We start from the raw sequence: 57671 nt of genomic DNA on the forward strand, positions 1-57671 counted from the left end.
TTATGAATACTATTGTTCAACCTCATCATCTTAAATTGTGGTTTGCCGGTCAGCACAAAAACTGGGCACTGGCTGAATATGAAAGACAGGAATTGATGGGCGGCTTTGAAAAGATTCAAAAATATCATAAGGATAAACCTGAAGCAGCGGCCGTTGCGATGATTTTTCCGGCAATGAATGCAATTGAAAAATCAATCCGGGAAAAAGACAATAATGCTTTCAAAAATAATTTTGTTATGTTAACCAATACATGCAACACTTGCCACCAGGCATTAAAGTATGGCTTTAATGTGATAAAGGTTCCGGCAAAAAATAGCTTTGACAACCAAAGTTTTTAAATCTGTTAAATCCTGAATTTAAAAATCCATGGCCCGTTTCAGACAATTCTCCTTTAAGCAGTTCGGTTATCTTAACTTTAATCATGACCTTCCCCGACAATTATCACAGCAAGATTTTACCAGTTTTGTGAAGATTGTGTTTCTACGAGCGGGCGGACATGCAGTTATCGACTTTAAAGAATACCAAGCTTTGAAATAAATGGTCGCTGACAAATAAATTATTATGTACCAAAAGAACAAAACCGTTCCAAGTTGATTGCAGCGGTTTTGTTCATTACAGGAATCACATCCTAATGATGTTGCCCAACTATTCACTGAAGCCGCAAGCCAGGCTGCAATAGCTAAGTAGAAATAACTTTATTCAAAATAGCATAAAGGGCATATAAATGCAGTATATCCTTAGCGCCCGTAAAGCTCATTCTGTTCATGTAGTTCATGACCCGGATCGCTGGCTACCAGGTCCTCCACCCATTCCTTTAAATATTCGATAAAGGGGATCAGTTTCCGGCCGGACTCTGTTAAGGTATATTCTACCTTTGGCGGCACTTCGACATAGACTTTACGGCTGATCAGCTTATCGTTCTCCAATTCTCTTAGCGTCTGGGTCAGCATTTTTGGGGTAATACCGCTGATGGCTTTTTTTAACTGGCCGTAACGTAAGATGCCGTGGACATGAATGCTGTAGATGATACGTCCCTTATACTTTCCGCCGATACGCTGGAAGGCAAAGTCTACACAGCATTCGGGTGTTGGTTTGTGAATTGTCATAACTAAATTATAACTATTTGATAATCTGTATAGTATATTTTTAGTATGTAGGATACCAAAAAGTGCATACTTGATGCAAAGATACTATCAATCTAATTTTGAACAAAAAATAAATAGAAAAATGAAAGCAATCATTTTAAAGGCTATAGGCGACCCGGAAAACCTGGAGCTGGCCGAAATAGCCGTTCCGTTAATAAAGGACGATGAAGTTTTGGTAAAAGTAAAGGCAATCAGCATCAACCCGGTTGACGCTTTTGCCCGCCGTAACCGGGACTCCCTGAATTATGTACTACAGCTAAAGGGTGATGAAAAAAACATCATCCTGGGTTGGGACATTGCAGGTATTGTAACAGAAGTTGGGCCGGCGGCCGCCAGGTTTAAAGCCGGAGATGAAGTGTTTGGCATGATCAAATTTGTAGGCCAGGCCAACGCTTACGCGGAATACGTGGCGGCACCGGAAACAGACCTGGTGCTCAAACCAGCTAACATCTCTTTCGGAGAGGCTGCAGGCGCAGCATTAGCTGCACTCACCGCCTGGCAGTCGGTAGTAACAGGCGGGAAAGTCAAAAAAGGAGATAAAGTAGTAATCACAGGGGCATCAGGTGGCGTAGGCCACTATGCCGTACAGATCGCCAGGCACTTCGGTGCCTATGTGATTGCTGTAGCTTCAGCAGGGAACCGGGATTTTGTATTGGGCCTTGGTGCGAACGAATTTATTGATTACCAAACCCAGGCCTTTGAGGAACTGGTAACCGATGCCGACATGGTACATGATGCTGTTTGGAGCGATGATGTGCATCATATCGAGCGGTCCATAAAGGCCATCAAGCCAGGTGGCACATTGCTCAGCCTGATCGTGAATTTCGATGATGAAATATTAGAACAGCTTAAATCAAATAATGTAACCGGCTACCGGGTCCTGGTACATAAGAGTGAAGAGGATCTGGCTGCTATAGCAGAATTGTTAGCTATAGGTGATCTCAAAACCCATGTGTCCCAAACGTTTCCTTTGGAAGAAATGGCCAAAGCCCATTCGCTCATCCAAACAAAAAACGCGGTGGGCAAGATTATCGTAACGGTGTAAACAACAATGGAATAAGCGAATATTGTTCGCTTATTCCTCTACTATCTATGTGTCATGGAAGCTAACAAGATTTTACGGCTTACAGCTAAGGTAAAGGTTGATCAGGCTGATCGTCCCCGATTCATACAAATGACCGGCGAACTTAAAGCAATTGTGGCTGAAGAAGGACCCACGCAGGTATTAAGCTATGACTGTTATTTCAAAGAGCCGCATACCAGGGAATGCCTGATCACAGAGGCTTATGCCGATGAAGCGGCCCTGCTATTACATTTAAAGCTGATCGCGCCGGTTTCCGCTAAGTATCAAGTTGCCATGGAGGTAATCAGGTTTGAGCTGTGCGGTGAATTAGCTGAGGCAACCCTGACCTCTTTCAGGGATGCCTACGGGGACAGATTTGAGCACTATGGCTTCATGGTATAAATTTTGGACTTTGGGACATGTGTGTCGACAAAAAGCCATCCTTGAGATGGCTTTTTTGTTGCGGCCTACCAGCGATTTAAGCGTCAATGATCCCGGTATCTTCTTCCTTGCCGTCAAAGCATACACTCTTTTTTTACGGCATGGCTTTGTGCTGTTAACTGATATTCAATTAAGCGCCATCCAAAAACGTTTTAAAAGCCCGATACAGTCGCTCTATATCAATTTCAGATGGCCTAATGGCGATATATCACTAACCAAAAAAACCTCAAAATAGATTTAATAATCTGATTGACTGCGATTTAAAACAATGGCACATGGCTTGCCTTGCTGTTTGAAATTAGATCTGTCACCTTACGATCAGCACACCGAAACCCAATGAAAATTATTTATTATGAAATCAGCACCAAATATCATGAGGCTTAAAAATTATTTCCTGCCTGTAGCATTTCTCTTTTTGCTGGGTTGTGGCAGCAAGGAGGAGCAAAAAGTTGCTGTAGCACCCGTAAATGTCAGGGTAATGGCCATGAATTACGATGGTGATGCCCGGCAGCAGATCAGTTACAGCGCCACCGTTAAGGAAAACAAGGAGATTTCCCTGACCTTCCAGGTATCGGGTAATATTACTGCCGTGAATGTGGACAAGGGGCAATGGGTGAAAAAGGGTCAGCTTCTGGCAACACTGGATGGCACAACTTTTACTGAACAATATAACACAGAGCTTGCCCGGCAAAAATTGGCCCAGGACAATTACAACCGCATCAATGAAGTATATAAAAAAGGCAGTATAGCAGAGATAAAGCTGGTCGAGGCGAAATCAAACCTTGAACAGGCCACTGCTACTGCACGCGCCGTTTATCAAAATATCGTGCACACAAAATTATATGCGCCCTCCGACGGCTATATAGGGGAGAAAACAGCGGAAGCCGGTGATTTGGCTTCACCCGGCAGCAGCATATTTAAATTGGTAAAAATAGAACGGATGGATGTGATTGTGCCGGTTCCTGAACTGGAGATTAACAGCCTGAAAAAAGGGCAGCCTGCCATCATCAGGATTAAAGCGTTGAGAAACCGGGGCTTTGAAGGTAAAATTGATGAAATAGCAGTAATTGCCGAGGACGCATCTCATAATTACAATGTGAAAGTAAAGGTTGAGAACAAGGACAGGCAGCTTAAACCAGGCATGATCGCTGATGCTTATTTCCCGGCAAAGGAAAATTCTAAAAAGGCTGACAGTACAGCGCTAAGCATTCCCCTATCGGCTTTACAGGTTAATGAACAAAACCAGAATTTCCTGTACACTGTCGACAAAAGCAGCTCAATGTCAATTCGTCGCATGGTAAAATGTGGGCCGATCCTCAACGACCGCATAATCATTACCAATGGTCTTTCATCAGGGGACCTGGTCATCATATCCGGGTACCAAAAAATAACTTCCGGCACGCCAGTTAAAATTATTCAATAAGCTAGAAGCTAATTCAATGGAAAAGAAATCATTTATAGAGATTGGCCTTAAGCATAAGGTGATCGCGTTGTGTTTTGCGGTGTTGCTGGTCATCGTGGGCATCTATGCCCTGTTTAATATGGCAAGGAATGAATTCCCGGAATTTACGGTACGCCAGGGCCTGATCATCGGTTATTATCCGGGAGCAAACTCAAAGGAAGTAGAGCAGCAACTGACTAAAAAAGTAGAAGAATACCTTTTCAGTTTCAAGGAAGTTGATAAAAGCCGGACCTATTCCTATTCTAAGGATGGGATGATATATATCTATGTCGAAATAAACGAAAACGTCGGAAAGCTGGAAACTGAAGACTTCTGGAACAAAATAAAACATGGCACATTGCTCCTTCAGCACCAATTGCCCGAAGGCGTGCTAAGCATTGTCGTAAATAGTGACTTTGGAAATACCTCAGCCGTCGTACTGGCCGTACAATCAAAAGACCGGTCTTATAAAGAACTGGAAAATTATGTCAAATCAATCCAGGATCAAATCAGGAAGATTCCGGCGCTTTCCAAGATTAGTTATTCCGGAGATTTTAAAGAGCAGATAGGTATCTATGTTGATAATAACAAATTGGCCTTATATGGACTAAGTGCGGCTGCGGTTATGCAGGCGATCAAATATCAGGGCACTATCGGAGTATTAGGGAAAGTTAAGGGAAATACCATCGACCGGCCGATCTATGTGGATGAGTATTACAACAGCGAAAGTGACCTTGCCAAACTGATCATCCGGTCAGACCCCAAAGGCAATGTTATCCGGCTGAAGGATATTGCCCAGATCAGGCGTGAATACCAGGACCCGGACAGCTACGTGACCACTAACGGCACAAAGTGCATGGTGATTTCGATGGAAATGCAGACCGGGAAGAATATCGTTCAGTTTGGTAAAACGCTGGATGAGCATCTGGATAAGATAAAACTGCATCTTCCTGCTGATATCAAACTGATCAAAGTTGCCAACCAGCCGGCTGTAGTGGATGAATCCATCACGCATTTCATGAGGGAATTCGGTATTGCTCTTATTGCCGTGATCACCGTTACCCTGTTACTGCTGCCTTTGAGAATAGCCGGCGTGGCTGGTGCAACGATCCCGCTAACCATTTTATCCACGCTGGGAGTAATGTATATGCTGGGCATTGAACTGGATACCGTAACCCTTGCCGCGCTGATCATTGTTCTTGGAATTGTAGTGGATGACCCAATCGTGGTCATCGATAACCATGTGGAAAAGCTGGATCATGGCTATTCAGTATGGGATGCCGCTGTCAGCAGTGCAAAGGAACTCTTTCCTTCCGTGTTTACGGCTACCCTTGCCATTTCCGCGACGTTCGCTCCGTTAATGATCTTCCTTTCAGGTACCCCCAAGGACTTTATCAGCATATTCCCGGTAACGGTCATTATTGCGCTTACCTTATCCCTTATCATTTCGATGTTATTGGTACCCTATTTTAACACCGTATTGATCAAAAGCGGGCTGTTGAAACCAGGGGATAAGAAAGAAAACAAAAAAAATAAAAAGTCAATGCTGGACAGGCTTCAGGACTTTTACAATAACAGGCTGCAGGAGGCCTTTAAACATGATCGCATCACCCTGCTCATTGCCATCATTGGGGTAATCATCGGAGCGGTGTTAATCGGAAGCGCCTCCCAGCAGCTTTTTCCAAAAGTAGAACGAAACCAATTTGCAATAGAAGTTTATCTCCCAACTGGGAACAATCTGAAAAGTACAGCAAGTATTGTTAAACAAGTGGAAAAGAAACTTGCTGCTGATAAACGGGTGTTGAACTATACCAGTTTTATAGGTTCCAGTTCACCCAGGTTCCATACCGTGTACGCACCAAATCTTCCATCCCCGAATTATGCACAGATCCTGGTCAATACGGTTGATGAGGGAGGGACTCAGGAAATCCTTAAAGAATATCAGCATAATTTCAGCAATTCCATTCCTAATGCATATATCAGGATGAAGCAACTGACTATGATCAATGTACTTGCCCCTATTGAAGTCAGGATCAGTGGGGACAGCATCGCTGACCTGAAAGCGGTAAGTGCCAAAGTGGAGGCCATTGCGACCGGAGTCAAAGATGTGATGTGGATAAGAACGGATTATGAAGAAATGAACCAGGGTTTCCAGTTGAAGATCAAGCCAGACGAAGCCGGGAGGCTGGGCTTTACCAGGAAGGACCTGTCCGATGCGCTGGCAATGAATTTCCAGGGGGTCACCGCCACCAAATTGTGGGAAGGTGATTATGATATCGATGTTAACGTCAAAACAGCTGCTGATCAGCGAAATAAGATCTCGGATATCAGGGACCAATATATCTCTTCCCCGTTAACCCGGTCAGTGGTGCCGATCCGGCAGATCGCTGACCTGGGACAAGGGTGGACAGAGGGCCAGATTACGCGAAGAAATGGCGTAAGAACGATTACCGTCAGGATGGATACCGAGATAGACGTTATTCCGGAGGATGTGCTGGAACGGTTTGAAAAACAGATAAATGCATTGGTGCTTCCTCCGGGTGTTACTATAGCCCTTGGCGGTGAAAGGGCGGAGATGATCAAGAATATGGGACCAATGGGAATGTCTTTATTTGTCAGTGTGATTTTGATTTTCTTCATCCTGTTGTTCCATTTTAAAGGATTAAAATATGCCGCTTTAAGCCTGGTTACCATGCCCCTTAGTTTATTCGGTGCCGGATTCGGCTTATTCGTAACCGGCTATCCGTTTGGCTTCACCGCATTTATCGGGTTACTGAGCCTGTGCGGGATTGTGGTGAGGAATGGTATCATCCTGATTGACTTTGCAGGAGAGATGCGCCGCCATGAGGGCATGAGCGTGATGCAGGCGGCCATACATGCCGGTGAGCGCAGGATGCGACCCATCTTCCTTACTTCTGCGGCTGCTGCTGTCGGCGTTATCCCAATGATATTGAGTAAATCGTCCTTATGGGGCCCGCTGGGTACGGTGATCTGTTTTGGGTTGTTGTTCTCTATGGCGCTCACCCTGTTTGCCATGCCGGTAATGTATTGGATTCTTTTCCGAAAAGAAGACGGGGTAAAGCAAGTAGAATCAGAAAATATTAAAGCTTAAATCATGCGAAATTCAATCATAGTGATGATTCTGGCATTTGCTTTTATGAAAGCAGATGCCCAGCAAAAGCTGTCCCTGCAGCAAAGCAAGGACATTGCTTTCGATAAAAATATAAGTATTAAAAACGGCGGTCTTCAAACCGGTTATGCAAGTGAAGGTAAAGAGGCTGCAAGTGCGGCCTATTATCCCAAGGTGGACTTTAATGGTTTGATTTTAGGCGGCCCAAAAGACTTTGTACCGGCAGCCTCAGGTATATTGCCCAAGGGCATCAACAACTTTTACCTGGGCAGTGTGATGGCTCAGCAAACCTTATATGCCGGAGGTAAGATCAATACCGGCAATGCGCTGGCAAAGCTACAGATAGAGGTCAGCCAGACCAGGTTAAAGCAGATCAAAGATTCGGTCAATTTGATCACAGAACAAAAATACCTGCAACTGATCGATTTGGGAGAACAGTATAAAACTGTACTATCCAATCAAAAATACCTGGATACGCTTTATAAGGAAATGCAAGACTTTTTAAAGTCGGGGTTGATCGCAAAAAATGAACTGTTAAAAGTTAAGGTGAAAATCAATGGTCTGATACTGGACAGGTCAAAAATTGCCAATATGAAACAGGTGGCATTGCTGGATTTCTGCCAGTTTATAGGCCTGACTTATGACCCAGAGATCATTCTAACGGATTCAATAAGCCAGGTTGCTGACCCGGCATCCTTATATATTAAACCGGAAGCCGTTTTAACCGGCACTGATGATTATAAACTTTTGCAGCATGGCGTTTCTGCAGAAGAACTGCAAACCAGGTTGAAAAGGGCAGATTATATGCCGACCGCCGCCGTAGGGCTAAGCGGAGCGGTAACGGGCGTGATCAATAAGGGTATTGGGAATACATTTAGCCCTGTCGCCGTTGGCGTAGTTGCTATCCCGATTTCAGGCTGGTGGGGTACCGGCAAACATATCTTAAGACAGCGGAAAATAGCGGAGAATATTGCTTCCAATAACCTGGCCAACGGAGAAAATCTGCTCCGGGTCCGTATGATGAGAAGTTGGTACGACCTCACGGAGGCCTATGAACAGTATAGCATCCTGGAGGAAAATTTACTTTCCGCTTCTGAAAATTTAAAAGTAAGCAGGGATAATTACAAGTCCGGGTTAAATAACCTTACCGATCTTCTTAATGCTCAGGCAGACCTGCAGCAAACAGAAAGCCAGTTGGTTGATGCTAAAAATAATTACAGTATAAAGTTATCATCCTATAAATATGTAACAGGTAAAATGGATCAATAAGGGGATTATGAAGTAATGGTAAACTACAATGAACACGGCTAATAAACATGAATATCTATTAAATTCTGCGAAGGATTTATTCATATCCTCAGGTGTTAAAGGGGTGTTAATAGATGAGCTCTCATGGAAGGCCGGAATATCAAAAAAAACATTTTACGCCCATTTTGTAAATAAAAAACGACCTGGTATTAAAAGTAATTCAACTTGTGATCAGCGAACTTACAACTGAAATATTAATCAACAATGCAAGGTCGGAAAACGCGGTTCATGAAATAATTCTGCAGGGGGATGTTTATAATTTCAAATCAAATCCGGCTGAGTCATTTTCGTTTGAGCAGGTATCCGGAGGGGACCCTGCATATTCGTATTGACTACTCAACTACAGGACCCTTCGGAAACATGAGATGATAGAGAGAGGTCTCTTTGGCGACTCTGAGAACGACGAGGATCAGGTTATGATTTTTTTAATAAATTGTCGATTATGACAGACATCTTCTTTTCAATATCATCAGAATATCCATCCACAACACTTGCTATCTTTCCTTCTTGATCGATGAAATAAAAAGTAGGAGCCGCGGTCATATGATATAATTTGGCCACATCACCGCCATTAGGATACATTTGGTTTTTTATACGTTGAATTTTTTTAAATGCCGTAACTAATTTCTTACTATCTCTATCGCTAATACTTAGTATTACAAAGTTTTTATTCTTATATTTTTCATGGAGTTTATCTAACGGTGCTAAAGCATTCATACAAGGGAGGCAGCCAACAAAGAAAAAATCCATCAATACAATTTTACCTTTCATTTGTGCTAATGACGTTTTTTTACCATCAGTATCATATAAGGTCCAATCAGGCGCGATCTTACCTGGTGTCAATAAAGCAGTTTGCTCTTTAGGTTTTTCTTTAGGCGGATGAAATCCTTCAGGCATTGCAAAGGATGCTGTATTGATATTATCCTGATCAATTTTATAATTGAAATAGCTATCTTCTGTATAATAGTTTGTGACTTCCTTTCCAAAATCAGCGCCCCTTGATCTGGTAAATCTGCCAATAGGCAAACCAGTTACCTTATCAATAAATAGATGTATCCGTACATACAAATGATCTTTGTTAACAATAGTATCTTTAGTATTGAAAATTAAATGATAACTATTTATTGAATTATAGGTAGTATCACTTGATTGTATAATTTTGGATGGTTTTTTCGTTAAAAAGTCTTTTATCCAATTTAACTGACCAAGCAATGATCCTCCAAAAATTAGTGCTTGTGCCTTTCTCGTATCATAAGTACTATCCTTAGGATTTAACGATATTAAGTTTTTTCCATTATATAGGTCTGTTGCCGGGAGCTTCATATCACCGTATTTAAGTTCATGTCTAAAAAAATAGCCGAGCTCCTTATCCTCAGGTACCTTTAATAATACAAATTTTTGGTTTTGTATTAAGGTATCACTAAACACCTCTTTTTGTTTATAGACATATTGATAGCTAAAGTTTTTATAGCTTTCAAGTCTATCAATAGTGTTTTGAAGTATAGCAACTTGCGCATTCACATTTAAACCAGTTAAAATAAACGCCAGGCAAATAAATAGCTCAATTAGTTTCTTATAGGTCATGATAATTGATTTTGTGGTAATGTTATCACTAAATTAAACAGGATAAAAATATAAACGTTAAATAAAAGCTATTTAAACGTACCGCCAGCTATGTACTGACAACTGTGTATGCATCAACAAAAAAGCTCTCCAGCAACGCTGAGAGGCTTTCGTGACTCCAAAATACAAATGTCCAACTCTTTTATTGAGGATTGTAAGAAGATAGTAGCATCGAAATATAAGTAAACGAACATCGCATATCCGAATGATGTTCAAAATTCGATACATTAGGCTATGTTTTTTCCAAGGATGATAAAAGCAACTTAGTAAAAGATATGAATAGTTTAATAACAAATAACAAGCAGCTCGAGTTAAGGCTTGGAAGACTGGAATTACTGGTTAAACAACTCTATTCTGATTTCCACGCTAAAGAACAGAGCGTTTAAGTTAATTAGGTCATTTGTGTGAGAGATGTGTGAGAAAGAAAAAAGCCACTTACAAAACTTAATTGTAAATGGCTGATTTAGAGGTGACCTGGGAGAGGATCGAACTCTCGACCCACTGATTAAGAGTCAGTGATTTATCTGTATTTAAGCTGTTAAAATTTTTGTTTCTGGTCATTGCCCGGATCAAACGTTTTTGTTTTAAAGCGTTTTCGGTAGCCTAACCGCAGCAGGGTAGGGAAAACACAAAGCAACAAAGGTAATGCCGCCACAAAGCCACCGATAACCGCCACTGCCAGGGGCTGCTGCATTTGGGCACCCAATCCTATTCCCAATGCCAGGGGCATCAAAGCCAGTATTGCGCCGATTGCTGTCATGAGCTTAGGCCGGATACGCAAACTGATAGCATAATTAATGGATGTATCTACATCCCCGGTATCCTTCAGATTAAAGCGAAACTGGTTGAGCGTGAAAATGGCATTTTCGGCAATAATACCAACAATCATTATAATGCCCGTATAGCTGCTTACATTCAGCGGTATTCCAACAATATACAGTGCCAGGATGCACCCGCCCATACCCAAAACTGAAATGATAATGACCAATATAGCTTGCAGCCAATCCCTGAAAAGGAAAAGCAATACAGCAAAAACCAAAATAACTGCAAGGCCAAGGATGAGTAGTAATTCGTGAAAAGATTGCTGTTGTTCACTATATGCACCACCGTAACTGATGTAATAACCCTTGGGAAGGTTCAGTTTTTTTTGTAACTGCTGCTGAATTTCTGTAATTGCACCGCCCAGATCCCTGTTATCAAGGCGTGCAGTTAAAATGATATTGGGCTTTAAATCTTCCCGTTTCTGCTCTATTTCACCCTGCAGCACATTGACTGTACAAAAGAATGATATGGGACGTGTTGTTCCATCCGGAAGAAATATCAATTGACGCCTGATGTGATCCAGGTCATTGTCCGTAAAATTGGTAAATCGTAATAAAATCCTGCGCATTTGTTCTCCATCCTGCAACTGACCTATTTGAACGCCGCCGGTCATTGCTGCCTGCGCGGGCGAGGGTTCAGGCATATTGGCATTCATGCCCAGCGGTACCCCACCGGTATATGCAGCCAGCTGCATCTGAAAGTCAGTGAGTGGAATTTTAAAGAGATTTAATTTATCCTGGTCGGGAATAAACTCCAGCGAAGGGCCGGAAGCAACCAAACCATCATTGAGGTCGGCTATACCCTTGATTTTTTTTAGGATGCTTTCCGCTTGTTGAGTTATTACTTTTAGTTTTTGATAATCATCTCCGAAAATTTTAATTTCAATAGGCGATGGTGTGCTCATCAAATCTCCCAACAAGTCTGAAATCCGTTGTCCGAAAGAGATATGCAGGACCGGAACTCGGGCAGCGATCTCCTGTCTTAATTCTCCGATAACTTCAACGGTAGATTTTGTCCTGTTTTTATTCAGCTGGATGGAGTAGTCACCGAAGTTAGGTGGGGCAGACCGAAAACCCATAGTTACGCCCGTACGCCGGGAATAGGTTTCCACACTGGGGTTATGTGTAATTATTTTTTCCATTTCCCGGCACATCCGGTCTGTTTCTTCAATAGATGTTCCCGCAGGTGAAAAATAATCAAGCACAATAGTGCCTTCATCCAGGTCAGGTAAAAAGCCGGTTTGTAGTTTACCTGAGGCAAACCAGGCTGAAAACACTAAAGCAACAATAAATAAGATGGCAATGGCCGGCTTCTTAAATGTCCAGGTTAACCAGGAAAGCCGGTTTGAAGAAAATTCTGAAGGTGCATGGGGGCCTTTCTTGCCTTTATATCCGATCAGCAGGTGCAGAACCGGCAGTAAAAGCCAGGTAACCAGGAACGATGTGATTAAAGTGATTTGCATTGTGTCAGAAAGTTCTTTAAAAAAACTCCCGGCCAGGCCGCTCATCAGGCGAAAAGGAAAAAAGATAACGATTGTGGCTAAAGATGAACCTATCATTGCCGGAAAAAGATCATTAATCGACTCCCTGACAATCTGGTATTTACTTTTTTCAGGATGCTCTTCATGCCCCCGATAAATTTGTTCAATAATCACAATAGCGTCATCTATGATCAAGCCAACGGATGCTGCAATAGCACCTAAAGACATAATGTTGATGGTGATCCCTGAAAGAAAAAGCACTAATATGGTAAAACATAAGGTTACAGGTATTGTCAGCATTACTGCCAGGCTTGCCCGCCATGAACGGAGAAATAAGATCATGACCAAAATAGCCAGGAAAAGGCCTTCGTATATGGTTTTTATTACGCTGTGAATGCTGTCTCCTACAAATGCACTTTGGTCATAATAAGGTTTTAATTCATACCCCTGTGGTAATGCCTTGCGTATTTCTGCTGCCTGCAATTCCGCTTCCTTTGCAAAATCAATTAAATTTGTTCCCGGCTGTTTAACCAGGTCAATTTGAACCGCATTTTTTCCATTAGCGTTGATGACAACAAATTCCTGCTGTTCCTGAATATCCACCACGGCAAAATCCCTGAGTTTAATTAAGCGTGTGCCATCGTTTTTTATAGTAATATTGCCCAGCGCGTCGGCATCCATTACCCTGGTATCCGTAAGCGTAAGATACAGGCGGTTAAAATCGGCCAGGTTTCCATTGGATAAAACAAAGTTGTTGTTAGCGAATGCAGTAACTATGGTAGCCGGTGTAATGCCCAGTGAAGACATTTTAACTGCATCGGGGATAATAACAAAGTCTTTTCCTCTTCCTCCCCTGATCACCACATTCGATATGCCTTTTACCTTTGAAAAAAACGGACGTAACACAAGGTTAGCCTGATCCCGCAGGGCAACCTGGCCATGTACATTGCTGGAGAGTGTATAGCCATAAACCGGAAACAAGGATTGGTTCATGGCCTCAACCGATAAGTTGATGCCTGGCGGTAAAAAGTTTTTTATTTCACTAATCCGGCTTTCAATCTGTGTTTTTTCCCCGTAAGTGTCCAAACCCCAGTCAAAATAAACTTCTATCGTACAGCTTCCTCTGCTAGTGCTGCTTTTAACGATGGTTACTCCTCTGACTTTCTTAACGGCACTTTCCAAAGGTTTTGTTACCGTGATCATCATCCGATTAATCGGTATCTGCCCCGCATCAACAATAATAGATACCCTGGGAAATAATACTTCCGGAAAAAGGCTGGTTTGCATCCGGATATAAAAAAATATACCGGCAATCAGCAAAATGGCGCCCACAAACAGGATGGGACGGGAAAATTGCTGAATATATGTTTTTTTCTCTTCCATTGCTTCTGCTTATTTAATAACGGTTACTAAAGCGGTATCTGCCAGTCCGTAGTTGCCGCTGGTTAAAATCCGGTCGCCAGAACGAAACTTTGGAGCTAATATTTCTATTTCCCGGCTGTTTTTGTTGCCTAATGTAACCGGCACTTTTACCGCAACGCTGTCATTCTGCATTTTCATTATCCAAAACTGTTTAAGCAATTCATCGCTCAAAATGCAGGACCTGGGTAAAACTTGCTGTTGCCCTAAGTTCGCGGGGCTTATTTGAACTTTAGCAAGAAGATCTTCAGGGAGAAACATACTTTGATCAGGTTTGGCTAAAAGTGTTTGTGTTTGTGCTATCACATTCATTGAAGCCAAAGGAGTAGTTATGGTTGCATTGTGCTTAGTAAGATCGGGTAAAGTGATCACACATTTTTTTCCTGGTTTTACAATATTGATATATTCGTAGGGAACATTTACCTGGAAAGCCAGAAATTGATTTTCAGCTATTGTGCACAATTGAGTCCCCTCCAGTATATACTCCCCAATTTGTTGCTTATCAAACGTAGTTATAATGCCGGATGCAGGAGATTTTATCTGGATAATACCAAAACCATTCAGAGATGCATCAACTTTGCTGATGTCTCCACCCAACGCTTTTCTTTCTTTTGACTCCAGGAGGTAAATTGTTTGCCCCTTTTGAACATGATCCCCCAGCTTCACGTAAACTTTTGTAATAAAAGCGGCAATGGACGATGTCACGCTATTTCTTCGGAGATATATGGATGTTGCGGACAGAACCAAGTCGTTTTTGATTTCACCTGACCTGATTTCTGTAACCTGAACGTTAGTTTTAGGTTTTACCGGGTTTTGATCAGTATTTGACTGAGAATGACAGGCAGACAATATTATGCTGCATGCAAGAACTATTTTATGGATTTTCATATTGGTGTTATTACCAGTTCCAATAATTGTAAGCGTTAATTAATAATAGACGGTTAGTTTCCAGTTGCAGCAAGTCACGCTGAACAGCTGTTCGGTTTTTCAATACATTGATAAAATCGATGACCGATAGCTGAGCCTGGATAACTTGTTTCCGGTAACTGGCCAGCAGTGATTCATAATCATGGAGTTGTTGCTGTGAATGCTTTAACCGATTGTCATAGGATTGAAGTTCGTCCAGGATTTGCGCTTTTCTCAGACTATTCTGAGTTTGAAAATTTATTTTATAAAAGGAGATGGATTGTAACAGGGAATTGGTTTTCCGCCTTGTGATTTCTTTTTGATGGCCATCGAGAATATTCCATGTGAGCGTTAAGCCAGCGCTCAGTCCAAACCTGTTGCCAAGCGTAGGAAAATAAGGACCGTTTAGGCCTGTATTGCTGAACAAACTAAGTTGCGGTGCATATTTGGTTTCAAATCCTATTTGACCTGCAACCAGGCTTACGCTGTCAAGGCGAAATTTCTCTGAATAGGAGGAATAGCCCGGTTCATCGGCCTTAAGCGCAAGGCTCAAAGAATCAAGTTCGTTGTTGGTTGTATCACGGATGCCGCTTAAAAGCTTTAATTCCAGTAAATCTTTATGATAAGCTGCTTTATAAGTTATTAATACGTTTACATTGTTCTCATATTCAATATTCAGCAAGGTCAGATCAGAACTTTTCAGTAAACTGCCGGTTACCAGTTTTTTCACAATGATTTGCTGCTTGCTGATTAATTTGATGTTGTCATCCGCATTTTTGGTTTGCCTTCTATCCAAAAGACAAAGTATGTATTGATCAGTAATAGTTTTTTCCAAATCATGACTTGTTAATTTAATGTTATTGGCATTTATTTGGGCATTTACCAAGGGTTGTTCAGCCAATAATTCAGCACGTTTGTGATTAAATAAAGGTTGATTCATGCCTACTAAAGCCTGATAATTGCCGCCGTTAGTGACGCCTAAATCGTAGCCATAATAATTTGTTGCCCCGTTTGAGTTTAATTCGATATGATTGTGGCCATTGTCGGTAACATATACAGGTGCAAACAGGTAATTTGCATTTAAACTTAGCTGCATTTTTTGATAAAGCGCTTTAATCCTTTCTGCTTCTGCCTGGTTAGCAACAATCTGGTTTCGGTTGTCATTGATTAACGGACTGTTGGTCTTTGCCAGCGTAATATATTCCTGAAGTGTACTTTGAGCATCTGCACGGAGACCGGCCAAAGCAAACATAAACAACAAAACATAACGCAGGTTCCTGACAAGGCATAAATTGCTGAACTGGTTCATTTGAGATGATTTAATAAAAAAGAAGGGTTACTAATCCAAACCGATCAGTAACGCGTATAAATAAAGTAATCAGATGGAGGAATTTGTCCCTTTAGAGATGATTAGGTAATCAACTATTAGCGGATGGCGGGCCACGGAGCAAGGACCAACCGGGTTCACTGAAGGCCCTTATGGCTTCATTATGGGGAAAATGCTGGATTTTAAACTCAAAACCGATCAATTGATCGAGGTGACAAATTAAGGATTGAGGGACGACTGCAGGCTGAAAATTTTTAGTAAAACATTGCAGCTTAATGAGCTTTTGTCGTTCTGCAAGATTTTTCCGGACAGGAATGTGCCTTTCAATTTTTTTTGTAAACAAATCAGCGTATCGCATGATCACTTCTCCCTGCAGGGAAAAGAAAATCAGCAATATGATGCTTAGTTTGCCAAATAATTTTAATCCATTCATCTATCTGTTACAAACAAACAAATGAATTCTGGAGAAAATTAGTGCATTCATATCCAATAGAGTACGTTAAATTTAGAATGTTAAGTAATATGGCCTTTTGTTGTTTTTAAAATAAAATCTTCGGGAGTACTTGAAGATTTAACAAGTGACCTCACGAGGATCGAACTCAAAAAGCACCTTCATGAAGGGAATGCAGGTTTAAAAATGAATCAAAAAATAAAAACCGCTCTATTGTCATTAAAGGCGGTTTTAATTTTAAGTGACTCCAAAAGTACAGATGTCGAACTCTTTTATTGAAGATGTAAAGAAAATTGTGGCGTTAGAATCAAATAATAAACGCAAAAATTTAACCGAATAGCGAGAAATATTTTTTTTAAGAATTATGGGATGTGCTGAATTGATGTATACTAATCTTTTATTTTTCGTTTTTGAGAATCCAGCCGACGACATCACTTAGGTTTTTCCCGGAATAAGCCATGAAGGGTTCTACCCGTTGATATTCAGTTTCATTTTCGCCCCATCCTGTTCTTACCAGGCAACCCCGTCCTCCTATGTTTTTTCCTGCAATTACATCCCACGCAGTATCGCCAATTACGTAAGACCGGGATAGATCAACGGCATGATCCGTTGCGGCGTGTTCATATAAAAACGGGTTTGTTTTTTTACACTCGCAAGGCTCAACAAACCGGTGAGGACAAATATAAGGGCCTTTAACATCCAATTTTAGTTGCCCGAAAAAGTCGAAAAACCAATCCCGAAATTCTTTGTCTGTAAAACGTCCTTTACCTATTCCTGATTGGATAGTAACGACCGGGCAGATGAAATTAGCTTCCAATAGTCGGGCGACAGCCCTGCCGGCACCTGAAATGAGCTTTAACTCAGCAAACGATTCCTGTTTGAGTGGCAGAACGAGGGTGCCGTTTAAATCTAAAAATACTGCTTTGTTTGTTTTCATGAAGATTCATAGGAATATTGCTCCTATCTTTAGAAATGGATTTTATCCCCATTTCAACACCTTACGCTAAATTTACAACAAAAGCTTGCCAATTAAATAAAAAAAGCACAGTAATATTGAGTACTACTGTGCTTCTGTGACCTGGGAGAGGATCGAACTCTCGACCCACTGATTAAGAGTCAGTTGCTCTACCGGCTGAGCTACCAAGTCATTTATTTTTTTCCGGGCTGCAAATAAACGGATTTTTTTTGAAAAAATAGAGATTAGAGACCGGAGATAGTTAATGATTTTTTCCTAACCTCTGGTCTCTAATCACTAATCAACTAAACCAAAGCGTACAACTCATCCCTTTGCTTCTGTACCGCATCACTGTTGATATATTCATCATAGGTCATCAGCTTATCAATAGTGCCGCCGGGGGTTAGTTCGATAATACGGGTAGCAACTGTTTCTACCAGTTCATGATCCCGGGAGGTGAACAGGATAGTACCCCTGAAATCCTTCATGCCATTGTTTAATGCGGTTATTGATTCCAGGTCAAGGTGATTGGTTGGTTCATCAAACATCAGCAGGTTGGCCGATTGCAGCATCATGCGGCTGAACATGCAGCGCATTTTCTCGCCTCCTGAAAGTACATTGCTTTTCTTTAACACTTCTTCGCCAGAGAATAGCATACGGCCTAAAAAGCCCCGGATAAACTGGTCATCCTTTTCACCGGGAGAGTACTCCCGCAACCAGTCGATCAGGTTATCGTCTTTGCCTTTAAAATATTCGGAATTATCAATAGGAATATCTGCAGGGTTTATAGTTACGCCCCATTTAAACTCGCCTTTATAGTCTTTATCACGGCCCGTTAAAATGTTGTAAAAGGCTGTAGTGGCTAAGCTGTTTTGAGAAAGAATAGCAATTTTATCGCCCTTATTAACCATCAGGCGGATATCATTAAATAACACCTCGCCATTTAATGATTTGCCAAGGTTTTCTATCTGCAGGATCTGGTCACCCGCTTCGCGACCCTGATTATTGAATATAATGCCAGGGTATTTGCGGTTTGATGGCTGGATCTCATCGAGATTAATCTTATCCAAAGCCTTTTTTCTACTGGTTGCCTGTTTTGATTTTGAAGCATTGGCACTAAATCGGCGGATAAATTCCTGCAGTTCCTTTACACGGTCTTCCGTCTTTTTATTCTGATCTGAACGTTGTTTTAACGCCAGCTGGCTCGACTCATACCAGAACGTATAGTTACCGGTATAAATGGTCATTTTAGCAAAGTCAATATCTACCACGTGGGTACAAACGGTATCCAAAAAGTGCCTGTCGTGCGATACCACCAATACAATGGCTTCGTAGCTTGCCAAAAAGTCTTCCAGCCAGGTTACTGTATGGATATCCAGGTCGTTGGTGGGCTCATCAAGTAATAATATATCGGGTTTGCCGAAAAGAGCCTGTGCTAATAACACACGCACCTTTTGGGTATTATCCAAATCTTTGACCAATTGGTAATGAAATTCTTCTTTAATGCCAAGATTGCTTAACAGGGTAGCTGCATTGCTTTCGGCGTTCCACCCATCCATTTCGGCAAACAGATTTTCAAGCTCGCCGGCCCGCTCGCCATCGGCATCGCTAAAATCTTCTTTCAAATAAATAGCATCTTTTTCCTTCATTATGGCATACATTTCTTTATGCCCCATCATAACGGTTTCAATAACCGTAAATTCATCAAAGGCATAATGATTTTGGCTTAAAACCGCCATCCGTTCGCCGGGTGTAAAACTTACTGAGCCGCTGGAAGGGTCGATCTCGCCAGATAGGATCTTTAAAAAAGTAGATTTACCTGCACCGTTGGCGCCAATAATGCCATAACAGTTGCCTTGCGTAAACTTAAGATTTACATCTTCAAATAATGTACGCTTGCCATAGCGTAATGATAAATTAGATACCGTGATCATTCCTGCTCCTTTAATTTGCTGCAAAAGTAAGGTAAATACCTATACTTATTAACATTGCTTTACTTTATAGTTATTTAAAAAGTTTTTCAAACTGTAACAAACTTGTTGTATCGTTCGTTAAATAACTGTTTTATGGAATATTTTGTTAAGTGGGTATACGAGAAAATTATGTTAATAAATTAATTAAATTATTTTCTCGTAATCTTTGAAATTAAATATTACGTAATTATATTGTACTAGTTTTTAATCCCTAATTAATTAACTGATATGGTAATTGTAGTAACATTGTTGTTGGTAATAAATGTGCTTACAGTAATACTTCATTTACGAGCCAAGAAGGAATATTAATTCTTGTAATTGTAAGTAAATAAGTATCGCAGCGTATTTAACTGAACAGAAAAATTAAACTATTGGTTTCGTGTTCGGCAAGTTTTTTTAGCTGGCCGGACACAACCATTTTCATCATCATGTTTAGATCAGCCACTATAGTAAATACAACTTCTGTTTGATCATTGTTTGATGATAACGCCCATTTAAGTTCCACGTTAAAGGGCGGTTTTTCTGCCGGTATAATTTTTATTTCCCTGTTCTCAATTCTGCTTTCAATCTTAAGACTAAGGACTACCATGTTTTTTATATTAAAACTAGCTTCATCATAAGTTGATTTCCAGTCAAATATGTCTTCAGCAGGCATCAATTGCTGGTGATTACTCATGTCAGCCAAAAAATCAAATATTTTATTTACTGGCTGTTGTATAGTTACTTTGCTTTCAAAGGTTGTCATTAGATAGGAGTTGTAAAAGTTGTAAGTGTTGTAAAAGTTGCAGACGTTGAAAAATTAAAATATTCCTAACTTTTACAACGTTTACAACCATTTTCCCCACGCAGCCGGGTCTTCACGCCATTTTTTTAATACATCCACGTCACTGTCTGATATGTATTGATTTTCACCGGCATATTTTATCAGGGCCCCATAATTTGATAAAGTAAAGAACGGGCAGTTTGCTTGTTTAAAATTATCAGTAGCTACATCAAACCCATAGCTGAATATAGCAGCAAGGCCTGCCACATCGTATCCCGCATCCCGAAGAGCTTCAACGGCTTGCAGGCTGCTTTTGCCTGTTGATATCAAGTCCTCAATAACTACAACTCTTTTGCCTGTTAATGACAGGTCGCCTTCAATTAGGCTGCCTGTTCCGTGATCTTTGGGTTTTGAGCGTACATATATAAATGGAAGTCCCAGGTCCTGCGCAACCAGCGCGCCTTGCGGTATGCCTGCTGTAGCCACACCGGCTATACAGCCAACTGAACCAAATTTTTCTTGTATTAATAAGGTTAATTGCTGCCTTATATAGGTACGTATGGTAGGATGGGATAATGTAATACGGTTATCGCAATAAATTGGCGATTTCCATCCGCTGGCCCATGTAAAAGGATTGGCAGGTTGTAATTTTATTGCTTTAATTTGCAGCAGGAATTCAGCAACTTGCTGCTCTATTTCACTATTATTAAACATGGCGCAAAAATACAGAATTTATGTTAACGAAAAGGTTATTCTGTTAACAGAATCAGAACCTAAAAAGGTGCAAAATTACAAGCAGATTGATGCTGAAGCATTTGATCTGAAAATACTCTATACATGGGTTTTAAACCATCAGAGTAAGTTTTTTTATGTGCTTTGCGATGACGCAAAGGCTTTTTTAAAAGCTGTTTCTAAAAGTATCTGGCTTATTAAAGCGGCCGGCGGTCTGGTGAAAAACGAATATAATGAGTATTTATTTATTTACCGCAATGATAAATGGGACTTGCCTAAAGGTAAAATTGAAAAGCAGGAGGGAACAAAGGAGGCGGCAGTGCGCGAGGTAGAAGAAGAGTGTGGTATAAAAGTGAGCAAGCTCGATGAAATGATCTGTAAAACCTACCACTCATACATACTTAAAGGCGAAGTAGTGTTAAAAAAAACATACTGGTTTAATATGAGGTGCAAGGGCCAGAATAATTTAAAACCACAAAGGGAAGAAGGGATAACTGATGTCCGCTGGTTCAAAAAAGAAGATATAAGCCCGATAGTTGAAAATACCTTTCCATCTATTATGGATGTGCTGGTGAAGGAGAAGCTTGTTGAGGGGATTAAGAATAAGATTTAGAGTCAAGAATCAAGAGGTCAAGAGTTAAGACAGAAGCAAGAAATCAAGAGTCAGGAATCAAGATAGGAGGAAAGAAGATCTTATTCGAAAAATCTTGACTCTTGACTTCTTGATTCTTGACTCTTTTCTCACAAATACGCCAAAGCTTCCTTAGGGATAAACTGGCTTACATCGCCATTATAGCGCATAATTTCGCGCACAATGCTCGAACTGATAGATGAATACCCCGGTTTGCTTACAATAAAAATGCTTTCGATTTCCGGATCGAGGGAGTGATTCATCTGGGCTATTGCTTTTTCATATTCAAAATCCGAAACGGTACGGATCCCGCGGATCATATAGGCTGCACCTATACTTTTACAGAAATTTACGGTTAATCCCTCGTAAGCAACAATGTGGATCCGGTCATCGGCCTGGAATACTGCCCCTAGCATTTGCTCCCTTTTTTCGACGCTTAACAACCCTGCTTTAGTGCTGTTGACGCCAATTCCAATGTAAACCTTATCGAACAGGCTTACCGATCGTCTTACAATATCAACGTGGGCCTTGGTAACCGGATCAAATGATCCCGGAAAAAGAGCAATCTTCATTATAGCGGGTGTTTATAAAAACAAATTTATAAATCATTATCCAATATCATCAATTAATTACCAGGCAGGTTTACTAATTGATAAAGTTATTTCATACCCGGGGGATTTCGATAAATCAGTCAGCCTTATTTTATATTTGCAACTCTTAGCAGCAAAGGTTCGTAATAGGCTTAATTTATAACAAATGAAAGATTATATAAGGCTACTGCGACCAAAGGATTGGGCCAAAAACTTCTTCCTTTTTGTACCTTCATTTTTTGCGAAGCATATTTTTACTTCTTCAAAAGTTGAGTTGCTTTTAGCCGGTTTTGCTGCATTTTGTTGCATAGCAAGCAGCATTTATATAATTAATGATTATAGAGATATAGAAGATGACCGTAAACACCCGGCTAAATCAAAACGCCCCCTGGCCTCAGGCAAAGTTAAACCTGCGCACGCAATAATTATATGCGGGGGCCTTATTATAGCAGGATGTACCTTTGGTTATGTAGCTAATCCCGCACTAGAGTTTTTGTTTGTATTAGGAGCATATTTTTTCGTTAATCTTGCTTACTCATTTGGTTTAAAGAACATAGCTATTTTGGATATGCTTATTCTTGCATCCGGGTTTGTATTCAGGGTAAAAGGGGGCGCCATAATTACGCATACCGACAGTTCTGAATGGCTTATCATCATGACCTTTCTTTTAGCCTTGTTTATGGCGATTGGAAAGCGTAGGGACGATATTCTTTTAAAGGAAGTTTCCGGCACCGAAATGCGAAAATCAGTAAGCGGTTATAACCTCGAATTCTTAAATACTATGCTGGGACTTTTTAGCGCTATAATAATAGTAGCATATATTAGCTATACAGTTTCACCAAAAACAATTAACAGGCTGGGTACATACCGCCTGTATTATTCAAGTCTATTTGTAATAGCTGGTATAATGCGTTATATGCAGGTTGTTTTTGTAAAACAAAAGGCCGGCTCACCAACTGATATACTCTATAAAGACCGTTTTATACAGGTAACTATTTTATTATGGATAGTTAGCGTTTACATAATTTTGTATTTATTACCCAGTACACCAATTTTTAATTAATGACAATTTATAAGCTTCCAATTAAACAAACTATTTAGATGAAAAAATGGCTTGCCGGTTGGGGCAACTATCCGGTGATAGAAAGTAACGAGGAAAGCTTTGTATTTACAGATCAGCTGGATTCCTTAATTGCAAAAGATCAGCCTTTTATCCCGCGGGGGAATGGCCGCAGCTATGGCGATTCATCGCTTGGCGGAAGAACTATTTCGACGTTAAAATACGATAAGATTCTTTCCTTTGATGAAGGTAACGGTGTGTTTGAGTGCCAGCCCGGCATTATGCTTAGCCAGGTATTGGAAGTTATTGTGCCACAGGGTTGGTTTTTACCTGTTACCCCGGGTACTAAATTAATTACCATTGGCGGTGCGGTAGGCAGTAATATACACGGGAAAAACCACCGGAGAGATGGATGCTTCTCCAGGCATATTATTGATATGGATGTGAAACTTTCATCAAACGAGGTTATTACATGCTCTGCAGTTGAAAACGCCGATTTGTTTGAGGCCACCTGCGGTGGCATGGGCCTAACAGGTTTGGTGGTCCGTGTAAAGTTCAGGCTGAAAAAAATTAGTACCTCCTACATGAAACAAAAGCAAATTAAGGCTGGAGACCTTCATGAGCTGCTTTCGCTTTTTGACAAATACAAGGATTTTAGATATGCCGTAGCCTGGATTGACTGTCTTAAAAAAGGGGAGCACTTTGGACGCAGTATTTTGACCATTGGCGAGCATGCAGTTTTAAATGAGCTTAATGATAAGCAAAAGAAAAACCCGTTTCAGCTCCCTGCAAATAAGAAACTTACATTTCCTTTTAACCTGCCATCATGGGTATTGAATACGTTTACCGTAAAAGCCTTTAATTTTTTATACTATACAAAAAAATTAAAAAAAGAGATTGATTCAGTTGTTTTGTACGATCCTTTTTTTTACCCGCTTGATGCCATAAATAACTGGAACAGGATGTATGGCAAAAACGGTTTCGTTCAATACCAGTTTGTGCTGCCGCTTGAAGCTAAGCAGGGCCTGGTAGAAATACTCAACCGGATAAGCGATAAAGGCATGGGCTCGTTTCTTACCGTGCTGAAAGTGCTTGGCAGCAAGCAGGAAAGTATGATCTCTTTTTGCCGGGAAGGTTATACACTTGCGTTGGATTTTCCATTAAGGAAAGGCGTACTGGAGTTTTTGGATGAGCTTGATGAAGTAGTGCTTAAATATGGCGGACGACTTTATATAACCAAGGATGCCAGGATGAAACCGGGTATGCTGGCTAATTACCCTGAGCTGGAAAATTTTAAAAATATTATCAAAAAGTATAACCCGGATGGAAAGATCAGGTCTGCCCAGTCTGACCGTTTATTATTAACCAATATAAAATAATTATACATGGAAACCGTACTTGTACTGGGTGCAACATCTGATATTGGCATCGCGATAGCAAAAAAATTTGCAAGCGAAAACTACAATATACAATTAGCTGCAAGGAAGCCGGAACAACTAAAACCGTTAAAGAGTGATATTGAGATCCGCTATAAAGTTGCATGTACGATACATGAATTTGATGCGCTTCATTACCATACACACACGGATTTTTTTGAGAACTTAAACCCAAAACCTGATATAACCATGTCTGTTTTTGGGACGATGTATGAAGAAGAAGATGCATTTAATGAATGGAACCTTACCCAGATGATGATTGATGTAAATTACACCGGTGTTGTTTCTATATTAAATCTTGCAGCAAAATTTTATACCAGCCGGAAAAATGGAACTATTATCGGTATAAGTTCTGTGGCTGGCGACAGGGGCAGGGCGAGCAAGCTAATCTACGGAAGTTCAAAAGCTGCATTATCGGCCTACCTCGATGGATTACGAAATAAATGTTTTAAAGATAATGTACATGTAATGACAGTAAAACCTGGTTTTGTTTATACCAGGATGACTGAAAATATGCCACTACCTAAACCGCTTACATCAACACCCGATGAAGTTGCTGATATTGTTTATAATGCCTTTAAAAAGAAAAAAAATACTATTTATGTAAAATGGTTTTGGCGATATATAATGCTCATCATCAAAAACATTCCTGAGTTTCAATTTAAAAAAATGAAGCTGTGAAAAAAATAGCCTTTTTTGATTTCGATGGCACAATTACCAGCAAAGATACCTTGCTGGGGATGATCAAACACCAAAAAGGGAAAGCTGCTTTTTACAGCGGCTTTTTGCTGAATGCACCTTTTCTTGTTGCACTTAAATTAAAACTGATATCAAACCAGGCTGCAAAGGAGCGGATCCTTACTTATTTTTTTAAAGGAATGGATCTTAAGTTTTTCCAGCATGGTTGCGATCAATTTGTGGATGATATATTACCTTCAATTATACGCCCTGGTGCATTAGCGGAGATAAAGCGAATTAAGGAAGCTGGTTTTGAAGTTGTTGTGGTATCAGCCTCACCATTAAACTGGATAAAAAAGTGGAGCGATGCAACCGGCCTGGGTTTAATAGCAACCAAACTGCAAGTTGTTGATGAAAAGGTTACCGGTTATATTGATGGCATTAATAATAACGCAGATGAAAAAGCGGTAAGGATAAAAGCAGAATTCAATCTGTCGGAATATGATGAGATCTATTGCTATGGTGATTCAAGCGGCGATAAAGCTATGCTTGCGTTGGCAACCAAGGCATTCTATAAACCTTTCAGAAAATAAAACATCGCAGAGGCGCGATGCTTCGCGTCTTACGCCAGACAGGTTACCAACCTGTATCAAAGATTGTTTGCCATGATATCCGCCTTGTGGATCTCAAATGAGATCAGCGTAAAAGAATCATTTTTAAAGATCACTTTATCGTTAGCAAAGGCAGGGCTCTTATACTTTGCATAATCCCGGTTGGTTAGCAAAATCATACTTACTTTATAATCACTGAACAGTTTTATTGCACTTGCCGGTGTGGTTGAACTAAGATAGCTAAGCATTGTATCCCTGTCATTTTCGCGTTGGGTATAGCTGATATAAGGGTTGGAGAAATAGGTTTCAACCGATACCATTTTTATACCGGTAGGCATCACCGGAAAAAGGGATAATCCATGCTCGCAAAGAACCACATTATTTAGCGGCACGTTTTTTATAATGAAATCATATATCTCTATTTTATCCGTTTCATGTCCTTTGGCGATGGATTCCTGTCTTGCTTCTGAAAAATCGACACGCTTGCTGTAAATTGGGAAATAAACTATCGTATATAATAGCACTGCGCATATAAACAGATTGTTTGATAAAACAGGATTAAATTTCTTTTTATTATTAGCCACAATCCAGTTGATAATTAGCTGAAATAAAAAGATAAATCCAAATGCAAAGAAAATAGATTGCAGCGCCTTAAGGTAAAAAAAATAATGAAAGGCCGGAATAGTATCAGGCAGATGAATAATGTTAAGGCGATCAAGTGTAGGTACTACTGATTCATAGAGGTACATAAATACGGTAATCATCAGCCAGCTAAAAATTATCTGTCGGATAAGTGTATTTGTCTGTTTTTTATAGAACCATATCACACCAATTACGGCAATTAATAAGCTAAAGGTAATATTGGCTTTTAACAAAGCTCCGGAATCTTTTCTTTCAAATATCCCTGGTGCACATTCAAGAATGGCACGGTTAACAAAATGAAAATTATACTTGCCCCATACAAAATATAGGAAAGGAGACGCGCATATTAAAAAGGGAATCACCGTAACAATACCCTGTAATAAGTATGTTTTAATAGTCTTGTATTCTTTTTGCCTTATAGCAGCAATAATTTTTTGTGCTTGTAAGGAAACCAGGATTAAAATAATTAAAATGGTGGGCGCCGAATGCCCAAGGAAGGTAATTCCAATGGAAGCCCCGAGTAATAAAAACCAGCGCATTTGTTGTGTTGAATATGCCTGGTAGCAAAAAATAACATTTATGTAAAATAAGAACTGTACAAATGAATCGGAGATTAGCCAGGGCGAATAAGTGGCCGCCCCCCAGCAGGGCAAATTACCGGTTGCTAAAAACAAAAAAGATAACAATGCTGCCAACGCGGTTTTAAAATCAAACAATTTTAAAACCATTATAAAAAAAGCAATTGGGCCAAGTACATTTAAAAATGCACCTGCGCGTGCCACAACTATGTTAATGGGCAGGCTGGTAAGTTTTACAATTAATGTTTCGGTTAAAAAAAGCAGGGGGTTGTACCACATATACTGGCCTGTATAATTAGCATCCTGCCCATAATGACCATTTAGTGTGGTGCGGATATAGGCTATATCTCTGTCAAAATCGGGCTCACTAGCCCAGTGAAGATCGTGTATTGTTCTGTAACACTGCACAAAGGCAGCAAGTATCATAACAATGCAGGCTAACCAATACTTAGTATTATTTTTTAACTGCATGCTTTTTGTTGCGGCTTTAATCATTAGGGGGTATGATTTTAAGTTTCATTAATAAATGAAACTGTATACTGCTAATATCGCTTTTATGTTACGTTTAATTGCTGAAAAACGAAAAGGAGGAATGCCCATATTTTCGCTGCTCAACAAATGCAGGATGATTGCTTAAATTTTGCATAGATTGATGTTCAACGATCAGCATGCCGCCGGGCAACAGTAGTTTTTTATCAAATATGATCTTAGGGATCTCAGGAATCTTGTTCATATCATAAGGAGGGTCGGCAAATATAAGGTCAAACTGTTCTGTTTCTAGCTGCAGGTATTTAAAAACATCATCCTTAAAAGCTTTAATACTTGTTAAGCCATGCTGGCGGGCCGCATCTTTTAGATAATGCACGCAATGAATGCTGCGATCAACCGATATAACCTGTTCAGCGCCCCGCGAAGCAAATTCCATAGAAATATTGCCGGTACCGCTAAACAGATCAAGCACTTTAATGCCTTCAAACTCAATTTTATTTTGCAGGATATTGAACAGGGCTTCTTTAGCCATGTCGGTAGTAGGACGTACCGGTAAGTTTTTTGGCGGATTAAGCCTTAATCCCTTTAAGCTGCCTCCGATGATCCGCATAGTGATAAAGCGGCAAGAGCCAGAAATTTATGTGAAACCATTTGACCAGGCAGTTCAAGAACTTTTAAGCCGTTTAATTCAACTTTAGGAAAAAAGTAAGCCAGCCTGCTTAAGTTTTTGTCGCCGGCAGCAACGTCGCCGCTTACTACAAGGGTAATAAATTGGGGTTTTAACTTAAGCTCGTCGGTTACAAATGATGTAAAGTAAGCAAGTTCATCCTCATTCTTGAATTCAAAAGTATTATAAAAGCGTAACGCATTTAATGAAAAGTACAGAAATTGCACCTTGTCTTTAGAAACCTCGAGGTATAAATTGTTGTTCGGCGGGCTACTTTTGGCTATAGCTTTAATCCACCCTTTGGCAGTATAAACAGTATTCTGCAGCCCGAATTTTTCAACAGACGAAACCAGGCGCTCATCTGTTTTATAAATGATGGCATTTACGTCATCAAGTGTTTGGGCAAAAACTTTTTCGCTATCCTTAACATCCAAAAAACGCGCAAAGCCTGAAACCTTTTCTTCGCTGAATAAGCTGCCGGGAACCAGTGTTAACCCTGTTGCAGGCATACCGATGATCACCTTTTTATAGGTGGCTGATAACAGATCATTCAATGCCTTTGGTTGAACCAGTTCGTGCAGATCGCAGTTTTGTGCCGAAACAAGTAAGCTGGTATCATTAACAATTGCATAACTAAATGAAGTTGCCTCAATCTGTAATAATAATGTATAACTATAAGCCTGGTACAGGTTAAAGCTATTATCGGTATAATTGTTATTGTCGCTCATGCAGATAAGCAAAAGTAATTATTTTTTATGATTTGCTATCTGCAATATTAATAAGGATGTTGGTTTGGTTAAATACGTTAAAAACTTGTTTTTAAACCCTCACATCCTGTACCGCAGCTAACTGCCGGGCAAGTAGTTGTATATCATACTCTTTTACTAAGGTATCTGGCTGTTTCCGTTTCTTAAAATAACTCATTACAGCGGGCTGCAGCCAGCTTTCAAGGCCGTAAGCAATTATCATAATAATCGGTAAACTAACAAGGGCATAAATCAGCACATTATGAATTAATTTCGAAAAAATAAACAGGATAGTATAATGGCTAATGTATAGGGAATAGGAATATTTCCCCATAATGCTGCCCGATTTATTGATAAAATTTATTAACCTGTCTTTTACTTTTAATAAATCAATAAGGTATCCAAGCCCCATATAAACATAAGGGAAAGTACTGTATATTATAGCATTTGTTAAGGGCATGTAGCGTATTGTTAATGCGGCAATAACAAAAATTGTATGTGGTATTATTAAATAAATAATTTTGATTTTTTTGCCTGCGGGAGGGAGTTGAAGACAGTACCTGAAAAAGGGTATTGCAAATATCGAAAAGATGAAATACTTTAACGGATCATAGAAGTTGGCGGAAAATTGCATCCTCGAAATTAAGGGCAGGATGCCAAGTCCGAAAAGAACAGTGTATTTTTCCGCATAAAAATAATTCCGGTATTGATAAATATAATAGCCCACTATCCATACGGATGAAAATGCAAATACAGCTATAATATGGGTTAAAACATCGCGCTCAACCCTTAAAAAATAAAGCGGTATGGCAATAAGGGAAAGTATAAGCCAATAAAATATGGCCTTTTTTTGATAGCGGCCAATTGTTAGCGCAAACAGCACGTAAAAACCAACTTCAAATGACAGGGACCACACAGGAAGGTTGCTTTGGATGCTTGGAACAACATAACCCATATAATCTTTCATGGTACTAACCATAAAAAAATTACCCAGGATAACTTTTAGAGAAGGAAATGTGGTATTTGTAACATACAGTGCTATAAATGCTAATAACATACCTACAATAAACTGGGGATAGATCCGTATAAACCTGTTGCTTATAAATGCCCAGGTAGATTTCGGTTTTTTGGTTTCAGAAAGATTGATCACTAAACCCGAAAGCATAAAAAACATTATTAATGCATCGGTGCCCCAATATGCTGTAAGCCTGGTAGGATGACCTGTGGGGGCCAGGAAAGCCATGTGCCAACCCAAAATAAATACGGTTGAGATCCCCCTAAGGAATTCGAGGTAAATTTTTTTCATTATGATAGGGCATAAATCTGGTATGCTACGCTTTTGGTCTTAAGGTGTTTTTTACGAAAGGATGAATTTATTTGTTGTGTTATTTTTACGGCATTAGCGTGGACAATGGTATATGCTATTTAATGCGCTTACACCGTTCGATTATTTCTAAATTTATCGCCATTAAATAATCAATCCAATCAACAGTGTCAGACTACATCCAAAAAGCATTTCCGCATGAAGCTACGCCACAGCAAATAGAGTTGTTTGGCAAGTTGCATGAGTTTTTGCTGAGCGATAACGGCGATGAGTGTTTTATATTGAAGGGGTACGCAGGTACGGGTAAAACCACTATAGTAAGCGCATTGGTAAAGGCGTTGCGCAGCTACAACTTTAAATATATTTTACTGGCGCCAACCGGGCGTGCGGCAAAGGTAATCACAGCTTACTCAGGGCGAAAGGCTTTTACTATTCACAAAAAGATCTACCGTAAAAAATCAGCGGCTAATATTGATGAAGGGTTTTTGATTGGCGACAACCTTGCTGATAATACGTTGTTTATTGTTGATGAGGCCTCAATGATATCAGATGATATTGGTATAAACCATAAAGCATCATTACTTTACGATCTTATAAATTATACCTACAATACTAAAAATTGTAAACTAATGCTGGTTGGTGATACTGCCCAGTTGCCGCCCGTAGGGTCGGATGATAGTCCGGCATTGGATCCTAAATTAGTCAAAAATAAGTTTGGATTGGATGTATTTACATTTGAGCTTACCGATGTGCTGCGCCAGCAAAAAGATTCGGGAATTTTGTTTAATGTTACCCGGGTAAGAGATATAATCCGCAAGGGCAAGGAGAAAATGCCGCAAATAATTACTAAGGGCTATAAGGATGTATACCGCATGGGGGGTGATATGCTTGAGGAAGGGCTAAACTATGCCTATAACAAGTACGGTAACGATAATACGCTGATAATTTGCCGGTCGAACAAAAATGCAAATGCCTATAACAGGCAGATCCGTAACCGCATTTTATACCGTGAAGAAGAACTTACCGGCGGCGACCAGGTGATGGTGGTGAAAAATAATTACTTCTGGATGCAGGAAAAAGAAGAGAGCAGCACAGATTTTATTGCCAACGGGGACATTGCCCGTATAAAAAAGGTGCGCCGCTTTGAGGATATGTATGGTTTCCGTTTTGCCGATGTGCAGCTGGAGTTTATTGATTATGCCGAAGACCCTGTAATTGATTGTAAGATAATGATAGATACGCTTTATTCCGAAGCACCCGCATTAACCCCGGAGGATCAAAAGAAATTTTACCTGGAGGTAATGAAAGATTACGACCATATTCCTAACAAACGTGCCAAATGGAATGAGCTTAAACAAAATCCTTATTATAACGCGTTGCAAATAAAATTTGCCTATGCTATTACCTGTCACAAGGCCCAGGGCGGCCAGTGGGATGCCGTGTTTATTGATCAGGGCTATCTAACCGAAGAAATGGTAAATACCGACTTTCTCCGCTGGTTTTATACCGCCTGCACCCGGGCCGTAACTGAATTATATTTAGTAAATTTTAATAAGCAGTTTTTTGTAAAGGGGGAGGAGTAGTCATCCAATTTGTCATTCTCAACAAAGTGAAGAACTTTATAAGATAGGGTAACCAATTGACAGATCCTCTTTATGTTTGATGCAGAAGATTTTAGCCACAATCCATCCAACTAATTATCCAAAACCTTGTTATATTTAAAAGGATGAAATCGAGAATATTTATTTATATTTCTTTAGTTGCTGATCTGCTTATTGCGGCCTCAAAGTTTACAGCAGCAACATTTACCGGCAGTTCATCTATGATCTCCGAAGGGATCCACTCTGTAATTGATGCCATTAGTCAATTGTTATTAATATGGGGGGTAAAAAACAGCACACGCAAGGCTGATCCGAGCCGCCCGTTTGGCTATGGCAAGGAGCTATATTTCTGGTCGTTCATTGTATCGCTGATGATATTTGTTTTAGGGGGATGTGTTTCAGTTTACCAGGGAATCATCCGGGTAGAGCATCCGGTACTGGATGCTAACGAAGGGTGGGATTATAGTGTTTTAGGCATAGCTTTTATATTTACATCCATTACATTTTATTATGCATCTAAGGCATTTAACAGGCAGCGGGGAAAGGTTTCTTTTTGGAAGGCGGTAAAATTAACCAAAGACCCATCGACCATTATTGTGCTTTTAGGCGATGTGGCCGATATACTGGGGCTGATAGTAGCTTTTTTAGGCGTTTTTTTAGGACATTTGTACCATAATCCTTATTACGATAGCATAGCTTCTATAATAATAGGCCTTATATTAATTGCCATTTCCGGCCTGCTGGTGCGCGAAAGTAAAAGCCTGTTGCTGGGCGAGGCTACAAGTCGCAAAACCCTGCATAAGGTGATTATGATTACCCAGGCGGACGAAGCTGTGATAAAAGTGAAAAAGCATTTCAGCACTTATATGTCGCCCGAAGACATCTTACTGCAACTGAATACTGTTTTTAAAGACGGCCTTACCACCCGACAGATAACAGACGCCATTGAGCGCATCACTAAAACCATCCAGGATGAATTTCCAAAGATAAAGCAGATCTTTATTGAGCCAGTTAAAGGTTAGGTAATTTGTTATTGAGTTATAGACAGGAGTGGCTTAGACACTACTCCAGGGCAGCGAATTAAGTGTGAATCTTTCATTTAACATTAATCATAATGCTATTTTCTTTAACTGTTCCCGCCTCCTGTACAGTTTACCAAACAAATCTACTCTGCAAGAATATCATAAATGTTGAACAAAATTTTGGCACGATTTTTTAGTGATGGTTAATACATTTAACTAAAAAAAACAAAAGCTATGAGATCACTACTTTATATCATCGCAGTCATCCTGATAATAGGATGGGCGATAGGAGTATTTGCTTATTCAGCAACCGGTTTAATTCATGCCTTACTTGTAATTGCTATAATTGCATTTCTTATTGGGATTATCAGAAATCCGACAACAACTGTCTGATAAACTATTTAGTTATCTATATTTTAGTTGATAAAACGGGAGGGCGGCCGAAAGGCCGCCTTTATCATTTCATGACTTTTTCAATTGAATCCTAACCTTATTCACCTTCCAAAACAAACAAATCCCCCAATTTTACAGTATTAGTAAAGCAATTACGGTGAGTGCCCATATCAATGAATCTTTACGAACAAAATCCTTACTGGTTAATGAAAGATGGCATTGTTGCCTCTTACCCTTCGCTGGATAAGGATCTTGATATTGATGTAGCTATTATGGGAGCGGGCATCAGCGCGGCTCTAACGGCCTGGTACCTGCGAAACACCGGCCTGAAAGTTGCGGTGTTCGACAGGCGGCATGTAGGCATGGGCAGCACTGCGGCAAGTACAGCGTTTTTACAATATGAAATTGATACTTCTTTAACTGATCTTAGCAATTATGTGGGCGAAAAGAATGCCGTTAAAAGCTATGAACTATGTCGCAAAGCCATTTATGATATCGGCGACATTTGCAAAACGCTAAAACCTAAGTTCGATTTTAATTTGGTACCAAGCCTGCAATATGCCAGCTTTAAAAATCATACCAGTAAGCTGCAGCAGGAATATCAACTGCGTAAAAAATATGGCTTTAAAGTTGGCTGGCTGGAAGAGGCCGACATAAAAAATACCTTTGGGTTTGAAGCGCCTGGAGCTATATTCAGCGAAGATGGTGGCGAGGTAGATGCCTACCTGCTTGCCCATGCGCTGCTAAAAGACTTCCAGGCAAAGGGTAATAAGGTTTATAATAATACCCACATCACCCAGGTAGAAAACACCAAACATGGCATTATACTGCAAACTCATAGCAGGTTAAAAATAAAAGCCAAAAAGCTGGTGATAGCCTGCGGGTACGAAAGCCTGAAGTATGTACCTAAACAGATAGCCGAGATCCACTCCACCTATGCCATGGTTTCAGAGCCATTGGATGATAAATATTTTTGGCACCGCAATAGCCTTGTATGGGAAACGGCTACGCCTTACATGTATTTTCGTGTTGTTAGCGAAAACCGCATCCTGGTAGGCGGTCGTGACGATCCTAATCATCATCCGCATATAAAACCGTCACTTATCAGTAAAAAAGCTGAACAATTAACAAGTTCCTTCCTCAGAAAGATGCCACACATACCTTTAAAACCTGATTTTAGTTGGGCCGGGGCATTTGCCATTACCACGGATGGCTTGCCATATATAGGCAGTATCCCGGAAAGGCCAAACACTTATTTTGCGCTTGGCTTTGGGGGCAATGGTATAACCTTTAGTGTTATTGCAGCGGAGATATTAAAGGATTTGATCCAGGGGAAAAAGAATGAAAATGCGGCGCTGTTTGAGTTTAACCGATAGAACACGATTGAATTATTTTATAAGATTTACACGATAAAGATGTTTAATAATCTGTAAATCTTTATAATTCCTTAAATCGTGTTTTGTCAATTCCTTCACCTTATTCAAATTACTGTTAATAGGGCAGGTTTTTAACAGCTTTACAAAATAGGTAAGATTGGCTATCATCTAACTAAAAGCTTAACAAGGGCATAGGCATATTGTTATAAAATTGTTATAAAAGAAATTATAATTTGTAATCCTTCTGCAAATAATGCCATATGTTGTTGACATTGTGTAAATTTTATTCCGATTTTAATTATATGTTTAAACATATAATATATTTGTGCTTGTAATCAAAAAAAGTAAAATGTACAAGCTTAAAATAATATCGTCAACTGTAAGGCCCGGACGTAAAGGGCCGATTGTTGCAAAATGGATAACAGAAACAGCACAAAATCATGGCTTTGAAGTTGAACTGCTTGACCTTGGTGAAATTAATCTGCCGTTGATGAACGAGGCTGTTCACCCAATTATGCGTCAGTATGAACATGACCATAGTAAGCAATGGAGCGCAAAAATTGAAGAAGCCGATGCTTTTATTTTTGTTACTGCAGAGTATGATTACAGTTACCCGGCATCATTAAAAAATGCTTTGGAATACCTTGTACATGAGTGGGCATACAAGCCTGCCGGAATTGTTAGCTACAGTGCAGGACCATTTGCCGGTGTAAGGGCAGTTATGAGCCTTAAATCTGATCTGCTTTCACTTAAAACAGTTTCACTTGGCGAAATGGTAAACATCCCGATGCTGCACCAGTTCATTAACGATGAAAACCAATTTGTGGCCGATGAAAAACTGAATACAGCAACAACACTCATGTTTAACCAGCTATTACGCTGGACAAAAGGTATGAAAGCAATAAAAGAGGATAAGTAAGGAAAAGTCCAAAGTCCATGGTCGATAGTCCATAGTGAATGGCAGAGCGTATGTTATTGTTAAAACAAAGAAACCCGCCTTTTTAAGGACGGGTTCTTTAAATAAGTAAAAATTTCCTGCCTGTTTTAATTATAAGAAGGGTGTGCATTGATAATTAAATCGGCCGTTAATTTGGTAGCATCTGTGGCAGCAGCAAGGCCGCGGAAATAAACAGTGTATACAAAGCCGTTATTTAAGGAAACATTAGGTAAAGTAGTCAGCACGGTAGCTGTTCCGGTTTTCCTAATCTCAAGAGTATAAGATTTTCCCACAAGTGGCTTAAAAGATGAGAATCCCTTAAAAGTTTTGTTTGCCACTAATACAGCGCCGTCTTTTACAGCAAGGTCGACAGCAGGTGCATCAGGGCTTAAATTAACAAAACGCAAACTGGCATTTCCAGAAGTTGGCTGCGAAATTGAATCTGTAAGTAATAAAAGCTGCGGGGTACTTACTTTATTAACCAGGCATAAAGAATAAGCCACGTTTTGTTTTAGTGTTGCGGTATCGCTAACAACGGTTGAGCCTGCACCGTTGTTGGTAAACGCAAATGTTCTTTTGCCTGTATACGCTCTGAAGTAATCAATACTACTTCCAAAATTTAATGCATTTACATTTACCCTCTCGCCATTAATTAAAAAATTTAATGGCGGCTGTCCGGGAGAAGCCTGGATAACTGTTAATAATGCTACCGGCGGAGCAGGAGTGTCAGAACTGTGGTTTTTTAAGCATGACGACAACATAACGGATAGTATGCAAACAGCACTGATCCTTACTACTAAGTTTTTTGAAATGGTTTTAAAGTTTTTCATAATCTTATTCACAAATAATTTATAATAGCCATTACGGACGGAAAATTGATAGCGCTACACCAAGATTAAAAAAAATTGAATTTTATAGCTTATACTAATGCAGAGTTAATATAGTTGTTTATATTTCTGTTATTATGTTTTAAATAGAAAAATAATATATTAAAAGTTAAAACAAGGGAGGTTGTTTTTGGTTGTTTAAGAACACAAATATCCATTTAAAAATAAATAACATGGTAACTAAAACATCAAACTCAAAACCTGCCGGTTTAACCGGTAAAATGGAAGACTCAGAATTTCACAAATTCTTTGTTGACGAATTGAAAGATATTTACTGGGCCGAAAAACACCTGGTAAAAGCTTTACCAAAAATGCAGAAGGCAGCAACCAGCAGTGATCTTGCGGCGGCATTTCAAAAGCATACTGGCGAAACCCAAACGCACATTGAAACGCTTGAACAGGTATTTTCTTTGCTGGATGAAAAAGCAGTAGCAAAAAAATGTGATGCTATGGAAGGTCTGCTTACTGAAGCAGCCAGCATATTAGAAGATACTGAAAAAGGCACACACACACGGGATGCAGGTTTGATACTTGCCGCCCAAAAGGTTGAGCATTATGAAATAGCTGCCTATGGCTCATTACGGACTTTTGCTAAAACAATGGGTCATACTGAAGTTGCCGATCTGCTGCAGCAAACCCTTGATAATGAAAAAGCAACTGATGTAGCTTTAACCCAGGCCGCTGAAAGTATGGTGAACGAAGCCGCAGCAGCAGAATAAAAAATATATTGATACAAAGAAGCCGCCTCATGTTAATTTATAAGGCGGCTTCTGTTTGTTTTGATATTTAGATCTTACAACCCGTCAAATACAAATGTTCCTTTTTCCAGAGTTTTTCTCGGTAACATGTCTGTCCGGTTGCTGGCCTGGTACACAAATGATGCTACAATAATTGCAGCCTGTTTCAGATCTTCAATTTTCAGGTGATCGTAATTATCCATATTGCTGTGGTGCGTGCGAGTTTCATAATCAATAGGATCCTGTATAAATTGAAAACCCGGTATACCTGCCCAATCAAATGAAAGGTGATCTGTTGAGCCTGTATTTTTCAGTGTTACCGTACTTGCGCCAAGGTCAGCAAATGGTTTAAACCATTGCTCAAATATTGGCTTTATAGCCGTGTTATCCTGGGCAAAAATACCACGGATCTTTCCGGTTCCGTTATCAAGGTTAAAATATGCCGATACTTTGGCCTGCTCAGGTTTTAAAGCCAGGTCAGTTCCTCTGAAATGGTTTTTTACGTAACCGTATGATCCTAAAAGACCTTGCTCTTCACCGCCCCACAAAGCAATACGAATTGTGCGTTTAGGTTTTAGACCTAATGAATCAAGCAGTCTGACAGCTTCCAGCATTACTATACAACCTGCTCCGTTATCGGTAGCCCCGGTTGATGAAGCCCATGCATCCATGTGGCCGCCAAGCATTACCAGCTGTGCTTTTAGTTTAGGATCAGTTCCCGGTATTTCGCCAACAACATTATAACCTTTTATATCAGCGTCGTTAAATTTAGCTTTCACATTTAAGTTCAGCTCAACTTTGTGATCCGATTCAATAAGCCTTTTTATCCGTTGTGCATCTTCTGATGATATAGCTACTTTTACCATACTTTCGCTAGTATTGGTTTTATATCCCATAAGTCCCTGTACAAAAACGGTTCCGTTCCTGTTTTCAGCACCCGAAGTGATAATTGCCAAAGCACCTGATTTTTGAATTAATTGAGGAACCCTGTTAATGGTATTAAAATATTTAAGGTAACCCTCTAATACCTCCCGGCTAAGCATGTAAGTATCCTTCATATTAGCCAGCGCAGTATCTGATAAACGCTCTGCCGACGGTTTATAATCAGGCTCATAGCTTGGTGCGCTTCCAATTACCAAAACAAATTTACCTTTAAATTCGCTAGAGTGCTTAATTATATAAGCCGTATCCATGGCACTTGCCTGCGGCAGTACAACGACATCAGCATGGATCTCGCCTTTGGTATTGCCGCTCCATGGTTCAGGATATGCGGTTATTGATTGCGAGTAAGGTGCTTTTAGTGAGATGCTGAATTCTTCTATTTCCCATCCTTTACCAAAATCGCCCCATGGCTCCATGGCTGCATTTGCCATTCCCCATTTCTTCATGGTTTCAACAGCCCACATACCGGCTCTTTTATACCCTGGAGAATTGGTAAGCCTTGACCCCGAAACATCAGTAATATAATGTGCAATGGATGGAATGTGCGAATCTTTCATTTCGGCATTCCTTATTTTGGTAAATGCTGCTGTGTCAACAACTTCCTGTTGAGCATAAAGGCTTACGCTGGTCAGCATCAGCGCTGCAAAAACGGGTTTAAAGTAAAAGTGCTTCATTTTTGTTTTTTGATTTATCGGTCAGTTAATTATAGTTAAAACTATGAGTTTGCCTTTACAACTACAACTTTATTTAAAGCGGCTAATTTTAGAATAAGCATTCAGCTAAATGTTACAAACAGGAACTATGAATTTTGATTATGCTGAAACTCGCGGATCTTTTTGTCCTGTAATTTCGAGAAAAATAAAACCATGTAAATTGCGCCAATAGTTGCAAAAAGCATGTCGGATTGTGTATCCCAAACGTCGCCTTGCGTGCCTAAAAATGAATCGCCGGATGAGCCTGAAGCAACAGAAACAAACCATTCCAAAAATTCATAGCACATGCTGATACTCATACAAACAACTACTGTTAAAAACGGGACCCAGGTTTTCTTTTGGATGATATTTTGGCGGATATAGATCTCCCTGATTATCATTGCAGGTATAAACCCCTGGGCAAAATGGCCAAGCTTATCATAATTATTACGGCTTTGATGAAATATATCTTTTATCCAATCAAATAACGGCACCATAGCATAAGTATAATGCCCGCCTACAAATAATATGCTGCAATGGATCAATATAAAGCAATAGGTTAGATAGGTAAACCTAAAGCGCTTAAAGGTTATCAGCAATACTATAAACCCAATCATTGCCGGGAAAACCTCCAATATCCAGGTAAAATAATCATGTGGATTGATGGCAGAAACAACCAATCCGGTAAGGAAAAGAATGATAAGGATATAGTATTTTTTCATTCACTAATATGAATATTAAAATTGACGATAGAAATTTGATTTTTCTCTGTACCCTTTGCGTGTCCCCCTGGGAACTCCGCGGTAAAAAACAACCACGGAGTTCGTGAAGGAGAGATGGAGACACGGAATTTTGATATTTTAAAACTTCAGAATCTCTGTCTGACCTGTATTTTCTGCGTTTCCTTTTTCATTTTGTTCTGTTACTGATTCTATATCTGCAAATAATTTCCTGTCTTTACTTAATGTTGGGGCAACCCCAAATATACCTATGCCTGCTAACGCAAGCACTATAAAAAGGACTAAAGCACAAAGCCTTATCACCTTTTTGAGCTGTTTCATATGCTTGTTTTTAAAAATAACTGATGGTGCTGAATGTTCTTCAGCAGCTTAATAAATGGACTTTACCGCTAAGGCGGTTAAAAAGATGGGGATTACACTAAAGTGAAGGCAGGATCATCGCTTGTGTTTTGTGGAATGGTTTTATGCTGATAAAAAAAGCAGGTTTGCAGATTTCTAATATTACTGATGCAACGACTGGCTATTTGTATTTTTACCTGCCTGCTATGCAGCTCACTTAAATCAATGACTGATGTAACGAAAAATGAGAATGTGTTTACCCCGTTCTGAGTATGCCTTAAAGCCCTTTTATAAGTAATGCTTTTTACAACCCGGTTTTGGTTGATTTGCACCAATGTAGTTTGCAGGGCATTGGGCTTCTGTTGGGTTTGAACAACTAATCCCGAAAAAGTAAAAAAACTCAGTAGCAAAACAACGGCAAGCAACCATTTTGAAAATGGGTTTTGATAAATATATGTCCGGGTATTATTCATTCCAGCATAAAAGTACGAAGAATTAAATACGGTAAGAAATAATATAAAAGCTTATGCCTGATTATGGCTGCTTCCAGACTGGTTTTGTCATATTTTCCACCCTGTATTGGCATTCTTTCACCGTATATATCTAATTTACAGGTGATATTTTTGATAGATGCAAAAAGATGAATCATTGGCCGGAACTAAAGAATGGATGGCCCTTGCTGTGCTGGCTTTGCCCACTCTACTGGTGTCAATGGATACAACTGTGGTATATCTTGCCATTCCCTCCATCAGCTCGGCACTTAAACCTACCAGCTCGCAGCAGTTGTGGATCACCGACATTTATGGGTTCATCGAGGCTGGTTTACTAATCACCCTTGGATCTTTAGGCGACAGAATTGGCCGCCGCAAGCTGTTACTGATGGGGGCTGTAGCATTTGCTTTTGCATCAGCACTTGCGGCTTTTGCTAAGGACGCCAATCTGCTGATTGCTGCAAGAGCATTGTTAGGCATGGCAGGCGCAACCTTGCTTCCATCTACACTGTCTATGGTTCGCAATATGTTTCATAATGAGGCGCAGCGCGCATTTGCCATAGGGCTGTGGACAACCTGCTTTTCTACAGGTACAATGCTGGGCCCATTAGTTGGCGGGTTTTTATTAGGTCATTTTTGGTGGGGATCAGTGTTTTTGATGGGCGTGCCGGTTATGCTGTTGTTTTTAATACTGGGACCGTTATTGCTCCCTGAATTTAAGGATCCGGGGGGTGCAAAATTCGATCTTACAAGTGTTTTTTTACTGATAGCTTCTATTCTTCCTGTTACTTACGGAATAAAACAAATTGCCGAGCAAGGTATTGAACTGATATTTATGCTGCCCATTTTAGCCGGCGTTCTCTTCAGCATTGCCTTTTTACGAAGACAGCGAAGATTAACAGACCCGCTGATAAATTTAAGTCTTTTTAAAATCCCGCCTTTCAGGATAGCACTGGTTACTTTGCCGGTATCACTTTTTATGTGGGCGGGGATCTTCCTTTTTGTAAGCCAGTATCTGCAGTTGATACTGAATATGGATCCATTCACAGCGGGGTTATGGACCTTGCCCGCTGCAGTGGCCAGTACTATCAGCTGCGCATCTACACATGAATTAACAAAAGTTTGTCCTAAACCGGCACTTGTCATTATCGGATTAGTAACTATGGCGATAAGCCTTGTTGTACTTACGCAGATAAGTGGCACTTTGCCTGTCCTGATTATTGCCACCATTTTGCTATCGTTAGGCTGTGGTTTGGTTGTTACCCTTAGTACCAATATGGTTATGACGGCTGCACCACCCGAACGAGCCGGGGCAGCGGCAGGGATCTCAGAAACAAGTACTGCGCTGGGCGCATCATTCGGGATTGCACTGCTGGGCAGTATTGGTGTAGCTGTATACCGGTATCACCTGGCGGAATTAAAGGTTTACGGAATTCCGCAAACTGCAATTCATATCGCTCAAAATACTTTTGGAGCAGCAGTGCAGGCAGCCAAACAACTTAACGGTGAGCCAGGGCAAAAACTTATTAGCCTTACTAAAACTGCATTTTTACAATCGTTCCAGGTTACTGCAGGGGCGGCGGCAGTTGTAATGTTTATAATTGCTATTGTGGTTGGTGTAATGTTTCGGCAGTATGATAAACAGCAGCAAAGTAATCTTTAAGCATAATTACAGCGGCTATTCTTGTTAACGGCTTCATTTGATTCTTTGTTGAACATATCTATTGTCTATATAAAAAATATAACTTTGAGATTCATAAACCGAAAAATCAAAGATGAACGAAAAAAAACTGAGAAGCAGCGAATGGTTTGGCAGAACAGGCAAGGACGGCTTTATTTATCGTTCGTGGATGAAGAACCAGGGGATCCCGGCACATGAGTTTAAGGGTAAGCCTGTTATTGGCATTTGCAATACATGGTCGGAATTAACCCCGTGCAATGCACATTTCAGAGAACTGGCAGAATCTGTTAAACATGGCATTTATGAGGCAGGCGGTTTCCCGGTTGAGTTCCCGGTAATGTCATTAGGCGAAACACTTATTAAGCCTACCGCTATGCTTTACCGTAACCTGGTGAGCATGGATGTGGAGGAATCTATCAGGGCTAACCCGCTCGACGGGGTAGTGCTGCTGTGCGGTTGTGATAAAACAACTCCATCATTAATCATGGGGGCCTGCAGTGTAAACATCCCAACTATTGTTGTTTCGGGTGGTGCTATGCTTACGGGTAAATACCAGGGAAGGGATATAGGTACATCTGATGTATGGCGCTTTTCGGAAGCACAGCGATCAGGTAGAATGACGGAAGAGGAAATGAATGTTGCCGAAGCCTGCATGTCGCGCAGCAGAGGGCATTGTGCAGTAATGGGCACAGCCTCAACGATGGCGGTAATGACGGAGGCTTTGGGTCTTTCCTTACCCGAAAATGCCGCTATTCCTGCAGCTGATTCCCGCAGGAAGGTGTTAGCGCATCTGTCAGGTATGCGGATAGTGGATATGGTTAGGGAAGATTTGAAATTGTCGGACATCCTTACCCTGCAAGCGTTTGAAAACGCGATACTCACCAATGCTGCTATTGGCGGTTCAACCAATTTTATTATTCATTTACTGGCAATAGCCGGCAGGATAGGTGTTAAGCTTGCGATTGACGATTTTGATACTACAGCTAAAGGAATTCCGCTGCTTGCTAATTTGCAGCCATCCGGTAAGTATTTTATGGAAGATCTTTATTATGCCGGGGGAATTCCCGCTGTAATGAAGGAGTTGGATAGCTTGTTAAACAGGGAAACCATTGCTGTAAGCGGTAAGCCGATAGCAGATAACTATTTGAATAGCGAGTGCTTTAACCGCGACGTAATAGCTACTGTAAAAGAACCATTTAACCAGGCCGCAGGCATCACGGTTTTGAAAGGGAATTTATGCGAAAATGGCGCGGTAATCAAACCGTCCGCAGCAAACACAATATTGATGCAGCACAGCGGCAAAGCCATAGTGTTTGAAAATATTGAAGATTATAAAGCAAGGATAGACGACCCTTTACTTGATGTTGACGAAAACAGCGTATTGGTACTTAAAAATGTAGGGCCTAAAGGTTATCCCGGCATGCCTGAAGTGGGCAATATGGCCATCCCCAAAAAGCTGCTTGAAAAAGGGGTAACGGACATGGTGCGGATCTCGGATGGAAGAATGAGCGGAACAGGTTTTGGCACCGTTGTTCTTCATGTTTCGCCGGAAGCTGCCGCAGGTGGTAATATTTCAATTGTACAGGATGGCGATTTGATCTGCCTTGATGTATTTAATAAAACTTTGCATATTGAACTATCGGATGCGGAAATAGCTGAGAGGAAAAAGCAGTTACCACCTGTTCAGCCCTTAACAAATCGAGGGTACACCTGGTTATACCAGCAAAATGTGGAGCAAGCGCATTTGGGGGCCGATTTTGGGTTTTTAAAAGGCGGCAGCGGCAGCGGGGTTTTACGAGATTCGCACTGAGGGAAAGAGTCAAGAGGTTAAGAGTCAAGAATCAAGAGTTAGAATAAAAGGAGTTCAAGGTTTATTTATAATGACAAACAAAAAATTCACCAACCAGGTAGCAATTATAACAGGGGCAGGGCAGGGGATCGGTTTCGAGATAGCCCGTCAGCTTGCATACGAAGGCGCATCGGTAATTCTTAACGATATAGATGAAGAATTAGCCATAAAGGCATCGGCAGAAATACAAAAACAAGGAGGTATTTGCCATGCAGTATCCGGGGATGTTTCAAATGTTGAATTTATACAGCATTTAGTTGATGAAGCCGTTACTAAATTCGGGAAACTTACCATCGCGATAGCAAATGCCGGGATCACTACCTTTGGTGAGTTTTTAGATTATCAGCCTGAATCATTAAAACAGGTGATGGATTTAAACCTGTATGGTACTTTCTTTTTAACGCAAAAAGCGTCGCTTCAAATAAAAAAACAGGGTTCGGGTGGCAGTATATTGCTGATGTCGTCGGTAACTGGTCACCAGGCGCATAAAAACTTAGCAGCTTACGGGATGACCAAAGCCGGGCTGGAAATGCTGGCCAAAAGTCTGGTTGTTGAGCTTTCAGACTATAATATTACCATCAACACCATTGCTCCCGGAGCTACTTTAACGGAAAGAACGCTTATGGATAAGGAGTATATGGAAACATGGTCGAGAATTACACCGTTGGGCAAGCCTGCTACGGTTGAAGATATAGCCAATGCGGCTCTGTTTTTCGTATCGCCTGTTTCTCGGCATATTACCGGGCAGAGTTTGGTGGTTGATGGAGGATGGACAGCTACAAGCCCATCGCCTTATTGATGCGATTTGCAGGGCGCAATATCGCAGGGCGTTGCTTTGCGTTGGCGTATTAGACCCTTTCCTTTGGTCTAACAAAGACAATTTTTAATGGATATTGCTATTGTTGGAAATGGGGGGGCCGGGAATTAATAAAGACGCCCAAAGCCCTGAAGTGATGACATACGTCAGCGCAGGGCGAAGTCCTGCGATATAGTGCAGGCAAAAACATGTGTGTATTTGAATATACCCAATAAAAAAGCCTGTGAGGGCACAGGCTTTGCGTTTGTTTCTATAAATTTTTTCAGATGTCCCGGTTTTTCACCGTTGCTATGGATCTACTACAAATATGATTGCAATGCACCACTGCGTGATGATTGTTTGATCCGTTGCAGCGCTTTATCTTTTATCTGGCGAACCCTTTCGCGGGTAAGGATGAATTTTTCACCTATCTCTTCCAGAGTATGGGTGTGATTGTTTCCTAACCCGTAAAATAACACCAGTACTTCCCTGTCGCGCTCTCCTAATTTTGAAAGCGAACGGTTAAGCTCAGTAGCAAGCGAATCATGGATCAGCATGCTGTCAGTTGTAGGTTCGTTATTGTGCATTACATCCAGCAGAGTTCCTTCTTCCCCCTGTTGAAAAGGCGCATCAATTGATACCTGCCTGCCTGAATTCCTTAATGAATCGGCAATTTTTTCAACCGTTGTTTCAAGGGTTTCGGCAAGTTCTTCCGGCGTTGGTTCTCTTTCAAATTCCTGCTCAAGCTGTGATTGTACTTTTCTTATCTTGCTTAAAGTACCAATCTGGTTTAACGGCAAGCGCACTGAACGCGACTGATCAGAGATTGCAGAAATTATAGATTGCCTGATCCACCAAACTGCGTATGATATAAATTTAAATCCTTTTGTTTCATCAAAGCGTTTTGCTGCTTTAATAAGGCCAAGGTTACCTTCGTTTATCAAATCGCCAAGGGTAATTCCCTGGTTTTGGTATTGTTTTGCAACAGATACCACAAAACGTAAATTCGCTTTTGTTAAACGCTCTAAAGCGGCCTGGTCACCATCCCTGATCTTTTGTGCGAGGATAACTTCCTCTTGTGCAGTAATCAGATCTACTTTACCAATTTCTGTTAAGTATTTATCAAGCGACTGGGTCTCGCGATTAGTAATGGACTGAGTTATCTTAAGCTGTCTCATTTAATAATAATTATGCCTCAAAGAATGTCAGGCATTGGGTGATATGTTATAAATCTTTCACTAAGGAAAGATGAGCTGTTGATTAACGGCTGAGGAAAATAAAAAGCATTTTCCGTTTTAGGGAAAATGCTTCACGATTAATTATTATAGTTTTAAGCTACTTTTACTTTTACCGCGTTAGGGCCTTTTTTGCCTTCTTCTACTTCATACTGAACGGTGTCATTCTCGCGAATGCGGTCGATCAGGCCTGATGAGTGTACAAACACTTCTTTGCCACCGTTACTTGGGGTGATGAATCCAAAACCCTTTTCTTCATTAAAAAATTTTACTGTTCCTTCTTGCATTATATTGATTTTAAATAGTTACAAAGATAGCTATATTTATTGATTAAACAGTCACAATTCTACGTTGTTTTATATTAATTATTTTTAATTGATTTATTGCGCCATTTATAGGTAAAAAACACTTTTCTAAACCTTTAAAAAAAGCATACATACCGTTGCGCCGGTAAGTGTGTTCAAAAAATTCACTAAATTATTGCCAATTAAATGCTTACGTTCCAGCGTTGCGCCCAATATTGAATCGACAAGATTACCGATGATTCCAGCCAGGATGATCCATAATAATTCACTATTCCAACCATGACCAATGGAATAAACACAGGCAATAATTGCCGCACCGGCTGCGCCTGTTAGTGTACCTTCCAAACTTACCACACCATCTAACCCGGGCTGATCTTTCTTGAAAGTGATGATATTATAAAACCTGCGCCCCAGTAAGGTGCCCAGCTCTGATGATAAGGTATCCGCAGTGGCCGCCGCCAGGCTCCCGGCCATCATCAATTGCATCAGATGTACATGTTCCGGCTTATACCATGCTATTGCGCCCAGGATAGCTGCAACACCGCCATTAGCCATAACCTGCCCGGCAGTACGGCGGCCCTTGTTTTCATCAGCTGCACCAATTTCCTGTTTCCTTTTTAAGCCTAACCCGGTAGCTCCTGATCCTAAAATAAAAAATAATGCAAGTATAATAAGACCATTGTAGCCACCTCCCTTAAAAACCAATAAGCCAATTACGCCGCCTAGCAAAGCAGCGCCAATAGTTAATTTACGGGTAATGATACTGAGCGCCACACCCGCAAGCAGGAAGAAATAGATGAGGTAATTGTAAAGGATCATGAAATATTAAAATCAAAGCTAATACTTCGCACATTAATTAATTTATTTAAATTAACGCTTTTATTGAATTAACTATGAAAACATCCAACAGGCGAAAATTTATAACAACTTCAGCGGCACTTGCCGCAGGTACGGCCGCATCTGCACTTCCTTTGAAAAGTTCGGCGAATAAATACCCGGTTATCCATCATGTGTTTTTCTGGCTCAAAAACCCGGCATCAAAAGAAGACAGGGATAAGCTGGTAGCAGGCGTAAAAACCTTATCGAAAATTGAAACCGTGCGTGAACTGCGTGTAGGTGTTGTTGCATCTACCGAAAAACGGGATGTGGTTGATAACAGCTGGGCAGTATCCGAGCTGATGTTTTTTAGCGACCTTGCCGGGCAGGCAACCTATCAAACCCATCCGGTACACCTTGAGTTTATAAAAAATTGCAGTCACCTTTGGGAAAAGGTTATTGTTTATGATGCGGTGGACGCGTGAGGATGAGAGAAAAGAGTCAAGAATCAAGATAGCAAGAATCAAGAAAGAAGAATTGAAAGATAGATAAGTAGCGGATTGAAACTATCCTAATGAGTTATTTTTTTAATCTTGACTCTTGACCTCTTGATTCTTGCTTCTATTTTTTAAAAAACAATGGCTACAGTAGCGCTTCGCAGTCCTGCCGGTAAATGGATCATGGTTTCGGCCATTTTGGCTTCATCTATGGCGTTTATTGATGGTACGGCGCTTAACGTGGTTTTACCGGCATTGCAAAATAGTCTGCAGGCAAGTGGTGCCGATCTGTTCTGGATCCTGAATGCGTACCTGCTGATGCTGGCAGCTTTGATCCTCATCGGTGGTTCATTAGGAGATAAGCTTGGCCGTAAGAAGATTTTTATGGCCGGCATCTTTATTTTTATCTGCGGATCAGCACTATGCGGGATCTCGCCCGGGGTAACGTGGTTGATCATATTCAGAATAATACAGGGCATTGGCGGGGCATTGATGATCCCCGGGAGCCTGTCGCTCATTTCATCCTCCATAGATGTAAAAGAGAGGGGTAAGGCAATTGGCACATGGTCGGCATTTACGACGGTGGTAACTATGGGAGGCCCTGTGTTGGGTGGTGCTTTAGCTGATGCAGGTTTATGGCGATATATCTTTTTTATCAATGTTCCTATCGGTCTTGCGGCTTTGGTAATGCTTTGGCTAAAAGTAAATGAAACCAAAGATGAAGATGGCGATCATGCTATTGACTTTCCGGGTGCCATTGCCATTGCGCTGGGCCTGGCTTTGGTAACTTTTGGTTTTTTGCGGACCCCGGCTGTAGGGCTGCATAACTGGCAGGTTTACCTCTCATTGGCAACAGGTTTATTATTGCTAATAGCTTTTGTAATTATCGAGAAAAAAAGCAAAAACCCCATGATGCCTTTGCAGCTGTTTGCAAACCCCACATTTACCGGGGCTAACCTGCTTACGCTGTTTTTATATGCCGGACTTGGAGCTGGAATGTTGTTCCTCTCGCTAAATATGGTGCAGGTACAGGGCTACAGCCAGCTGCAAAGCGGGTTAACATTTTTGCCGTTCACCGTAATGATGATCTCACTTGCGCGCTTTGCCGGGGGGCTTGCCGATAAATTTGGCCCGAGACTATTGCTCATTTTCGGTCCGGCAGCTGCGGGGACAGGTTTGCTGATGTTATCCTTTATAAAACAAACCAACGGCCCTGCTGATTACTGGACAACCTTTTTTCCCGGTGTAATAGTTTTTGGTTTGGGGATGTCGTTCACCGTGGCACCCTTAACGGCTGCGGTAATGGGTTCTGTGAGCGATCATTTTTCGGGCACGGCATCGGGTGTAAATAATGCTGTATCGCGGATAGCGGGTGTGTTTGCCAATGCAATTTTTGGCGCGCTTGCTGTTTTGTTTTTTATAGGCGCATTGCAAACGAAGATACAGGATTTAAAGCTGACGACAAATGAAAAGCAGCAGGTAACGGCCCAGGCTACAAACCTTGGCAATGCCAAAGTGCCGGAAGGAATCCGTACCAATAAGCAGGAAATTAAAAAAGTATACCACGAAAGTTTTATAAATGCCTATGCCAAAATTATGCGCACATCGGCAGCGCTTGGTTTTTTAGGTGCGTTGATGGGCATGGTGTTTATTAGGGGAGTCCGAAAGTCGGAAAGTCCAGAAGTCAGTAAAGTCCGGAAATCGGAAAGTCAGTAAAGTCCGGAAGTCGGAAAGTCAGGAAGCCAGTATGTCTAAATATTAAGCACTAAAAGTGATTCCTACACACTTACATTCCCTAATAGTTGTATATATTGCTGCTTTTAAACTGGCTCCAATTTGCAAAACATATACTTAATACCATCTGTAAGAAAAATCGCCTGCCTGTGCCTGCTGCTGCTATTTTGTGCCAATGCTTATTGTCAGCCTAAAACAGAAAATGGGTATAACTTTTCACTTATTGTTGTAAACGAAAAACTGCAGCCTGAAGATGGTGCAACGGTTAAGCTATTAAAGGATGATAAACCGTTAAAAACCGTTGTAACCAATGCAAATGGAACAGCAAAGTTTGTAAGCATTCAAACGGGAGCCTACACCTTTTTAGTAAGCAGCGCCGGTTATAAACCACAAACCAGCCGCGTTTACCATTTTCCTGCTGATGTAAATACCGATACTGTAAAGTTACAACTGGTAACTACCGCATTACAACAGGTAAATGTTACCGCACATGCACAACCTATTGAGTTGCAGCAGGGTAAAGTAATTGTTAATGTTGATGCATCGGTTACTAATACAGGTTCAACGGTGCTGGAGGTTTTGGAGAAATCGCCTGGGGTTACTGTGGACAGGAATGGCGGCATCTCCCTGCAGGGTAAGGCCGGTGTACTGGTAACCATTGACGATAAACCCACCTACCTGTCAGGTGCCGACCTGAACAATTTATTGAGCAGCATGAGCTCATCGCAGGTATCGCAGATTGAATTGATAGCCAACCCAACGGCTAAATACGATGCAAGCGGTAATGCGGGGATCATCAACATAAAAACAAAAAAGAACAGGCAGAAAGGCTTTAACGGCTCTTTTACCACCTCGGTGGGGCAGGGTGTTTATCCTAAAAATAACAACAGCCTTATATTAAATTACCGCATCGGGAAGATCAACACCTTTTTTAATTACAACTTTAACTATGTTGAATACCTGACTGACCTTTATGCCTTAAGAAAGTATTATGATGAAAATGGCGCTGTTACTGCCATGCTGCGGCAGCCATCGTATTTTAGCGGCAAGTTTTTTAACAATACCATTAAAACCGGGCTCGATTATTTTATCAGCCCAAAAACTACTATAGGCATTGTGCTAAGCGGTACCAGTATTCACCGTTATGGCAACAACCTTGCTACAGCCACCTGGCTTGATCCTGCCGGTGCAGTTGATTCGGCTATTGCCACCGGGAATAAAAATGATAACAGGTTTAAAAATGGGGCGATAAATTTAAATTTAAGGCATACTATCTCCCCATTGCAAGATATTGCGGTTGACCTTGACTACCTGCATTATAGTCTTGAAACCAGCCAGGATTTTAATAATGAGCTGCTTGCACCCGGCGGCTATAAAGATGAATCGCGCGGAAATATCCCAACAACTATAAAAATAGCTTCGGGAAAAGTGGATTATACCCTGAAGCTGGGCGAAACCGGTACCCTGCAATCCGGCATAAAATCTTCCTACAGCAATACGGATAACCTGGCGGCTTATCAGAATTTTGATGGCACACAATGGGTTGATGACTACACCAAAAGCAACCATTTTTTGTATAAGGAAAACATTAACGCCGTGTATACCTCTGTGGAAAAGAAATATAATAAATTTACTATCCAGGGTGGGGTTAGGTATGAGTATACCAGCTATAAAGCCAATCAGCTGGGCAATGCAGTTCAGAAAGATTCGGCATTTTCACGTAACTATGGCGAGTTTTTCCCGAGCGGATATATCAGCTACCAGGCAGATTCATCACATAGCTTAACACTTACCGCGGGCAGGCGGATAGATAGGCCGGTGTTCCAAAATCTTAACCCTTTTTATTTTATCATTAATAAATACACCTACGAAACAGGCAACCCTTACCTTTTGCCCCAGTTTAGCTGGAACTTTGAGCTGAGCCATCAGTATAAAAACCTGCTGACTACAAGCGTATCCTACAGCAATATAAAAAACTATTTCTCGCAGTTGTTTTTGAATGATGCTACTAAAGGCATTCTTTTATACTCACAGGGAAATGTGGGCCATACGTATAACATTGGGGTATCGCAGGCAGTGTCGGTAACACCCTTTAGCTGGTGGAGCCTTACTGCCCAGGCTACCTTTAACCACAAGCAATTAAGGGGCTTTAACGGCAATACTTACACCAGCCAGATTAACCAGCTTAACATAAGCGCAAACAACCAGTTTACCATAGCCAAAACTTATACTGCCGAGATCTCCGGCTTTTATACCACCAAGGCACGTAACGATGTTCAGGAACTTTTGTACCCAACAGGGCAGCTGTCGGCGGGAATAGCAAGGCCGGTGCTAAAAAAGAAAGGTACGCTTAAATTTAGTGTCCGCGATATTTTGTACACCAATGCCATGGAGGGTTTCACCTCGTTCCCCAATGCTACCGAGTATTTTAAAATAATGCGTGATAGCAGGGTGTTTACGCTCACCTTTACCTATCGCTTTGGCAAAACCTACAAAACCGTAAAACGATCAGACGGCAGCGCCGCCGAGGAAATGGAAAGGGTGGGGAATGGGTGATGGAGTTTTGAATGCCGAATACTGAGTAACTAAGGTTGAATTATGAAAGAACCTTCGGCATTCGTTGTATTCATCATTCTGTATTCAATGATCTATCCGATCTTACTTTCTTTGACCCTATGGGTCATATTATAGGTTTAAGTTAAGGAACGGAATAGGGAAATTATTAATATCGAATGATGAATTTCGAACGCCGAAGTTTACTTCATTATTTCAATATTCGTTGTTCGGTATTTTTTGTTCATTTCAACTTAATGACATTGCCCTATGGGTCATATTATGGGTTTACGTTTACCTACACCGGCTCAATAAACAAATGTTTATAATGCGGATAGTTAGCCTGGATAGCTTCCCGTAAGGTATTAATGGTATCCGCTATTTCACCACCCGACCTGTTTGCATCAAACTTTATTTTCAGCAATAACAGCACTTCCTCCGGCGACATGTACATGGATAATTGTGCCGACATGCTTTGTACCGCAGGGTTTTTCTCAACCAGGGTTATTATCTTTTTCAATTCATCGGGATGAGCGGTTTCACCCATTAGCAGGCTGTGGCTTTCGCGCACCAGCAATACAGCTACCAGGGTAAGCAACAGGCCTATCATTATCGAGGCTACGCCATCAAGGTAAGGGTTGTGGAGCAATTGGCTCAGCAGGATCCCTGTAAAGGCAATCAGGATGCCTATCACGTCGGCAGCATCTTCAAAAAGCACTACAAAGGTTGCAGGGTCTTTACTTTGCCTTACGGCTTTCCAAAAGGTCATGCTGCCACGCTGGCGGTTAAACTCCTTTAGAGCAGTTATTAACGAATAACCATCAAGCACAAAGGCAATGCCCAGTATAGCGTAGTTCCATACGGGGTTCTTTATTTCTTCGGGGTGCATCAGGTGCTGGATGCCTTCATAAATTGAAAAGCCACCACCCAGCGCAAAAAACACCAGCGATACCACAAACGCCCAAAAGTAAAGCTCCTTGCCGTAGCCAAAAGGCCGCTTTTCATCTGCCGGTTTAAGGCTTTTATGGATGCCCAGCAACAGCAGGATCTCGTTACTGGTATCAACCAATGAATGGATGCCCTCCGATGCCATTGCCGAACTGCCTGTAGCAGCCGCAGCAACAAGCTTTACAATTGCTATAATGGTATTGGCAACAAAGGCCGTGTATATGGGTGTTTTGTTTGTAGGCATACTATAAAGCTTTTTTAGGCAACGCTAATATAGTGAGTAGGTTTGGATTATTGTTTTTTGGGGGATGGGTTAATGACCCCTCCCAAACACAACAAAACCCGGCCGGAGCCAGGTTCTGTCAACTATCTCTCATAATATATAAAACGGTCTTAAGGATCAATCATCAGCCATGTTTTAGGGCCAACAATACCATCGGGCACTACGCCATGCTGCGACTGGAATGCGCGGATAGCGGCCTCTGTTTTGGGGCCAAAGCTTCCGTCGGCATTCAGGCCAAGCTTGGTTTGTACAATTTTCACCAGCTCAGGGTTATTATTTATACCGCGCCTTAAGGTAGCGCGTGCGGGTCTGTCGGCCGTTGGCGGGGCTGCAACGGGTATCAGCTCAGGTGCAGGGGCCACGCCGTTCAAAATATCACTCACTGACGAACGAAAGGCATTCATATCAAAATCAGGATCAGATTTGCGGCCCGGAGGTAAGGCGTATTCTTTGTGCCCGGCGCAAAACTCGGCACCTTTGCCAATGTGTTTCAATATGGCTGCAACACCCCTGTGGTAGGCATCAACCTGTATGGTTGGCCATGGTGTATCGTCCCGTCCGCCGGTATTTTCGGCCTCAATGCCAATAAAATTGCTGTTGCCGGTGGCAATGCCCTGCCATTTGCCGCCGCCTGCATGGTTGCATTTGCCTGCCGCAATTATGTAATAGGTGCCATCCCGGCCAAGGCCAAGCTGCGACAGCGGGCCTGAAAGATCCGGCCGCCCATTTATTAAAGTTTTAAGCGTGGGCATATTGCCACTATTTTTACCGGGCGTTGCTGTGTGATGGCAAAGTATCCCCTTTACCTCGCCCATATCGCCGTGGCCACGGTCTTGCCAGCCTGGTGATTCTGCTACTTTTAAACCGGCGTTCATTAAAACCTCCGGCAGCCATGTTAATGAAAAAGCCATATTATATCATTCCTCCTTTTGATTCCGGCAGATCTGCATCTCCCGTTAAGTCTGTTGCCTCTACATCGCATCCGTCCGGCTCGTCATCGCCGTCGGGCAGATCCTGTAGTGATGGATCATTTGCCTGTGGATTTTGCCCGGCTGCGTCTCCGGTGTCTCCTCCCGCAGTAGGTGGGTCCGGGGTAGCGTTAATATTAACCATGGCTGCAGGTAAATGGGCCTTTGTAAGCCCGGTACCACCCATGTTATATAAAAGCTGGTGGATGACACGCCCGGGGTAGACGGAGTAAATAGCGCTCACCAGGATAAATATGAATATTATCCCGGTTGCGATCTCTAAAATGTTTGATCCTGACATATTGGTAATGAATTAAGTTTTTCAGGCAGATTATAGCTTAGCGGTAATTAATTTCAGACGATACTTGTCATTCAAAAAATTAAGATTTCTTAACTATAAGTTTTGTTTATTATATTTTTAGGTGATATTAGGTTAGTTATTATTTAACAATAAATATCTGATAAAATATATTGACTTACAAGTATTTAAGCAAATTTATTTACGGTGATCAAGTGTGTTTATAAATAATACATGGATAGGTTATTTATTTAGATTTTTACAGACTTATTTTAATTTTTAGAGGGGTGTTGATAGATCGGTTGCCTGTACCCCGTTATCAATGTTTGAAGAATATAAATTAATATTAATACATTACGCCCCGGTAAAGCTCATTTTAATAATCCCCTGCCTGAGTAAATTATTACCGCTACATTAATCAATCAGATACTTATATTTGCACATTACAGTTTACTATTTATGATAAAAATATTTGTGGGTGGTTTCCCGCTTGATTTTACGGAACTCGACATCGCGATGCTTGTTGGGCTACATGGTGATATTAGTACCATTAAAATTGTTCGGGATAAAAAGACCAGGATCTGCAAGGGTTATGCATTTGTAGAGATGTTAAGTCAGGAGGGCGCCGACAGGGCCGTTGAAGCGCTTGATGGCACCGAAGTTGGCGGCAGGCAGCTAAATGTAAAAATAAGGGAAGATAAACCTGTTCCTCCGCCCAAAAACTATTCTTCAAATATGAGATCATCCGGCGGCAGCAGCAGCAGCTTTGAAAAAAAGAAACGCCCCAGGAGGCCTATTTAAACGCCGAACTCTAAAACCAAGCTCGTTACAGCTTCATCATAGCTTTTACTTTCAATAGCCATTACAAATTCTATCGGGCCGCCTTCCTTGCCGCAGCCGAAACACTTAAATATGTTTTTTGCCGGCGATACCATAAAGGAGTCTGTGCTATCTGCATGAAAGGGGCAGTTCCCTTTTAAAATACGCCTGCCTTCTTCAAGCTTCAGGTGTTTTGAAATGATCTTCGTTAAATCGGCCCGCGTTTGTATAATTTCTGGTGACATAATATAGTAGGGCAAACATACACAACCATTGGTGGTACACCAACCCAAGCCGTAGAATGTTGAAAATTTTAGGGATGTTGGAAAATTGATTGCAGAACTCCGGGTAAACAATGTAAAAGTTTAATGGGCCGATGGGGCTACCTGAGATCAACCCGTTAGGCACCGATTTCCCATTTCAAAATCGTTTCCTACCTGCTAATACCTCACATTGGTGTTAATGGCATATCCAATGATTTGTTTCGCATATTCTGCTTTTGCTTTGCACTATACATTTGATAAAAAAACAGCAATATGAGAAGCAATCTTTTTAAGGTTTTAATAATAGGTTTATTATTGGCCTTTACAGAAAAAACATATGCCGGCACAGGTAAAGGGCCGGCCGATTATAACACAACCATCCGCGATTTTATCGACAGCCACATGAACTCCAATTATAAAAAGCTGGATGCTGTAATGGGCGAAAATGCAGCCTTTAAAATTCCCCGCGGCGAAGTTGTACTTGTTCAAAGCAAAGATAAGCTGGTTGAGCACATGCGCCAGATAGCAACTGTTGTACAAAATTGCGACGCAAAGTACGAGGTGCTTGCCAAAAGCGATGCCCTGGTTATTGCCCGTGTTGATTTTAAATATGAAAACACCATCCAGCATAATTACTTAACCTTAGAAAAAAATGCCGACAAGGAGTGGAAGATAACCCAGGTATGTAAGCTGTTTGATGATAGGGATGTTAGTGAACCTCAAAAAATAATGGCTGAGAATAAGAATAAGAATTAGAGTCAAGAGTCAGGAGTTGGGGTAAAAATAGTGATTAAAAAAGATCAACTGAACAAGATATTTGTTTTAATAGATAATAACTGGCTTGAACTCTTTTATATCTTAACTCTTGACTCCTGACTTCCTGACTTCCTGACTCTCGACTCTAATATTAACTGGTCTTTAAATTAATCACCCTATTAGGGTGATTTTTTATTATATTAGTAATAGCTTAATTTGTATACATGGTTATCAGTTAAGTTGTAAACCGCATTTATGTGCCTGTTTTGAAAAGATCAACACCTTCTGTACACCTCCCATTAGTTTTAGTTTGGGCATTTTGCATTATACTTATTTTTAATAATAAGGCAGCAGCGCAGAAATACGTGTTTGCGCATTATGATATTGAAGATGGGCTTATTCAATCGCAGGTAAATATGCTGTACCAGGACAATACCCACCGTTTATGGATAGCTACCCTTGGCGGCGTTAGCCGGTTTGATGGCCATGACTATTATAACATCTCAAAAAGTACAGGTCTGCCAAACAACTTTGTATTTGAAATTTACAGCGATTCAAAAGGAACGGTTTGGCTGGGCACTAACATGGGCCTGTCATCAATAAAAAACGAAAAAATATACAACTATCCCGTACCGGCTGATGCAAAGAAAAAATTTGTAACACACATAGCTGAAGAGCATAGCGGTGCGATATGGGTGGTAATGAGCAATCATTTGTACAAAGCAATTAATAACCGGATGCAAAGGGTGCAAATGCCCGATAGCCTGAGCAACTCGGTTAGCTGTATTGTTGCAGATAAGACCGGGAACTTATATGTATCCTTTATTGATAAGGGAATCTATAAACTGGATAACAACAAATGGGTTTTATACGCGCCATTTACCGGGGCAATTAAATCGGCTTTTGTGTTTAAAATGCAGTTTGATAAGTTTGATAGTAAAAAGCTGTACCTGCTTGCACCTAAGGGTTTATTTATAGCCACTGATAAACAAATAAGCCGGTATCAAAATAAAGATATTGATAACAATGCAGGCCCGCTGCTGAGCTTTGAGCAGGATTATGAAGATAACCTATGGATAGGAACGCAGCGTGGCGCCTATTTTGTAAGCAAACAAAAAACCATCCATTTTACAGGTGGTAACGGCTTAACCAATAATGCTGTATCAGATATTTACTGTGATAACGACCGTAATGTATGGTTAGGAACAAATGGAAGCGGGATGTTCAGGTATGAAGGTGCGGGCCATGTAATTTATGATGAGTCGCAGGGAATAAATGTAAA

The 57671-nt window shown here is 40.9% G+C and carries 54 protein-coding genes and 2 tRNA genes (1 of these 56 running past the window's edge); 28 read left to right on the forward strand and 28 right to left on the reverse strand.

Annotated features, from left to right (window positions below; all coding sequences use genetic code 11):
* A partial coding sequence (locus JWQ54_RS24785) for a hypothetical protein (protein ID WP_299590430.1) occupies positions 1–338 on the forward strand: 338 nt, incomplete at its 5' end.
* A 399-nt stretch (positions 339–737) separates the two neighbouring features.
* On the opposite strand, the gene JWQ54_RS24790 is transcribed toward JWQ54_RS24785, so the two are convergent.
* Positions 738–1106, reverse strand: a complete 369-nt coding sequence (locus tag JWQ54_RS24790; protein ID WP_299590431.1) for a helix-turn-helix domain-containing protein — start codon at positions 1104–1106, stop codon at positions 738–740.
* 121 nt (positions 1107–1227) lie between these two features.
* On the opposite strand from JWQ54_RS24790, the gene JWQ54_RS24795 reads away from it, so the two are divergent.
* The 7 genes from JWQ54_RS24795 (at position 1228) to JWQ54_RS29265 (ending at position 8718) form a co-directional block, all read left to right on the forward strand.
* Complete coding sequence (locus tag JWQ54_RS24795; protein WP_299590432.1) at positions 1228–2190, forward strand: NADP-dependent oxidoreductase; 963 nt, start codon at positions 1228–1230, stop codon at positions 2188–2190.
* Between the two features lie 54 nt (positions 2191–2244).
* Positions 2245–2610 (forward strand): hypothetical protein, encoded by a 366-nt coding sequence (locus tag JWQ54_RS24800; protein WP_299590434.1) that lies wholly within the window; start codon positions 2245–2247, stop codon positions 2608–2610.
* Positions 2594–2884 (forward strand): hypothetical protein, encoded by a 291-nt coding sequence (locus JWQ54_RS24805; RefSeq protein WP_299590435.1) that lies wholly within the window; start codon positions 2594–2596, stop codon positions 2882–2884. The genes JWQ54_RS24800 and JWQ54_RS24805 overlap by 17 nt, the downstream gene beginning before the upstream one ends.
* Before the next feature lie 117 nt (positions 2885–3001).
* Entirely contained in the window at positions 3002–4072 is a 1071-nt protein-coding gene (locus JWQ54_RS24810; RefSeq protein ID WP_299590437.1) for an efflux RND transporter periplasmic adaptor subunit, read from the forward strand.
* Between the two features lie 16 nt (positions 4073–4088).
* Positions 4089–7202, forward strand: coding sequence for an efflux RND transporter permease subunit (locus tag JWQ54_RS24815; RefSeq protein ID WP_299590438.1), 3114 nt, complete (start codon positions 4089–4091; stop codon positions 7200–7202).
* A 3-nt stretch (positions 7203–7205) separates the two neighbouring features.
* Positions 7206–8489 carry a TolC family protein gene (locus JWQ54_RS24820; RefSeq protein WP_299590439.1) on the forward strand — a complete coding sequence of 428 codons (1284 nt, stop codon included), beginning with the start codon at positions 7206–7208 and terminating at the stop codon, positions 8487–8489.
* Positions 8490–8517: 28 nt separating this feature from the next.
* Entirely contained in the window at positions 8518–8718 is a 201-nt protein-coding gene (locus JWQ54_RS29265) for a TetR/AcrR family transcriptional regulator (RefSeq protein ID WP_367187137.1), read from the forward strand.
* Between the two features lie 224 nt (positions 8719–8942).
* Here JWQ54_RS29265 and JWQ54_RS24825 read toward each other — a convergent pair whose 3' ends face one another.
* From JWQ54_RS24825 to pyrE, 10 genes are all read right to left on the reverse strand, one after another.
* The gene (locus JWQ54_RS24825) at positions 8943–10112 is read right to left on the reverse strand and encodes a peroxiredoxin (RefSeq protein ID WP_299590441.1); all 1170 of its coding nucleotides are present in this window, start codon (positions 10110–10112) and stop codon (positions 8943–8945) included.
* Positions 10113–10621: 509 nt separating this feature from the next.
* Positions 10622–10710: transfer RNA gene (locus JWQ54_RS24830), tRNA-Ser, on the reverse strand.
* Positions 10690–13836, reverse strand: coding sequence for an efflux RND transporter permease subunit (locus JWQ54_RS24835; protein WP_299590443.1), 3147 nt, complete (start codon positions 13834–13836; stop codon positions 10690–10692). Before JWQ54_RS24835 ends, JWQ54_RS24830 begins: the two co-directional genes overlap by 21 nt.
* A 9-nt stretch (positions 13837–13845) precedes the next feature.
* The gene (locus JWQ54_RS24840) at positions 13846–14760 is read right to left on the reverse strand and encodes an HlyD family efflux transporter periplasmic adaptor subunit (RefSeq protein ID WP_299590445.1); all 915 of its coding nucleotides are present in this window, start codon (positions 14758–14760) and stop codon (positions 13846–13848) included.
* Between the two features lie 10 nt (positions 14761–14770).
* Positions 14771–16087, reverse strand: coding sequence for a TolC family protein (locus tag JWQ54_RS24845; protein WP_299590447.1), 1317 nt, complete (start codon positions 16085–16087; stop codon positions 14771–14773).
* An 866-nt stretch (positions 16088–16953) separates the two neighbouring features.
* Positions 16954–17493 (reverse strand): HAD-IIIA family hydrolase, encoded by a 540-nt coding sequence (locus tag JWQ54_RS24850; RefSeq protein ID WP_299590448.1) that lies wholly within the window; start codon positions 17491–17493, stop codon positions 16954–16956.
* Between the two features lie 137 nt (positions 17494–17630).
* Positions 17631–17703: transfer RNA gene (locus JWQ54_RS24855), tRNA-Lys, on the reverse strand.
* A gap of 113 nt (positions 17704–17816) precedes the next feature.
* Entirely contained in the window at positions 17817–19445 is a 1629-nt protein-coding gene (locus JWQ54_RS24860) for an ABC-F family ATP-binding cassette domain-containing protein (RefSeq protein WP_299590450.1), read from the reverse strand.
* Positions 19446–19830: 385 nt separating this feature from the next.
* A complete protein-coding gene (locus tag JWQ54_RS24865) occupies positions 19831–20229 on the reverse strand; it encodes an SRPBCC family protein (protein ID WP_299590452.1) in 399 nt (132 codons plus the stop codon).
* 81 nt (positions 20230–20310) lie between these two features.
* On the reverse strand, positions 20311–20961 hold the full coding sequence (gene pyrE, locus JWQ54_RS24870; RefSeq protein WP_299590454.1) for an orotate phosphoribosyltransferase: 651 nt from the start codon (positions 20959–20961) through the stop codon (positions 20311–20313).
* Between pyrE and JWQ54_RS24875 the strand changes: the two genes are divergently transcribed.
* A complete protein-coding gene (locus tag JWQ54_RS24875; protein ID WP_299590456.1) occupies positions 20960–21592 on the forward strand; it encodes an NUDIX domain-containing protein in 633 nt (210 codons plus the stop codon). The genes pyrE and JWQ54_RS24875 overlap by 2 nt on opposite strands.
* Positions 21593–21720: 128 nt before the next feature.
* On the opposite strand, the gene coaD is transcribed toward JWQ54_RS24875, so the two are convergent.
* Positions 21721–22182 (reverse strand): pantetheine-phosphate adenylyltransferase, encoded by a 462-nt coding sequence (gene coaD, locus JWQ54_RS24880; RefSeq protein ID WP_299590458.1) that lies wholly within the window; start codon positions 22180–22182, stop codon positions 21721–21723.
* Positions 22183–22366: 184 nt separating this feature from the next.
* Here coaD and JWQ54_RS24885 point away from each other — a divergent pair, with 184 nt between their 5' ends.
* From JWQ54_RS24885 to JWQ54_RS24900, 4 genes are read left to right on the forward strand one after another with little or no spacing between them, the layout of a single operon-like run.
* Complete coding sequence (locus tag JWQ54_RS24885; protein ID WP_299590460.1) at positions 22367–23263, forward strand: UbiA prenyltransferase family protein; 897 nt, start codon at positions 22367–22369, stop codon at positions 23261–23263.
* A gap of 38 nt (positions 23264–23301) precedes the next feature.
* Positions 23302–24639: an FAD-binding oxidoreductase gene (locus JWQ54_RS24890; RefSeq protein WP_299590462.1), complete on the forward strand. Its 1338-nt coding sequence runs from the start codon at positions 23302–23304 to the stop codon at positions 24637–24639.
* Between the two features lie 6 nt (positions 24640–24645).
* Positions 24646–25377, forward strand: coding sequence for an SDR family oxidoreductase (locus JWQ54_RS24895; RefSeq protein ID WP_299590464.1), 732 nt, complete (start codon positions 24646–24648; stop codon positions 25375–25377).
* The gene (locus tag JWQ54_RS24900) at positions 25374–25967 is read left to right on the forward strand and encodes an HAD family hydrolase (RefSeq protein ID WP_299590466.1); all 594 of its coding nucleotides are present in this window, start codon (positions 25374–25376) and stop codon (positions 25965–25967) included. The genes JWQ54_RS24895 and JWQ54_RS24900 overlap by 4 nt, the downstream gene beginning before the upstream one ends.
* 56 nt (positions 25968–26023) lie before the next feature.
* On the opposite strand, the gene JWQ54_RS24905 is transcribed toward JWQ54_RS24900, so the two are convergent.
* The 4 genes from JWQ54_RS24905 to JWQ54_RS24920 all read right to left on the reverse strand — a co-directional run bounded on the left by JWQ54_RS24905 (position 26024) and on the right by JWQ54_RS24920 (position 30413).
* Positions 26024–27700, reverse strand: a complete 1677-nt coding sequence (locus JWQ54_RS24905) for a hypothetical protein (RefSeq protein ID WP_299590468.1) — start codon at positions 27698–27700, stop codon at positions 26024–26026.
* Between the two features lie 70 nt (positions 27701–27770).
* Positions 27771–28304, reverse strand: coding sequence for a 16S rRNA (guanine(966)-N(2))-methyltransferase RsmD (gene rsmD / locus JWQ54_RS24910; RefSeq protein WP_299590470.1), 534 nt, complete (start codon positions 28302–28304; stop codon positions 27771–27773).
* Positions 28280–29089, reverse strand: a complete 810-nt coding sequence (locus JWQ54_RS24915) for a DUF3822 family protein (protein WP_299590472.1) — start codon at positions 29087–29089, stop codon at positions 28280–28282. Before JWQ54_RS24915 ends, rsmD begins: the two co-directional genes overlap by 25 nt.
* A gap of 91 nt (positions 29090–29180) precedes the next feature.
* Entirely contained in the window at positions 29181–30413 is a 1233-nt protein-coding gene (locus tag JWQ54_RS24920) for an acyltransferase family protein (RefSeq protein ID WP_299590474.1), read from the reverse strand.
* Positions 30414–30598: 185 nt separating this feature from the next.
* Between JWQ54_RS24920 and JWQ54_RS24925 the strand changes: the two genes are divergently transcribed.
* From JWQ54_RS24925 to JWQ54_RS24945, 5 genes are all read left to right on the forward strand, one after another.
* Positions 30599–32014 (forward strand): ATP-dependent RecD-like DNA helicase, encoded by a 1416-nt coding sequence (locus tag JWQ54_RS24925; RefSeq protein ID WP_299590476.1) that lies wholly within the window; start codon positions 30599–30601, stop codon positions 32012–32014.
* 143 nt (positions 32015–32157) lie between these two features.
* The gene (locus JWQ54_RS24930) at positions 32158–33054 is read left to right on the forward strand and encodes a cation diffusion facilitator family transporter (protein WP_299590478.1); all 897 of its coding nucleotides are present in this window, start codon (positions 32158–32160) and stop codon (positions 33052–33054) included.
* Between the two features lie 234 nt (positions 33055–33288).
* Positions 33289–33447 (forward strand): lmo0937 family membrane protein, encoded by a 159-nt coding sequence (locus JWQ54_RS24935; RefSeq protein WP_299590480.1) that lies wholly within the window; start codon positions 33289–33291, stop codon positions 33445–33447.
* 173 nt (positions 33448–33620) lie between these two features.
* Positions 33621–34823: an FAD-binding oxidoreductase gene (locus JWQ54_RS24940; RefSeq protein ID WP_299590481.1), complete on the forward strand. Its 1203-nt coding sequence runs from the start codon at positions 33621–33623 to the stop codon at positions 34821–34823.
* A 349-nt stretch (positions 34824–35172) separates the two neighbouring features.
* Positions 35173–35742, forward strand: coding sequence for an NADPH-dependent FMN reductase (locus JWQ54_RS24945; protein ID WP_299590483.1), 570 nt, complete (start codon positions 35173–35175; stop codon positions 35740–35742).
* A gap of 125 nt (positions 35743–35867) precedes the next feature.
* Here the strand turns inward: JWQ54_RS24945 and JWQ54_RS24950 are convergent, their stop codons facing one another.
* On the reverse strand, positions 35868–36590 hold the full coding sequence (locus tag JWQ54_RS24950) for a DUF4397 domain-containing protein (protein ID WP_299590485.1): 723 nt from the start codon (positions 36588–36590) through the stop codon (positions 35868–35870).
* 230 nt (positions 36591–36820) lie between these two features.
* Between JWQ54_RS24950 and JWQ54_RS24955 the strand changes: the two genes are divergently transcribed.
* Positions 36821–37366: a ferritin-like domain-containing protein gene (locus tag JWQ54_RS24955; RefSeq protein ID WP_299590487.1), complete on the forward strand. Its 546-nt coding sequence runs from the start codon at positions 36821–36823 to the stop codon at positions 37364–37366.
* A gap of 74 nt (positions 37367–37440) precedes the next feature.
* Here the strand turns inward: JWQ54_RS24955 and JWQ54_RS24960 are convergent, their stop codons facing one another.
* From JWQ54_RS24960 to JWQ54_RS24975, 4 genes are all read right to left on the reverse strand, one after another.
* The gene (locus JWQ54_RS24960; protein WP_299590489.1) at positions 37441–39000 is read right to left on the reverse strand and encodes a M20/M25/M40 family metallo-hydrolase; all 1560 of its coding nucleotides are present in this window, start codon (positions 38998–39000) and stop codon (positions 37441–37443) included.
* A 125-nt stretch (positions 39001–39125) separates the two neighbouring features.
* Positions 39126–39740 (reverse strand): DUF2238 domain-containing protein, encoded by a 615-nt coding sequence (locus JWQ54_RS24965; RefSeq protein ID WP_299590491.1) that lies wholly within the window; start codon positions 39738–39740, stop codon positions 39126–39128.
* 138 nt (positions 39741–39878) lie between these two features.
* Positions 39879–40079, reverse strand: a complete 201-nt coding sequence (locus JWQ54_RS24970) for a hypothetical protein (protein WP_299590493.1) — start codon at positions 40077–40079, stop codon at positions 39879–39881.
* Positions 40080–40171: 92 nt separating this feature from the next.
* Positions 40172–40570, reverse strand: coding sequence for a hypothetical protein (locus JWQ54_RS24975; protein WP_299590495.1), 399 nt, complete (start codon positions 40568–40570; stop codon positions 40172–40174).
* 157 nt (positions 40571–40727) lie between these two features.
* On the opposite strand from JWQ54_RS24975, the gene JWQ54_RS24980 reads away from it, so the two are divergent.
* From JWQ54_RS24980 to JWQ54_RS24990, 3 genes are all read left to right on the forward strand, one after another.
* Positions 40728–42251 carry an MFS transporter gene (locus JWQ54_RS24980; protein WP_299590497.1) on the forward strand — a complete coding sequence of 508 codons (1524 nt, stop codon included), beginning with the start codon at positions 40728–40730 and terminating at the stop codon, positions 42249–42251.
* 112 nt (positions 42252–42363) lie between these two features.
* Positions 42364–44079 (forward strand): IlvD/Edd family dehydratase, encoded by a 1716-nt coding sequence (locus JWQ54_RS24985; protein WP_299590499.1) that lies wholly within the window; start codon positions 42364–42366, stop codon positions 44077–44079.
* Between the two features lie 70 nt (positions 44080–44149).
* Positions 44150–44917, forward strand: a complete 768-nt coding sequence (locus JWQ54_RS24990; RefSeq protein WP_299590501.1) for an SDR family NAD(P)-dependent oxidoreductase — start codon at positions 44150–44152, stop codon at positions 44915–44917.
* 317 nt (positions 44918–45234) lie between these two features.
* On the opposite strand, the gene JWQ54_RS24995 is transcribed toward JWQ54_RS24990, so the two are convergent.
* From JWQ54_RS24995 to JWQ54_RS25005, 3 genes are all read right to left on the reverse strand, one after another.
* Positions 45235–46092 (reverse strand): RNA polymerase sigma factor RpoD/SigA, encoded by an 858-nt coding sequence (locus JWQ54_RS24995; protein WP_299590503.1) that lies wholly within the window; start codon positions 46090–46092, stop codon positions 45235–45237.
* Between the two features lie 152 nt (positions 46093–46244).
* On the reverse strand, positions 46245–46436 hold the full coding sequence (locus JWQ54_RS25000) for a cold-shock protein (RefSeq protein WP_073399174.1): 192 nt from the start codon (positions 46434–46436) through the stop codon (positions 46245–46247).
* Between the two features lie 126 nt (positions 46437–46562).
* Entirely contained in the window at positions 46563–47273 is a 711-nt protein-coding gene (locus tag JWQ54_RS25005) for a DUF92 domain-containing protein (RefSeq protein ID WP_299590505.1), read from the reverse strand.
* A gap of 74 nt (positions 47274–47347) precedes the next feature.
* On the opposite strand from JWQ54_RS25005, the gene JWQ54_RS25010 reads away from it, so the two are divergent.
* The 3 genes from JWQ54_RS25010 (at position 47348) to JWQ54_RS25020 (ending at position 52057) form a co-directional block, all read left to right on the forward strand.
* Complete coding sequence (locus JWQ54_RS25010) at positions 47348–47755, forward strand: Dabb family protein (protein WP_299590506.1); 408 nt, start codon at positions 47348–47350, stop codon at positions 47753–47755.
* A 153-nt stretch (positions 47756–47908) separates the two neighbouring features.
* Positions 47909–49483, forward strand: a complete 1575-nt coding sequence (locus JWQ54_RS25015) for an MFS transporter (RefSeq protein WP_299590508.1) — start codon at positions 47909–47911, stop codon at positions 49481–49483.
* A gap of 120 nt (positions 49484–49603) precedes the next feature.
* Complete coding sequence (locus JWQ54_RS25020) at positions 49604–52057, forward strand: outer membrane beta-barrel family protein (protein ID WP_299590510.1); 2454 nt, start codon at positions 49604–49606, stop codon at positions 52055–52057.
* A 295-nt stretch (positions 52058–52352) separates the two neighbouring features.
* On the opposite strand, the gene JWQ54_RS25025 is transcribed toward JWQ54_RS25020, so the two are convergent.
* The 3 genes from JWQ54_RS25025 to JWQ54_RS25035 form a co-directional block, all read right to left on the reverse strand.
* Complete coding sequence (locus JWQ54_RS25025; RefSeq protein WP_299590512.1) at positions 52353–53246, reverse strand: cation diffusion facilitator family transporter; 894 nt, start codon at positions 53244–53246, stop codon at positions 52353–52355.
* A 149-nt stretch (positions 53247–53395) separates the two neighbouring features.
* A complete protein-coding gene (locus JWQ54_RS25030) occupies positions 53396–54196 on the reverse strand; it encodes an N-acetylmuramoyl-L-alanine amidase (protein WP_299590514.1) in 801 nt (266 codons plus the stop codon).
* A gap of 1 nt (position 54197) precedes the next feature.
* Positions 54198–54554: a hypothetical protein gene (locus tag JWQ54_RS25035; RefSeq protein WP_299590516.1), complete on the reverse strand. Its 357-nt coding sequence runs from the start codon at positions 54552–54554 to the stop codon at positions 54198–54200.
* 456 nt (positions 54555–55010) lie between these two features.
* Between JWQ54_RS25035 and JWQ54_RS25040 the strand changes: the two genes are divergently transcribed.
* Positions 55011–55352 carry an RNA-binding protein gene (locus tag JWQ54_RS25040; RefSeq protein WP_299590518.1) on the forward strand — a complete coding sequence of 114 codons (342 nt, stop codon included), beginning with the start codon at positions 55011–55013 and terminating at the stop codon, positions 55350–55352.
* Here the strand turns inward: JWQ54_RS25040 and JWQ54_RS25045 are convergent.
* Positions 55349–55615 (reverse strand): CHC2 zinc finger domain-containing protein, encoded by a 267-nt coding sequence (locus tag JWQ54_RS25045; protein ID WP_299590520.1) that lies wholly within the window; start codon positions 55613–55615, stop codon positions 55349–55351. The two genes, JWQ54_RS25040 and JWQ54_RS25045, sit on opposite strands and share 4 nt — an antisense overlap.
* A gap of 291 nt (positions 55616–55906) precedes the next feature.
* On the opposite strand from JWQ54_RS25045, the gene JWQ54_RS25050 reads away from it, so the two are divergent.
* Positions 55907–56389, forward strand: coding sequence for a hypothetical protein (locus JWQ54_RS25050; protein WP_299590522.1), 483 nt, complete (start codon positions 55907–55909; stop codon positions 56387–56389).
* 266 nt (positions 56390–56655) lie between these two features.
* Positions 56656–57671, forward strand: partial view of a two-component regulator propeller domain-containing protein gene (locus JWQ54_RS25055; protein WP_299590524.1) — the 5' portion only. It continues 1948 nt past the right edge of the window; the window shows 1016 of its 2964 coding nt (coding positions 1–1016); its start codon is at positions 56656–56658; its stop codon lies off the right edge, out of view.

The sequence above is a fragment of the Mucilaginibacter sp. genome, assembly GCF_028288225.1.
Lineage (GTDB): Bacteria > Bacteroidota > Bacteroidia > Sphingobacteriales > Sphingobacteriaceae > Mucilaginibacter.

Excerpts from the sequence above, each read along its gene's own strand:
- JWQ54_RS24805 (WP_299590435.1), top strand. The coding sequence starts at position 2,594 with ATGGCTTCATGGTATAAATTTTGGACTTTGGGACATGTGTGTCGACAA.
- JWQ54_RS24835 (WP_299590443.1), bottom strand. The coding sequence starts at position 13,836 with ATGGAAGAGAAAAAAACATATATTCAGCAATTTTCCCGTCCCATCCTG.
- JWQ54_RS25000 (WP_073399174.1), bottom strand. The coding sequence starts at position 46,436 with ATGCAAGAAGGAACAGTAAAATTTTTTAATGAAGAAAAGGGTTTTGGA.
- JWQ54_RS24800 (WP_299590434.1), top strand. The coding sequence starts at position 2,245 with ATGGAAGCTAACAAGATTTTACGGCTTACAGCTAAGGTAAAGGTTGAT.
- JWQ54_RS24810 (WP_299590437.1), top strand. The coding sequence starts at position 3,002 with ATGAAATCAGCACCAAATATCATGAGGCTTAAAAATTATTTCCTGCCT.
- JWQ54_RS24945 (WP_299590483.1), top strand. The coding sequence starts at position 35,173 with ATGTACAAGCTTAAAATAATATCGTCAACTGTAAGGCCCGGACGTAAA.
- JWQ54_RS24985 (WP_299590499.1), top strand. The coding sequence starts at position 42,364 with ATGAACGAAAAAAAACTGAGAAGCAGCGAATGGTTTGGCAGAACAGGC.
- JWQ54_RS24875 (WP_299590456.1), top strand. The coding sequence starts at position 20,960 with ATGGCGCAAAAATACAGAATTTATGTTAACGAAAAGGTTATTCTGTTA.
- JWQ54_RS25010 (WP_299590506.1), top strand. The coding sequence starts at position 47,348 with ATGAAAACATCCAACAGGCGAAAATTTATAACAACTTCAGCGGCACTT.
- coaD (WP_299590458.1), bottom strand. The coding sequence starts at position 22,182 with ATGAAGATTGCTCTTTTTCCGGGATCATTTGATCCGGTTACCAAGGCC.
- JWQ54_RS24950 (WP_299590485.1), bottom strand. The coding sequence starts at position 36,590 with ATGAAAAACTTTAAAACCATTTCAAAAAACTTAGTAGTAAGGATCAGT.
- JWQ54_RS25015 (WP_299590508.1), top strand. The coding sequence starts at position 47,909 with ATGGCTACAGTAGCGCTTCGCAGTCCTGCCGGTAAATGGATCATGGTT.
- JWQ54_RS24965 (WP_299590491.1), bottom strand. The coding sequence starts at position 39,740 with ATGAAAAAATACTATATCCTTATCATTCTTTTCCTTACCGGATTGGTT.
- rsmD (WP_299590470.1), bottom strand. The coding sequence starts at position 28,304 with ATGCGGATCATCGGAGGCAGCTTAAAGGGATTAAGGCTTAATCCGCCA.
- JWQ54_RS24955 (WP_299590487.1), top strand. The coding sequence starts at position 36,821 with ATGGTAACTAAAACATCAAACTCAAAACCTGCCGGTTTAACCGGTAAA.
- JWQ54_RS24815 (WP_299590438.1), top strand. The coding sequence starts at position 4,089 with ATGGAAAAGAAATCATTTATAGAGATTGGCCTTAAGCATAAGGTGATC.
- JWQ54_RS24865 (WP_299590452.1), bottom strand. The coding sequence starts at position 20,229 with ATGACAACCTTTGAAAGCAAAGTAACTATACAACAGCCAGTAAATAAA.
- JWQ54_RS25040 (WP_299590518.1), top strand. The coding sequence starts at position 55,011 with ATGATAAAAATATTTGTGGGTGGTTTCCCGCTTGATTTTACGGAACTC.
- JWQ54_RS24850 (WP_299590448.1), bottom strand. The coding sequence starts at position 17,493 with ATGAAAACAAACAAAGCAGTATTTTTAGATTTAAACGGCACCCTCGTT.
- JWQ54_RS25035 (WP_299590516.1), bottom strand. The coding sequence starts at position 54,554 with ATGTCAGGATCAAACATTTTAGAGATCGCAACCGGGATAATATTCATA.
- JWQ54_RS24975 (WP_299590495.1), bottom strand. The coding sequence starts at position 40,570 with ATGAATAATACCCGGACATATATTTATCAAAACCCATTTTCAAAATGG.
- JWQ54_RS24895 (WP_299590464.1), top strand. The coding sequence starts at position 24,646 with ATGGAAACCGTACTTGTACTGGGTGCAACATCTGATATTGGCATCGCG.
- JWQ54_RS24820 (WP_299590439.1), top strand. The coding sequence starts at position 7,206 with ATGCGAAATTCAATCATAGTGATGATTCTGGCATTTGCTTTTATGAAA.
- JWQ54_RS25045 (WP_299590520.1), bottom strand. The coding sequence starts at position 55,615 with ATGTCACCAGAAATTATACAAACGCGGGCCGATTTAACGAAGATCATT.
- JWQ54_RS25025 (WP_299590512.1), bottom strand. The coding sequence starts at position 53,246 with ATGCCTACAAACAAAACACCCATATACACGGCCTTTGTTGCCAATACC.
- JWQ54_RS24940 (WP_299590481.1), top strand. The coding sequence starts at position 33,621 with ATGAATCTTTACGAACAAAATCCTTACTGGTTAATGAAAGATGGCATT.
- JWQ54_RS24935 (WP_299590480.1), top strand. The coding sequence starts at position 33,289 with ATGAGATCACTACTTTATATCATCGCAGTCATCCTGATAATAGGATGG.
- JWQ54_RS24905 (WP_299590468.1), bottom strand. The coding sequence starts at position 27,700 with ATGATTAAAGCCGCAACAAAAAGCATGCAGTTAAAAAATAATACTAAG.
- pyrE (WP_299590454.1), bottom strand. The coding sequence starts at position 20,961 with ATGTTTAATAATAGTGAAATAGAGCAGCAAGTTGCTGAATTCCTGCTG.
- JWQ54_RS25030 (WP_299590514.1), bottom strand. The coding sequence starts at position 54,196 with ATGGCTTTTTCATTAACATGGCTGCCGGAGGTTTTAATGAACGCCGGT.
- JWQ54_RS25005 (WP_299590505.1), bottom strand. The coding sequence starts at position 47,273 with ATGATCCTTTACAATTACCTCATCTATTTCTTCCTGCTTGCGGGTGTG.
- JWQ54_RS24920 (WP_299590474.1), bottom strand. The coding sequence starts at position 30,413 with ATGAAAAAAATTTACCTCGAATTCCTTAGGGGGATCTCAACCGTATTT.
- JWQ54_RS24860 (WP_299590450.1), bottom strand. The coding sequence starts at position 19,445 with ATGATCACGGTATCTAATTTATCATTACGCTATGGCAAGCGTACATTA.
- JWQ54_RS24970 (WP_299590493.1), bottom strand. The coding sequence starts at position 40,079 with ATGAAACAGCTCAAAAAGGTGATAAGGCTTTGTGCTTTAGTCCTTTTT.
- JWQ54_RS25050 (WP_299590522.1), top strand. The coding sequence starts at position 55,907 with ATGAGAAGCAATCTTTTTAAGGTTTTAATAATAGGTTTATTATTGGCC.
- JWQ54_RS24960 (WP_299590489.1), bottom strand. The coding sequence starts at position 39,000 with ATGAAGCACTTTTACTTTAAACCCGTTTTTGCAGCGCTGATGCTGACC.
- JWQ54_RS24915 (WP_299590472.1), bottom strand. The coding sequence starts at position 29,089 with ATGAGCGACAATAACAATTATACCGATAATAGCTTTAACCTGTACCAG.
- JWQ54_RS24980 (WP_299590497.1), top strand. The coding sequence starts at position 40,728 with ATGCAAAAAGATGAATCATTGGCCGGAACTAAAGAATGGATGGCCCTT.
- JWQ54_RS24840 (WP_299590445.1), bottom strand. The coding sequence starts at position 14,760 with ATGAAAATCCATAAAATAGTTCTTGCATGCAGCATAATATTGTCTGCC.
- JWQ54_RS24990 (WP_299590501.1), top strand. The coding sequence starts at position 44,150 with ATGACAAACAAAAAATTCACCAACCAGGTAGCAATTATAACAGGGGCA.
- JWQ54_RS24930 (WP_299590478.1), top strand. The coding sequence starts at position 32,158 with ATGAAATCGAGAATATTTATTTATATTTCTTTAGTTGCTGATCTGCTT.
- JWQ54_RS24790 (WP_299590431.1), bottom strand. The coding sequence starts at position 1,106 with ATGACAATTCACAAACCAACACCCGAATGCTGTGTAGACTTTGCCTTC.
- JWQ54_RS24995 (WP_299590503.1), bottom strand. The coding sequence starts at position 46,092 with ATGAGACAGCTTAAGATAACTCAGTCCATTACTAATCGCGAGACCCAG.
- JWQ54_RS24825 (WP_299590441.1), bottom strand. The coding sequence starts at position 10,112 with ATGACCTATAAGAAACTAATTGAGCTATTTATTTGCCTGGCGTTTATT.
- JWQ54_RS29265 (WP_367187137.1), top strand. The coding sequence starts at position 8,518 with ATGAACACGGCTAATAAACATGAATATCTATTAAATTCTGCGAAGGAT.
- JWQ54_RS24890 (WP_299590462.1), top strand. The coding sequence starts at position 23,302 with ATGAAAAAATGGCTTGCCGGTTGGGGCAACTATCCGGTGATAGAAAGT.
- JWQ54_RS24885 (WP_299590460.1), top strand. The coding sequence starts at position 22,367 with ATGAAAGATTATATAAGGCTACTGCGACCAAAGGATTGGGCCAAAAAC.
- JWQ54_RS24795 (WP_299590432.1), top strand. The coding sequence starts at position 1,228 with ATGAAAGCAATCATTTTAAAGGCTATAGGCGACCCGGAAAACCTGGAG.
- JWQ54_RS24845 (WP_299590447.1), bottom strand. The coding sequence starts at position 16,087 with ATGAACCAGTTCAGCAATTTATGCCTTGTCAGGAACCTGCGTTATGTT.